Annotated in this window: 62 protein-coding genes (2 of these 62 cut by a window edge); 21 read left to right on the top strand and 41 right to left on the bottom strand. The window is 69.8% G+C overall.

All coding sequences use genetic code 11. From position 1 onward, the window contains the following. Positions 1-558 carry the 3' portion of a zinc-binding dehydrogenase gene (locus tag HPO96_RS39955; protein ID WP_420371483.1) on the top strand. It extends 390 nt beyond the left edge of the window, so the window shows 558 of its 948 coding nt (coding positions 391-948); its start codon lies beyond the left edge, outside the window; the stop codon is at positions 556-558. A 54-nt stretch (positions 559-612) separates the two neighbouring features. Here the strand turns inward: HPO96_RS39955 and HPO96_RS39770 are convergent, their stop codons facing one another. From HPO96_RS39770 to HPO96_RS33730, 6 genes are all read right to left on the bottom strand, one after another. Continuing rightward, positions 613-837 (bottom strand): HVA1 family protein, encoded by a 225-nt coding sequence (locus tag HPO96_RS39770; protein ID WP_171678472.1) that lies wholly within the window; start codon positions 835-837, stop codon positions 613-615. Further along, complete coding sequence (locus tag HPO96_RS39775) at positions 834-1,145, bottom strand: hypothetical protein (RefSeq protein ID WP_171678473.1); 312 nt, start codon at positions 1,143-1,145, stop codon at positions 834-836. Before HPO96_RS39775 ends, HPO96_RS39770 begins: the two co-directional genes overlap by 4 nt. A gap of 40 nt (positions 1,146-1,185) precedes the next feature. Further along, positions 1,186-1,638: an SRPBCC family protein gene (locus HPO96_RS33715; protein WP_171678474.1), complete on the bottom strand. Its 453-nt coding sequence runs from the start codon at positions 1,636-1,638 to the stop codon at positions 1,186-1,188. Between the two features lie 89 nt (positions 1,639-1,727). After that, positions 1,728-1,931 carry a hypothetical protein gene (locus tag HPO96_RS33720; protein ID WP_171678475.1) on the bottom strand — a complete coding sequence of 68 codons (204 nt, stop codon included), beginning with the start codon at positions 1,929-1,931 and terminating at the stop codon, positions 1,728-1,730. A gap of 390 nt (positions 1,932-2,321) precedes the next feature. Beyond that, positions 2,322-3,137 (bottom strand): SigB/SigF/SigG family RNA polymerase sigma factor, encoded by an 816-nt coding sequence (locus HPO96_RS33725; RefSeq protein ID WP_171678476.1) that lies wholly within the window; start codon positions 3,135-3,137, stop codon positions 2,322-2,324. Positions 3,138-3,295: 158 nt separating this feature from the next. Further along, positions 3,296-4,045, bottom strand: coding sequence for a GAF and ANTAR domain-containing protein (locus HPO96_RS33730; RefSeq protein WP_171678477.1), 750 nt, complete (start codon positions 4,043-4,045; stop codon positions 3,296-3,298). 90 nt (positions 4,046-4,135) lie between these two features. Between HPO96_RS33730 and HPO96_RS33735 the strand changes: the two genes are divergently transcribed. The 4 genes from HPO96_RS33735 to HPO96_RS33750 all read left to right on the top strand — a co-directional run bounded on the left by HPO96_RS33735 (position 4,136) and on the right by HPO96_RS33750 (position 7,043). After that, on the top strand, positions 4,136-4,564 hold the full coding sequence (locus tag HPO96_RS33735) for a hypothetical protein (RefSeq protein ID WP_171678478.1): 429 nt from the start codon (positions 4,136-4,138) through the stop codon (positions 4,562-4,564). 63 nt (positions 4,565-4,627) lie between these two features. Continuing rightward, on the top strand, positions 4,628-4,861 hold the full coding sequence (locus HPO96_RS33740) for a hypothetical protein (protein ID WP_171678479.1): 234 nt from the start codon (positions 4,628-4,630) through the stop codon (positions 4,859-4,861). A gap of 115 nt (positions 4,862-4,976) precedes the next feature. Further along, a complete protein-coding gene (locus tag HPO96_RS33745) occupies positions 4,977-5,999 on the top strand; it encodes a PQQ-dependent sugar dehydrogenase (protein WP_171678480.1) in 1,023 nt (340 codons plus the stop codon). Between the two features lie 93 nt (positions 6,000-6,092). After that, complete coding sequence (locus HPO96_RS33750) at positions 6,093-7,043, top strand: helix-turn-helix domain-containing protein (RefSeq protein WP_171678481.1); 951 nt, start codon at positions 6,093-6,095, stop codon at positions 7,041-7,043. Here the strand turns inward: HPO96_RS33750 and HPO96_RS33755 are convergent. Then, on the bottom strand, positions 7,040-7,966 hold the full coding sequence (locus HPO96_RS33755) for an SMP-30/gluconolactonase/LRE family protein (protein WP_171678482.1): 927 nt from the start codon (positions 7,964-7,966) through the stop codon (positions 7,040-7,042). The genes HPO96_RS33750 and HPO96_RS33755 overlap by 4 nt on opposite strands. A gap of 180 nt (positions 7,967-8,146) precedes the next feature. On the opposite strand from HPO96_RS33755, the gene HPO96_RS33760 reads away from it, so the two are divergent. Continuing rightward, a complete protein-coding gene (locus HPO96_RS33760; protein WP_171678483.1) occupies positions 8,147-9,475 on the top strand; it encodes an alpha-lytic protease prodomain-containing protein in 1,329 nt (442 codons plus the stop codon). Positions 9,476-9,515: 40 nt separating this feature from the next. Beyond that, positions 9,516-10,487 carry a LysR family transcriptional regulator gene (locus HPO96_RS33765; protein WP_171678484.1) on the top strand — a complete coding sequence of 324 codons (972 nt, stop codon included), beginning with the start codon at positions 9,516-9,518 and terminating at the stop codon, positions 10,485-10,487. A 38-nt stretch (positions 10,488-10,525) separates the two neighbouring features. On the opposite strand, the gene HPO96_RS33770 is transcribed toward HPO96_RS33765, so the two are convergent. The 4 genes from HPO96_RS33770 to HPO96_RS33785 form a co-directional block, all read right to left on the bottom strand. Further along, the gene (locus HPO96_RS33770; RefSeq protein ID WP_171678485.1) at positions 10,526-11,737 is read right to left on the bottom strand and encodes an acyl-CoA dehydrogenase family protein; all 1,212 of its coding nucleotides are present in this window, start codon (positions 11,735-11,737) and stop codon (positions 10,526-10,528) included. Beyond that, a complete protein-coding gene (locus HPO96_RS33775; protein WP_202886750.1) occupies positions 11,737-13,050 on the bottom strand; it encodes an acyl-CoA dehydrogenase family protein in 1,314 nt (437 codons plus the stop codon). The genes HPO96_RS33770 and HPO96_RS33775 overlap by 1 nt, the downstream gene beginning before the upstream one ends. Positions 13,051-13,111: 61 nt before the next feature. Continuing rightward, entirely contained in the window at positions 13,112-14,350 is a 1,239-nt protein-coding gene (locus tag HPO96_RS33780; RefSeq protein ID WP_171678486.1) for an RNA polymerase sigma factor, read from the bottom strand. A gap of 1 nt (position 14,351) precedes the next feature. Continuing rightward, a complete protein-coding gene (locus HPO96_RS33785) occupies positions 14,352-14,954 on the bottom strand; it encodes a TetR/AcrR family transcriptional regulator (protein ID WP_171678487.1) in 603 nt (200 codons plus the stop codon). Between the two features lie 96 nt (positions 14,955-15,050). Here HPO96_RS33785 and HPO96_RS33790 point away from each other — a divergent pair, with 96 nt between their 5' ends. Next, complete coding sequence (locus tag HPO96_RS33790) at positions 15,051-16,793, top strand: ABC transporter ATP-binding protein (protein WP_171678488.1); 1,743 nt, start codon at positions 15,051-15,053, stop codon at positions 16,791-16,793. On the opposite strand, the gene HPO96_RS33795 is transcribed toward HPO96_RS33790, so the two are convergent. Then, positions 16,786-17,370 (bottom strand): TetR family transcriptional regulator, encoded by a 585-nt coding sequence (locus HPO96_RS33795; protein WP_202886751.1) that lies wholly within the window; start codon positions 17,368-17,370, stop codon positions 16,786-16,788. The two genes, HPO96_RS33790 and HPO96_RS33795, sit on opposite strands and share 8 nt — an antisense overlap. Before the next feature lie 79 nt (positions 17,371-17,449). Here HPO96_RS33795 and HPO96_RS33800 point away from each other — a divergent pair, with 79 nt between their 5' ends. Beyond that, entirely contained in the window at positions 17,450-18,640 is a 1,191-nt protein-coding gene (locus HPO96_RS33800) for a DUF418 domain-containing protein (protein WP_171678490.1), read from the top strand. Here HPO96_RS33800 and HPO96_RS33805 read toward each other — a convergent pair. The 3 genes from HPO96_RS33805 to HPO96_RS33815 all read right to left on the bottom strand — a co-directional run bounded on the left by HPO96_RS33805 (position 18,594) and on the right by HPO96_RS33815 (position 23,129). Beyond that, complete coding sequence (locus HPO96_RS33805) at positions 18,594-20,186, bottom strand: phytoene desaturase family protein (RefSeq protein WP_171678491.1); 1,593 nt, start codon at positions 20,184-20,186, stop codon at positions 18,594-18,596. The two genes, HPO96_RS33800 and HPO96_RS33805, sit on opposite strands and share 47 nt — an antisense overlap. 67 nt (positions 20,187-20,253) lie before the next feature. Continuing rightward, on the bottom strand, positions 20,254-22,233 hold the full coding sequence (locus HPO96_RS33810) for an SUMF1/EgtB/PvdO family nonheme iron enzyme (RefSeq protein WP_171678492.1): 1,980 nt from the start codon (positions 22,231-22,233) through the stop codon (positions 20,254-20,256). After that, positions 22,230-23,129, bottom strand: a complete 900-nt coding sequence (locus HPO96_RS33815; protein ID WP_171678493.1) for a PfkB family carbohydrate kinase — start codon at positions 23,127-23,129, stop codon at positions 22,230-22,232. Before HPO96_RS33815 ends, HPO96_RS33810 begins: the two co-directional genes overlap by 4 nt. Before the next feature lie 200 nt (positions 23,130-23,329). Between HPO96_RS33815 and HPO96_RS33820 the strand changes: the two genes are divergently transcribed. Then, on the top strand, positions 23,330-23,530 hold the full coding sequence (locus HPO96_RS33820; protein ID WP_171678494.1) for a hypothetical protein: 201 nt from the start codon (positions 23,330-23,332) through the stop codon (positions 23,528-23,530). Between the two features lie 46 nt (positions 23,531-23,576). On the opposite strand, the gene HPO96_RS33825 is transcribed toward HPO96_RS33820, so the two are convergent. The 3 genes from HPO96_RS33825 to HPO96_RS33835 all read right to left on the bottom strand — a co-directional run bounded on the left by HPO96_RS33825 (position 23,577) and on the right by HPO96_RS33835 (position 26,093). Next, positions 23,577-24,554 (bottom strand): potassium channel family protein, encoded by a 978-nt coding sequence (locus tag HPO96_RS33825; protein WP_238355800.1) that lies wholly within the window; start codon positions 24,552-24,554, stop codon positions 23,577-23,579. After that, the gene (locus tag HPO96_RS33830; RefSeq protein ID WP_171678495.1) at positions 24,499-25,611 is read right to left on the bottom strand and encodes a GNAT family N-acetyltransferase; all 1,113 of its coding nucleotides are present in this window, start codon (positions 25,609-25,611) and stop codon (positions 24,499-24,501) included. The genes HPO96_RS33825 and HPO96_RS33830 overlap by 56 nt, the downstream gene beginning before the upstream one ends. Positions 25,612-25,694: 83 nt before the next feature. After that, on the bottom strand, positions 25,695-26,093 hold the full coding sequence (locus tag HPO96_RS33835) for a hypothetical protein (protein ID WP_238355801.1): 399 nt from the start codon (positions 26,091-26,093) through the stop codon (positions 25,695-25,697). 71 nt (positions 26,094-26,164) lie between these two features. Between HPO96_RS33835 and HPO96_RS33840 the strand changes: the two genes are divergently transcribed. The 3 genes from HPO96_RS33840 (at position 26,165) to HPO96_RS33850 (ending at position 29,516) form a co-directional block, all read left to right on the top strand. Further along, on the top strand, positions 26,165-26,779 hold the full coding sequence (locus tag HPO96_RS33840; protein ID WP_202886752.1) for an RNA-dependent RNA polymerase family protein: 615 nt from the start codon (positions 26,165-26,167) through the stop codon (positions 26,777-26,779). 137 nt (positions 26,780-26,916) lie between these two features. Further along, complete coding sequence (locus HPO96_RS33845; RefSeq protein WP_171678497.1) at positions 26,917-27,636, top strand: hypothetical protein; 720 nt, start codon at positions 26,917-26,919, stop codon at positions 27,634-27,636. A 104-nt stretch (positions 27,637-27,740) separates the two neighbouring features. After that, positions 27,741-29,516, top strand: a complete 1,776-nt coding sequence (locus HPO96_RS33850) for a glycerophosphodiester phosphodiesterase family protein (protein WP_171678498.1) — start codon at positions 27,741-27,743, stop codon at positions 29,514-29,516. Positions 29,517-29,678: 162 nt separating this feature from the next. Here HPO96_RS33850 and HPO96_RS33855 read toward each other — a convergent pair whose 3' ends face one another. Beyond that, entirely contained in the window at positions 29,679-30,728 is a 1,050-nt protein-coding gene (locus HPO96_RS33855) for a glutamate--cysteine ligase (protein WP_171678499.1), read from the bottom strand. A 42-nt stretch (positions 30,729-30,770) separates the two neighbouring features. On the opposite strand from HPO96_RS33855, the gene HPO96_RS33860 reads away from it, so the two are divergent. Both HPO96_RS33860 and HPO96_RS33865 read left to right on the top strand, forming a co-directional pair. Next, positions 30,771-31,508, top strand: coding sequence for a HipA family kinase (locus tag HPO96_RS33860; protein WP_337796920.1), 738 nt, complete (start codon positions 30,771-30,773; stop codon positions 31,506-31,508). Continuing rightward, complete coding sequence (locus HPO96_RS33865) at positions 31,505-31,882, top strand: DUF3037 domain-containing protein (protein WP_171678500.1); 378 nt, start codon at positions 31,505-31,507, stop codon at positions 31,880-31,882. The genes HPO96_RS33860 and HPO96_RS33865 overlap by 4 nt, the downstream gene beginning before the upstream one ends. On the opposite strand, the gene pgm is transcribed toward HPO96_RS33865, so the two are convergent. Next, positions 31,879-33,501, bottom strand: coding sequence for a phosphoglucomutase (alpha-D-glucose-1,6-bisphosphate-dependent) (gene pgm, locus HPO96_RS33870; RefSeq protein ID WP_171678501.1), 1,623 nt, complete (start codon positions 33,499-33,501; stop codon positions 31,879-31,881). The two genes, HPO96_RS33865 and pgm, sit on opposite strands and share 4 nt — an antisense overlap. A 68-nt stretch (positions 33,502-33,569) precedes the next feature. On the opposite strand from pgm, the gene HPO96_RS33875 reads away from it, so the two are divergent. Next, positions 33,570-34,223: a maleylpyruvate isomerase N-terminal domain-containing protein gene (locus tag HPO96_RS33875; protein WP_171678502.1), complete on the top strand. Its 654-nt coding sequence runs from the start codon at positions 33,570-33,572 to the stop codon at positions 34,221-34,223. Here HPO96_RS33875 and HPO96_RS33880 read toward each other — a convergent pair. The 4 genes from HPO96_RS33880 to HPO96_RS33895 are packed head-to-tail and all read right to left on the bottom strand — an operon-like array spanning position 34,220 to position 36,893. Further along, on the bottom strand, positions 34,220-34,576 hold the full coding sequence (locus HPO96_RS33880) for an MmcQ/YjbR family DNA-binding protein (protein ID WP_171678503.1): 357 nt from the start codon (positions 34,574-34,576) through the stop codon (positions 34,220-34,222). The genes HPO96_RS33875 and HPO96_RS33880 overlap by 4 nt on opposite strands. A gap of 4 nt (positions 34,577-34,580) precedes the next feature. Then, on the bottom strand, positions 34,581-35,237 hold the full coding sequence (locus tag HPO96_RS33885; RefSeq protein WP_171678504.1) for a response regulator: 657 nt from the start codon (positions 35,235-35,237) through the stop codon (positions 34,581-34,583). Next, positions 35,212-36,423: a sensor histidine kinase gene (locus HPO96_RS33890; protein ID WP_171678506.1), complete on the bottom strand. Its 1,212-nt coding sequence runs from the start codon at positions 36,421-36,423 to the stop codon at positions 35,212-35,214. The genes HPO96_RS33885 and HPO96_RS33890 overlap by 26 nt, the downstream gene beginning before the upstream one ends. Positions 36,424-36,437: 14 nt before the next feature. Further along, the gene (locus HPO96_RS33895) at positions 36,438-36,893 is read right to left on the bottom strand and encodes a hypothetical protein (RefSeq protein ID WP_171678508.1); all 456 of its coding nucleotides are present in this window, start codon (positions 36,891-36,893) and stop codon (positions 36,438-36,440) included. Positions 36,894-37,100: 207 nt separating this feature from the next. Between HPO96_RS33895 and HPO96_RS33900 the strand changes: the two genes are divergently transcribed. Continuing rightward, positions 37,101-37,643: a hypothetical protein gene (locus HPO96_RS33900; protein ID WP_171678509.1), complete on the top strand. Its 543-nt coding sequence runs from the start codon at positions 37,101-37,103 to the stop codon at positions 37,641-37,643. Here the strand turns inward: HPO96_RS33900 and HPO96_RS33905 are convergent. Continuing rightward, positions 37,640-38,131, bottom strand: coding sequence for a hypothetical protein (locus HPO96_RS33905; protein WP_171678511.1), 492 nt, complete (start codon positions 38,129-38,131; stop codon positions 37,640-37,642). The two genes, HPO96_RS33900 and HPO96_RS33905, sit on opposite strands and share 4 nt — an antisense overlap. 177 nt (positions 38,132-38,308) lie before the next feature. On the opposite strand from HPO96_RS33905, the gene HPO96_RS33910 reads away from it, so the two are divergent. Further along, positions 38,309-38,554, top strand: a complete 246-nt coding sequence (locus HPO96_RS33910) for a hypothetical protein (RefSeq protein WP_171678513.1) — start codon at positions 38,309-38,311, stop codon at positions 38,552-38,554. Here the strand turns inward: HPO96_RS33910 and pyrE are convergent. The 5 genes from pyrE to HPO96_RS33935 all read right to left on the bottom strand — a co-directional run bounded on the left by pyrE (position 38,551) and on the right by HPO96_RS33935 (position 43,236). Then, positions 38,551-39,072 carry an orotate phosphoribosyltransferase gene (gene pyrE / locus HPO96_RS33915; protein WP_171678515.1) on the bottom strand — a complete coding sequence of 174 codons (522 nt, stop codon included), beginning with the start codon at positions 39,070-39,072 and terminating at the stop codon, positions 38,551-38,553. The genes HPO96_RS33910 and pyrE overlap by 4 nt on opposite strands. 60 nt (positions 39,073-39,132) lie before the next feature. Then, positions 39,133-40,380 carry a beta propeller repeat protein gene (locus tag HPO96_RS33920; protein ID WP_171678517.1) on the bottom strand — a complete coding sequence of 416 codons (1,248 nt, stop codon included), beginning with the start codon at positions 40,378-40,380 and terminating at the stop codon, positions 39,133-39,135. Then, entirely contained in the window at positions 40,373-40,885 is a 513-nt protein-coding gene (locus HPO96_RS33925) for an RNA polymerase sigma factor (protein ID WP_337796921.1), read from the bottom strand. The genes HPO96_RS33920 and HPO96_RS33925 overlap by 8 nt, the downstream gene beginning before the upstream one ends. Before the next feature lie 511 nt (positions 40,886-41,396). Further along, the gene (locus HPO96_RS33930; RefSeq protein ID WP_171678519.1) at positions 41,397-42,629 is read right to left on the bottom strand and encodes an exonuclease domain-containing protein; all 1,233 of its coding nucleotides are present in this window, start codon (positions 42,627-42,629) and stop codon (positions 41,397-41,399) included. Between the two features lie 70 nt (positions 42,630-42,699). Then, positions 42,700-43,236 carry a hypothetical protein gene (locus tag HPO96_RS33935; RefSeq protein WP_238355802.1) on the bottom strand — a complete coding sequence of 179 codons (537 nt, stop codon included), beginning with the start codon at positions 43,234-43,236 and terminating at the stop codon, positions 42,700-42,702. 120 nt (positions 43,237-43,356) lie between these two features. Here HPO96_RS33935 and HPO96_RS33940 point away from each other — a divergent pair, with 120 nt between their 5' ends. Then, positions 43,357-43,512 (top strand): hypothetical protein, encoded by a 156-nt coding sequence (locus HPO96_RS33940; protein WP_165546543.1) that lies wholly within the window; start codon positions 43,357-43,359, stop codon positions 43,510-43,512. A 124-nt stretch (positions 43,513-43,636) separates the two neighbouring features. Here the strand turns inward: HPO96_RS33940 and HPO96_RS33945 are convergent, their stop codons facing one another. Then, positions 43,637-44,128: a metallophosphoesterase family protein gene (locus HPO96_RS33945; RefSeq protein WP_171678523.1), complete on the bottom strand. Its 492-nt coding sequence runs from the start codon at positions 44,126-44,128 to the stop codon at positions 43,637-43,639. Positions 44,129-44,159: 31 nt separating this feature from the next. Beyond that, on the bottom strand, positions 44,160-45,140 hold the full coding sequence (locus HPO96_RS33950; protein WP_171678524.1) for an NAD-dependent epimerase/dehydratase family protein: 981 nt from the start codon (positions 45,138-45,140) through the stop codon (positions 44,160-44,162). A 162-nt stretch (positions 45,141-45,302) separates the two neighbouring features. On the opposite strand from HPO96_RS33950, the gene HPO96_RS33955 reads away from it, so the two are divergent. Beyond that, positions 45,303-45,599, top strand: a complete 297-nt coding sequence (locus HPO96_RS33955; protein WP_171678526.1) for a hypothetical protein — start codon at positions 45,303-45,305, stop codon at positions 45,597-45,599. A gap of 147 nt (positions 45,600-45,746) precedes the next feature. Here the strand turns inward: HPO96_RS33955 and HPO96_RS33960 are convergent, their stop codons facing one another. From HPO96_RS33960 to HPO96_RS34000, 9 genes are all read right to left on the bottom strand, one after another. Beyond that, entirely contained in the window at positions 45,747-46,142 is a 396-nt protein-coding gene (locus HPO96_RS33960; protein WP_238355803.1) for a hypothetical protein, read from the bottom strand. Then, positions 46,139-46,324: a hypothetical protein gene (locus HPO96_RS33965; protein ID WP_171678528.1), complete on the bottom strand. Its 186-nt coding sequence runs from the start codon at positions 46,322-46,324 to the stop codon at positions 46,139-46,141. The genes HPO96_RS33960 and HPO96_RS33965 overlap by 4 nt, the downstream gene beginning before the upstream one ends. 188 nt (positions 46,325-46,512) lie before the next feature. After that, positions 46,513-46,887, bottom strand: a complete 375-nt coding sequence (locus HPO96_RS33970; protein WP_171678529.1) for a hypothetical protein — start codon at positions 46,885-46,887, stop codon at positions 46,513-46,515. After that, positions 46,887-47,990 carry a restriction endonuclease fold toxin-2 domain-containing protein gene (locus HPO96_RS33975; RefSeq protein WP_171678530.1) on the bottom strand — a complete coding sequence of 368 codons (1,104 nt, stop codon included), beginning with the start codon at positions 47,988-47,990 and terminating at the stop codon, positions 46,887-46,889. Before HPO96_RS33975 ends, HPO96_RS33970 begins: the two co-directional genes overlap by 1 nt. 4 nt (positions 47,991-47,994) lie before the next feature. After that, the gene (locus HPO96_RS33980; protein ID WP_171678531.1) at positions 47,995-48,255 is read right to left on the bottom strand and encodes a hypothetical protein; all 261 of its coding nucleotides are present in this window, start codon (positions 48,253-48,255) and stop codon (positions 47,995-47,997) included. Positions 48,256-48,268: 13 nt separating this feature from the next. After that, entirely contained in the window at positions 48,269-48,952 is a 684-nt protein-coding gene (locus HPO96_RS33985; RefSeq protein WP_171678533.1) for a hypothetical protein, read from the bottom strand. Continuing rightward, positions 48,949-51,729: an FtsK/SpoIIIE domain-containing protein gene (locus tag HPO96_RS33990; RefSeq protein ID WP_337796922.1), complete on the bottom strand. Its 2,781-nt coding sequence runs from the start codon at positions 51,727-51,729 to the stop codon at positions 48,949-48,951. Before HPO96_RS33990 ends, HPO96_RS33985 begins: the two co-directional genes overlap by 4 nt. A gap of 107 nt (positions 51,730-51,836) precedes the next feature. Further along, entirely contained in the window at positions 51,837-52,229 is a 393-nt protein-coding gene (locus HPO96_RS33995) for a VOC family protein (RefSeq protein ID WP_171678534.1), read from the bottom strand. Positions 52,230-52,236: 7 nt separating this feature from the next. After that, a complete protein-coding gene (locus HPO96_RS34000; RefSeq protein WP_171678536.1) occupies positions 52,237-52,434 on the bottom strand; it encodes a hypothetical protein in 198 nt (65 codons plus the stop codon). 130 nt (positions 52,435-52,564) lie between these two features. Here HPO96_RS34000 and HPO96_RS34005 point away from each other — a divergent pair, with 130 nt between their 5' ends. Continuing rightward, positions 52,565-54,225: the 5' portion of a PD-(D/E)XK nuclease family protein gene (locus HPO96_RS34005; protein ID WP_171678538.1), read on the top strand. 1,423 nt of this gene lie beyond the right edge of the window; 1,661 of the gene's 3,084 nt are visible here — the first part of the coding sequence; the start codon lies at positions 52,565-52,567; the stop codon falls past the right edge of the window.

Below are 54,225 nucleotides of genomic sequence, written 5' to 3' on the forward strand. Positions count from 1 at the left end.
ATCGGTGTCGACCTGGTTCCCGAACGCCTCGAACGCGCTCGCCTGCGCGGCGTCGAAACCCTCGAGTACTCCACCGAGGTCGCCGACCACATCCGCAACCTGACCGAAGGCCGCGGCCCCGACTCGGTGATCGATGCCGTCGGCATGGAAGCGCACGGCTCCCCCGCCGCCAAGTTCGCCCAGCAAGCCGCTGGGTTCCTTCCCGACGCCGTCCAGGGTGCCTTTATGCAGAAGGCCGGCGTCGACCGCCTCGCCGCTCTGCTGCTCGCAGTCGATACTGTCCGCCGCGGCGGAACCATCTCGCTGATCGGCGTCTACGGCGGTATGGCCGACCCGCTCCCGATGCTCACCATCTTCGACAAACAGATCCAGCTCCGCATGGGCCAGGCCAACGTCCGCCGCTGGAGCGACGCCATTCTTCCGTTGCTCACCGACGCCGACCCGCTCGGCGTCGACAGCTTCGCCACCCACCGCCTCGCGCTGTCCGATGGGCCCGCCGCCTACGACATGTTCCAGGCCAAACGCGACGGCGCCGTCAAAGTGCTCCTCAACCCGTAGCCGTCAAATGCCCTCACCCCGTAGCAGGCGCTGCGGGGTGAGGGCTGGGGCTGGTCAGCTCGATTTGGCGCGGCGGAGGGCAGAGGGCTTGTGAACTGCGGTGCCGCCGGACCTGTCGCTGCGGACGAGGTACTGCGGCTCGTCGGCGCTGGCGTCGACCACCCGGCCGCCGGCCTCGGTGCGTTCGGTGATCTTGCGCTCGACGGTGCCGTGGGCCGTGCCGCCGTGGCTGTCCCACTCGACGACATCGCCGCGCCGGAATTCCTGAGATTTGCTCACGTGTCCTCCTGCGCGGGTTTGCGGCGGCCGAACCGGTCCTTGAAAACGAACAGGCTCAGGGCGATCACGAGCACCACCACGACGCCGGCCGCGATGGGGACGAGCGACGTACCGGTGTAGTCGTCGGGATCGCCGTCCGCGGAACCGGGCGGATTGGTGGGCGTCGGCGACGGGTCCGCCACCTGGTGGACGACGTTCGCCGCGGACGCCGTCCCGGTCGCGGCGAACGGCAGGACGACGAACGCGCCGAGCAGGAGCGCGACGAGCCAGACCGCCAAGCCACGTTTGCTGATAGGCCGAATCTGCACGGCAACTCCTCGCTTCGTTCGCACCCCTGGGACGACCGGATCACCGCGGTACGTCGCCGCGCCAACTGCCGGTCTCGGCGCCACGCGACTCGATGAACTCCTTGAAACGCTGAAGGTCGCCCTTCACCCGCCCCTCGACCACACCGAGCTTGTCGCCGACCTTCTCGACGAGCCCCTCCGGATCGATATCCATCTGCGCCGTGACCCGGCTGGTCGTGTCGGACAGCTTGTGGAACGTAACCACGCCGGCATGCCGCGGGCCCGAATCGGCCTTCCAGGCAACACGTTCGTCCGGATGCTGCTCGGTGATCGTCGCGTCGAACTCACGGGTCGCGCCGCCGACCTTCACCACCCAGTGGTTGTGCGTGGCATCCAGCTGACGAATCTCCTCGACCCCTTCCATGAACTGCGGAAAGGACTCGAACTGCGTCCACTGGTTGTACGCCGTCGTCACCGGAACATCCACATCGATCGACTGCGTCAGGCTGCTCATCTTTCGACCTCCATCTCCTTCGCGAACCGCCCCGGTGCCCACCCGGACCGGATCGACACAAGCCACCCGCATCGCAGTGGAAGCCGCTGTCAGACGCCGTACGGCGGCCGATTGCGCGGAAGCAGCTTGATGCCGGCAGCCGTCGCCTTGGCCTTGATCGCGGCCTCGGGCCGACCAAGCCGCAGACCGATCACACAGACCGGCAAGTTGCCGGCCGCGAACCTGCGCAACCGCGCCACCTCATCGGAATCCCAAGGCTCATTGGCGTTTCGGACGGACTGCTGCACTGCCATCGAACTCACTTCTTCCTCTCGCCTCACCTCACCGGTGCCCACCCACGTGTCAACAACTCAACGCTCCAAAGACCATCACTCCATGCACCGCACCCATCACAACGTGCACCAAGGCGGCTGCGTCGTCGGGTTGACGGCGGCGCTCGAGTTGCAACTGGCGAGAGCGGATGTCGTGCTCCTCGAAGCGGGCCGGATCAGCGGGCGCAGCAGCACCCCCTCACCGATCCCGACAATTGATGCTGCTGCTGGTGGCCGGGGAAGGTTTGGGGGTGGGCACAGGGTCGGCGGCTTCCGGTGGCGCGGCGGGTGAGTGCAGCTAGTACGACGGGCCGGGTCTCTTCGTCCGCGCCACCGGCGTCGTGTGTCACCTGCGGGTTCCGGCCGACTGCGTCAGGCTGCTACGGGTAGGGGGGTGAGTTGTTGGCGTAGGTCGGTGAGGATGCGCTTGAGGAGGCGGGAGACCTGCATCTGGCTGACGCCGACTTCGCGGCCGATGTCGGACTGGTTCCAGTTCTCGACGAAGCGCAGTTCGAGGATGCGACGGTCTCGTGGGCCGAGGTCTTCCAGGAGTGGCTGCAGCATGTCGACGGTTTCGAGTTGGCTGACGGCGGAGTCCTGTTCGTCCGGTACGACGTCCGCCAGTTGCAGCCCGCCTTCCTCGGCCGGCCGGTCCAGGGAGAGGGTGGTGAAGCAGCCGTAGGCTGCCATTGCCTGCTCGACCTCGGTCTGCTCGAGGTCGAGGCCGGCAGCGATCTCCGCGGTCGAGGGCTCGCGGCCGAGCAACTGCTCCAACTCCGGGAGCTTGGCGGAGATCTTGCCTTGGAGCTCCTGCAGTCGCCGTGGGATCCGCACCGTCCAGGCGCAGTCGCGGAAGTACCGCTTCACCTCACCGCGGATGGTCGGGACGGCGTACCCGATGAACGGGACCTCGGCGTCCAGGCGGTAGTTCGTCGCGGCCTTCATCAGCCCGAGGAACGCGACCTGTTCCAGATCCTCCGTCTCGGCGCCCCGGTTCCGGAACCGCTGCGCGATCCCCCGCGCGATCTCCAGGTTCAGCTCGACGATCCGCTCCAGCAACACCTGCTGCTCCACCGGATCGGACGACGCGGCCCGCGCCGCGAACAGCTCGTTGGTCGCCGCTTCCCGCGCGGCCCGGTCCTTCGCCGTCGAACACTTCGTCGGCACACTCTTCAGATAGGTAGTCATTTTGACCCTCGCGACACCAGTCACGGCGCGGCGCACGTCTGGACCGCGGTCAAATGGCTCACACCTGATACCCAGCACCCCGGAAACCCATGCATGCGACGCCGGTCACACCTGAATCACCGGGTACGTGCTGCTCGTCCAGAAGGGCTCGGCGGCGGTCAGGTGGGGAGTTTGCGGGTCTCGATCAGTTCTTGGGCGACGTCGCGGAGTTTGCGGTTGGAGTTCTGCGAGTAGCGTTTGAGGACGGCGAACGCGCGGTCGTCGTCGAGGTCGAAGCGCTCCATCAGGATGCCCATTGCCTGGCCGACCAGTTTGCGGGCGTCCACGGCCTGCGCGAGGCTCAGCTCTTGCCGGGCGCTGGCGACCGCGACGGAGGCGTGCCGAGCGAGGATGTGCGCTACCGCCTCCTCGTCGGGACCGAAGGCGTCTTGCTCGGCCGAGTAAAGCCCGAGGATGCCGACTGTTCCGGTACCGGTCGTCAGGGGGACGTCGAGCACGCTACGCACCCCGAGAGCGCGCACTTTCGCGGCCCACGCCGGCCAGCGGTCGTCGGTTGCCGTGTCGCGGACCAGCACGGTCGAGTGGTCACGCATCGACTCGATGAGCGGGCCGAGCGCGCCACCGGCCTGGAATTCGTAGATTCCGGCGACGACGGGATCCGTCACCGCGGGGATCTCGAGCTGACCCCGCGTGACCAGGGCGACGCCGGCATGAGAGCAACTCAGCGCCTGGAGGGCGAAATCGACCACCGCTTCGACGGTCTCCTCCATCCCCTCGGAGTCATGCAGATCGAGCGCCAATTGGGCGAACTGCTCAGCGGACGCCGACTCCCGCGAGGGCAACACATCAGCCGGACGATCGCCGGGCCTGCCGGCCACCTCCGCTCGGATCAGCTCACCTGTACTCATAACGTCAAGGTAGCTTGACGGGTCTTCAGCGTCAAGCCGTCTTGACGTTCGTCAAGTGACAGAAGCCGCGCGTCAAGCTATGTTGACGTCATGGGTGTTGACTCGGGGCAGCCGCCGGTACCGACCGACGACAGAGGTCTGGATGAGCTGCTCGGCGTACTCCGCGTCAGCGATCAGCGCGAGCTGTACGAGCGCGAGATCCAAGAGGGCCGCGAAGCCGGCCATCCGGTTTCCGTCCTCGTGAAAGCTCTTGGCGACCTCCCCGGCGTCACGGGACTCGAAGCACTCCGCGCCAGCCGCCGCGTCGTCGAACTCCTCACCGGCGCCCGCTGGCACATGATCCGCCAGGCCCGCGAAGAAGGCTCCAGCTGGAGCCAGGTCGGCGGCGCCATGGGCACCAGCAAACAAGCGGCGTACGACTTCTACCAGCGCAAACTCGACCAGCAGGACGCCTCCCCCGCCGAAGCCGACAGCACCGCCCGCTCCCGCGCCGCCCAAGGCCCCACCCCCAACGACTGACGTCACCGAAGTTCGAAGCGGGGTACCGGGATCTCCCGTCCTTCAGAAGACTGGAGACCCATCATGAGCTTCGACCGGCCAGGCCCGGACAACGACCGCAAGACCGTCACCGACACCGAGCTGAACGACGCCCTGGAAAGCGGCGCCCTCGAGAAGGGCACCCTCGACTTCGACAAGGTCGACCACGACGACGGCGAACGCAGCCCCGGCCCCGTCCCCAACGAGCAACGACGTCCGCCCCGCACCGAAGACGTCACCTCCGGCAGCGAGGGCCGCCCGGTAGAACCGCCGGACTGATCGGCGCGGATGGAACGCTCAGAGTAATCCTCCCATCACCGTGGGTGGTCCGGGCGGCGGAAGTGCGGCAAGCTTGCTGTCGAAGTGGGGGATCGACAAGTGAGGACCTGAGTTCATGCGTAAACAACTCTCCGCCCTGGCCTCCGTAACCGCTCTGCTCCTGGTGACAGCCGCGCCGTCCGCGGTCGCCGCCGTGCCACCGACGCCCCGGATCACCGGGACGGTGGCAAGTGGGTTCCAGTCCCCGTGGGGTCTCGCCGTCCTGCCGGACGGCTCGGCGCTGCTTTCCGAGCGGGACACCGCACTGATCAAACATGTCACAGCGGCCGGCGTGGTCCGCCAGATCGGCCGCGTTCCCAATGTCCGGCACGGCGGCGAAGGCGGCCTGCTCGGGATCGCGATCGCGCCGACCTTCGGTACCGACCGGCTGCTCTACGCCTACCACACCGCATCCGGCGACAACCGGGTCGTCCGGATGACCTACGACGGCACGACTCTCGGCGCTCCGCAGACCGTCGTCACCGGGATCCCGCGGGCCAACATCCACAACGGCGGCCGGCTCGCCTTCGGGCCCGATGGCTTCCTCTACATCAGCACCGGTGACGCCGCGAACACCGCCAACGCGCAGAACCCGAACTCGCTCGGCGGCAAGATCCTCCGGGTCACCCCGACCGGAAACCCCGCCCCCGGCAACCCGAGCGGTACCCGCGTCTACAGCCTCGGGCACCGCAACGTCCAGGGCCTCGCCTGGGACGAAGGGAACCGGCTCTGGGCCAGCGAACTCGGCCAGAACACCACGGACGAACTCAACCAGATCCGGGCCGGCGGCAACTACGGCTGGCCGACCTGCGAAGGCAGTTGCACCGACAGCCGCTTCATCAACCCCCAGGCCACCTGGACCACCGCCCAGGCATCGCCGTCCGGTCTCGCCTTCGCGCGCAACACCATGTGGATGGCCGCGCTCCGCGGCCAGCGCCTGTGGGCCATCCCGGTCAACGGCGGCGTCCGCGACGGAAACACGGTCGCCAGCTTCACCAACCAGCAGGGCCGCCTCCGCACAGTGGCCAACGCCGCCGACGGCTCGCTGTGGGTCGTGAGCGAAACCAACAACAGCATTCTCCGAGTGACCCTCGGCTGACCAATCGAGCGTGCCGGGTCAGCACCCATGACCCGGCACGGCTCCGGTCGGCCAGGGGTGGTTCGGAGACGGTCGAGGCGTGAGAATCGGGCCGTGATCCGGATTCATTTCAGTACGGCGGACCTCGGGCGGGTGATGTTCCTGCCCGAACCCGAGCCGCTTCGCCAGGTGGCGCTGGCTGCTCGCGCGCTCAGCCCCAGCCAAACCTCCACGGCGACCCGGCGGTGGCGGCGAATGGCCGGGAGTCGGGTTCGGCCGACGATGGGGCCCCTGCTGAAGCTGATCTCGCCTACCGGACAGTTCCCCGGCTTCCTGACACCGACGGTGGACAGAGCGGGGCTGGAACCGGCGATCGAGCGCCTACTGGAGACACCAGCGGACCTGATCCGGGCTGAGCTCGGACCGCATCTACCGTCCGAGATTCATCCCTACATGCGCGCGCTGCTGGGTGGCCGGGCCGAGGCGCGCCGAGCGCTGGGCGGCGCCGTCCGCGACTTCCACCGGCACGTACTCGGACCGTCCGCGATCGAACTCGGGCGCCTTCATGCGGCCGATCTGGCGATCCGCTCGCGGACGGTCCTGGCAGCGGGTGGCGAAGAGCTGCTGGCGACCCTGCACCCGAAGGTCAGCTGGCAGGACGACATCCTCACGATCGCGACGCCCTGGGAGTACGACGTGCGGCTGGCCGGCCGCGGCCTGCGGCTCTGCCCGTCACCCTTCGTCGCGGACTGCGTGACCTTCGACGAGCCCGGCCAGACCCCCTTGCTCGTCTACCCAGCTGTCGAACTGCCGGTGGTGGACCCGGCCGAACGAGACTCGGCCGATGGCCTGGCCGAGCTCCTCGGACGTACTCGCGCCGCTGTGCTGCGAAGCCTCGTCTCCCCCGCCGGCACCAGCCAGCTGGCGCGCCGTCTCAACATCTCCAACGCCTCAGCCTCCGAGCACGCCCGCGTCCTCCGCGCCGCCGGCCTCCTGACCACCGACCGATCGCGGGGCGCCACCCACCACTCACTCACCCCGACAGCCGTCCAACTCCTTCGCTAGTTGAGATCCGGTACGACGCTCACCGTGTACGGCGGGGTGCCCGGCGCTCGGTCGAGCTGACTGTTGACCCAGAGCAGCCGCCCGCGATCCCGCGCGATCGTCGTCGGCGTCGCCCCGGCGTCGCCCGGGGCCGAATCGGCGAGGATGCCGGCCTTGGACCAGGTCCGGTCGAGCCGGGCCATCCGGGTGATGTATCGCCCGTTGCCCGCGTTGTGCACGACGTACAGGCGGTGTCCCTCGAGCAGGTACCCGTCACCCGAGAGAGTCCCATCGGACTCGACCGGTCGCACCGCGCGGGACGCGATGTCGACACGATAGGTGAGGTCCTGGCCTTGTTCGCCGACGAGCAAGGTCCGGCCATCGGGTGTGGCCACGATCCCGTTGAGGAAGTACGGCGTTGGGCTGATCCGGTCACGCGTGATCCAGGGCTCGAGTTCTCCCAGCCCATCGCGGGTGATCGACGCACGCCAGATCTGATTGTGCGCCGAATCGGTGACATAGACGGCGTCCCTGGTGAAGGTGAAGTCGTTCAGGAACGAGCCTTGCGCCGCAGACCGTGATGCCAGCAACCGGCCGCGAGCGTCGTACCGGAAGAGCTTTCGAGTACTCGCGCCGGCCACCAGGACCCGGCCCCAGCGATCCACGTGGACGCCGGTCGCCTGGGTGCGGCCGTCGGAACCGGCGGGCAGGAACAGTTGGAGCCGCGCGCTCCGCACCGAACCGCGGTAGACCGCGCCGGTGCCGACACTCGTGACGTACATGGTGCCGTCGCGCGTCACCTCGATCCCTTCCGGCGTATCCCCGGGCGTCTGCGAGACGACGTACGTCGACGGCCGATGCGGCTCAGGTCGCGGATGCGCGGCCGCGGTCGTCGCGCTGGTCACCATGCTCGCCAGAACTACAACAACGATGAGTCTTTTCATCCCCCCAGCCTCGATGGCTGCTCGCCGCCCGGCGACCGCTTTCGGCCCAGCCCGAACTCTTCCTTCCCGGACCGGCCAGACCGCGGCGGTATGACCCGAATGGCCTGTACCCAGGCGCCCGGACCGGTGGCTACGGTCCGATCACCTAGCAGTAACCACCCGCCCACGTAGGAGAAACAGATGTCTCGAAGAACAGCAGCCCTCGCGGCGACGCTGTCGGCAGCAGGTCTGGTGGCCGCCGTCCTGGCAGTCCCGCCGGTCGCCGCTGCGATCAGGTCCGGTGGACCGGACGTGACCGCGCCTACCCAAGATCCGCCGGCGGAGATGCTTGCCGCCTTAGCCCGGGATCTCAAGCTGACTCCGGCTGAAGCGCGCGCGAGGCTGGCCAGAGAGAAGGAAGCCGCAGGCGTCGAGGCGACCTTGCGCACGCGCCTCGGTACGGGTTTCGCCGGGGCCTGGTTCGAGACCGGTGGCACGACCCTGACTGTCGGGGTCACCGATGCCTCCAACGCTGCGCTGGTCCGTGCCGCCGGGGCCTCCCCGAAGACCGTGAGCCGTTCCCTGATCCAGCTCGACGCTCTCAAGAACAGGCTGGACTCCCGGGCGGGCCGTGCCCCCAAGAGCGTGCCTGGCTGGTACGTCGACGTAGCGACCAACACCGTCACGATCCTCACCCGGCCCGGAGCCGTCGAGCAGGCCAAGGCCTTCGCCACCACCAGCGGTCTGGACGCATCCGCGGTGCGCTTCGCGACGTCAACGGAGGCCCCACGGCCGTTGATCGACGTGATCGGCGGTAACGCCTACTACATCGGCAGCGGTACGCGCTGCTCGATCGGGTTCGCCGTCACCGGTGGATTCGTGACGGCCGGACATTGCGGCCAGGCAGGTCAGACAACCACCCAGCCGAGCGGCACGGTGGCCGGTTCGAGCTTCCCGGGTAACGACTACGGCTGGGTCCGCGTCGCCGCGGGCAACACCCCGCGGGCGTTGGTCAACCGGTATCCCGGAACGGTTCCGGTCGCAGGCGCCACCGAGGCCCCGGTCGGCTCGTCGGTCTGCCGATCGGGCTCGACGACGGGCTGGCGTTGCGGCACGATCCTGCAGAAGAACGCGTCGGTGACCTACCCCGAAGGCACCATCACCGGCCTGACCCGGACCAATGCCTGCGCCGAACCAGGCGACTCCGGCGGCTCCTGGATCACCGGCGACCAAGCCCAAGGCGTCACCTCGGGCGGCTCGGGGAACTGCACCTCCGGCGGCGTCATCTACTTCCAGCCCCTGAACGAGATTCTCGGCGCCTACAGCCTGACCTTGACGGTCAGTGGCAGTACGCCGCCGACCACGCCCCCGACGACTCCGCCGGGCGGAACGACCTGGCAAGCCGGTACGACGTACGCGGCCGGAGCCGTTGTCACGTACGGCGGCCAGCGGTACGAATGCTGGCAGAGCCACACCGCGCAACCCGGTTGGGAACCGCCGAACGTCCCTGCCTTGTGGCGCACGCTCTGACCTGAAGACTCTCGCTCCACTTGCCTCTACTTTGGTTCGTATGGAACTGGAGCTGCGACATCTCAGGCTGATCTGCGCAATCGCAGACGCCGGCAGCGTCACCAAGGCAGCCGCCAACCTGGGGCTGGCGCAACCGGCTCTCAGCGCCCAGCTCCGCCGCGTCGAACGCATGCTCGGCGGCTCCGTCTTCGAGCGACACCGCACCGGAGTACGCCCGACACCACTCGGCGACTTCCTCCTCGCCAGGGCCCGTCTGCTGCTCCCCGCGGCATCCGGGCTGCGCGAGGAGGCGGTCCGCCTGAGTGGTGCCGGGCGTCCCGGCGAACCCCCCGCTCAACTGACAGTCGGCTCGGCCACCGGCCCAATCCTCGGCCGCTTGGTCCATCACCTGACCACCGAGTACGCCGGCCTGCACGTCGGAACCCACGTCTCCTGGTCAGCCGATGAACTGGCAGCCTTGGTCGCGGCCGGCCGGGTCGACTACACCGTCGTCGGCGTCTGCGGCGAGGCGCCGCCACCCTCGCAGGCCGGCCTCACCTGGCGCGTACTCGGCACCGACCCCGTCTTCGTACTGTTCCCGGCCGACCATCCCCTGGCCGGGCAGTCCGAGATCGCCCTCGGCGAGCTCGCCGACGAGCAATGGGCAGCCACCCCAGGCGACGGCTGCTTCGCCGACTGCTTCACCTCAGCCTGCGCCAGAGCAGGCTTCATCCCCCGCACCCTCTACGAAACCGACGTAGTGAGCTGCCTGGACCTGGTCGAGTCCGGCGACGCCGTCGTCCTGTGCCAACCAATGTTCCGCCAGATGGACGGCATAGTCGCCAAACCCATCGCCGGCACCCCCCTCACCTGGCGCCACCTCATCGGCTGGCATCCCGAAGGCCCCGCCGCCCCCCTGTCCAACCAAATCCTCAACCTAGCCACCCAGGCCTACACCGACGTAATCGCCAAAAGCCCCCGCTACTCCACCTGGCTCCGCACCCACCCCGGCTACGGCATCGACGCCCCCTGAGCTGACGCACCAGGACGAGCACTTCCCTTACCTACAAGCTACTTCAGCTCTGCGGAGGTCTTGCCCAGGAGCCTGCGGGCCACGATCAGTTGCTGGATTTGTTGGGTGCCTTCGAAGATGTCGAGGATTTTGCTGTCTCGGGACCATTTTTCGAGGAGGTGGTGTTCGGAGTAGCCGAGGGTGCCGGTCAGTTCTACGCAGCGGAGGGTGATGTGGTTGGCGGTGCGGCCGGCTTTGGCTTTGGCGATGGAGGCTTGGAGGGAGTTGGGGCGGGAGTTGTCGGCGAGCCAGGCGGCTTGGAGGGTGAGGAGGTGGGCGGCTTCCCAGTCGGATTCGAGGTCGAGGTAGGTGGCCGCGGCGGCCGGCTGGCGGTGGGTGGGGCGGTCGTAGTCGGGGGTGATACCGGCTTCGGCGAGGAGGTCGCGGGTCAGTTCGAGGGCGGCCCGGGCGACGCCGACGGCCATGGCGGCGACCAGGGGGCGGGTGTTGTCGAAGGTCTGCATGACGCCGGCGAAGCCTTTGCCGGTGTCGATCTCGGGTGAGCCGAGGAGGTTGGCGGCGGGGACGCGGCAGTCCTCGAAGCGGATGGTGGCGGTGTCGGAGGAGCGGATGCCGAGTTTGTGCTCGAGGCGTTCGACGGTGAGGCCGGGGGTGTCCTTGGGGACGACGAAGGACTTGATGGCGGCGCGGCCGAGGGTTTTGTCGAGAGTGGCCCAGACGACGACGGCGTCGCAGCGGCCGCCGGCGGTGACGAAGATCTTCTCGCCGTTGATGAGGTAGTCGTCGCCGTCGCGGCGGGCCGTGGTGCGGATGTTCGCGGAGTCCGAGCCGCAGCCGGGCTCGGTGATCGCCATCGCGGCCCAGACGCCGTCGAACCGGCGGAGCTGCTCGTCGGAGGCGACCGAGGCGATCGCGGAGTTGCCGAGGCCCTGGCGGGGCATCGAGAGCAGCAGGCCGACGTCGCCCCAGGACATCTCCATGATGGAGAGCACCGAGGAGAGATTGGAGCCGTTCTTGACGCCGGCGTCCTCGGCGCCTTCGGCTCGGCGGACGCCGGACGCCCCGGCGCCGGAGCCGGTGCCTGAGGCACCTAATCCGTCGACCATCGCGGCGAGCATGTCGAGCTCGACCGGGTACTCGTGTTCGGCCTGGTCGTAGCGGCGCGAGTTCGGGCGGAGCATCTCGGCGGCGACCTGATGGGCCTGGTTCACGAACGCGCGGAACTTGCGCGGGGTCTCGAGGTTGATCATCAGAGCAGCACCGCGCCTTCCATGACGCCGATCGCGCGCAGATCGCGGTACCAGCGTTCGACCGGATGTTCCTTCACGTAGCCGTGGCCGCCGAGCAGCTGGACGCCGTCCGTCCCGATCTGCATGCCCCTGTCGGCGCACAGCTTGCGGGCCAGGGCGACCTCGCGGGCGAACGGGAGCCCTTGCTCGGCACGCGATCCGGCGCGGTAGGTGACGAGTCGCATGCCTTCGAGCTCGATCGCGATGTTCGCGACCATGAAGGCGACCGACTGCCGGTGGCTGATCGGCTCGCCGAACGCCGTCCGCTCGTTGACGTACGGCGTCACATAGTCGAGCACGGCCTGGGCGGTGCCGAGGGCGAGGGCGCACCAGCCGAGGCGGGACAGGCGGACGCAGTCCGCGTAGTCGGCGAGGGTGCCGAGCTGGACGGCGGGGACGTCGTCCAGGATGACCCGGCTGAGCGAGGCGGCTCGGAGGCCCATGGACGGCTCGGCCTCGATCGTGATGCCGGGGTGGCCGGACTCGACGAGGAACAGGGCCGGGCCCTGGTCGTCGAGCTGGGCGGCGATGACGAACAGCTCGGCCTCGGCGCCGCGCGGGACGAGCGACTTCACGCCGGTCAGCTTGCCGTTGGTGACGCGGGTCTGGAGCTCGAACGGGTCGAAGAGCGGGCGCGGTTCGAGGATGGCGAGCGCGGCGGCCGGGGGTGCGGAGTCGCCGGTGAAGGCGGGCAGGTACGTCGCTTGCTGGGTTTCGTCACCCCAGAGGGAGATCGCCGTGCTGACCGCGGCGGGCGCGAGGCACGCGACCGCCTGGCCCATATCTCCGTGCGAGAGCGCTTCCGCGACGAGAACGCCGGTCATCGCGGAGCGCTCGGTGACGAAACCGCCCAGCTCCTCCGGGATCTCGATCAGGCTCAACCCGAGCTCTGCGGACGCCGTGAGCACCTTCGGCTCCGTCGTACACGCGGTGTCCGCCGCCGGAGCCGCGGGACGCAGGACCTCGGCCGCGAACTCGCGCACCACTTCGACCACGGTCTGCTGGTCCTCGGTCGGAGTCAGGTCGAACCGGCCGCTCCCCCGGGCCGCCGGCAGGCGTGCCGGTTTGGTCAGCTTCGAGGCCGCCGAGAAACTCCGGGAGAGCGCTCCCGCCGTCCGGAAACCGCTCTTCGTCGCCTCGAACACCACCCGCTCGGTCTGCCGCCGCCACCCGAGCCGGTCGATCGTCCGCGACTTGGCCAGCCGGTTCAGCAACGCGACCCCAACCCCGATCACGTCCCGCCGGCCCCGGCGCTCCCGCTCCAGCACGCTCATACCCGCCACTGTAAACCGAAGTTACAACCCGAGTCACGTGACCCAGACCACACCCTGCTACTTACTCGGGGAGGGTGGTGGCTTTGGTGGTCAGGTAGTGCTTTTCGGGGAGGGAGGGGGTTCGGCGGGCGGCGGAGAGGTAGAGGGCGCGGGCGAGGGTGGGGTTGCCGGCGCGTTCGTGGAGGTGGGCGCGGACGGCGTCGAGGCGGTGGGATTCGGTGAGGCTCTTGTTGGTGGCGAGGGTGTCGAGGAGGGCCAGGGCGGCTTGTGGGCCTTGGATTTGGGCGAGGGCGATGGCTCGATTGAGGGTGATCATGGGGTTGGGGGTGAGTTGTTCGAGGAGGAGGTAGAGGGCGTGGATTTGCGGCCAGTCGGTGTCTTCGGCGGTGGGGGCCTCGGCGTGCAGGGCGGCGATGGCGGCTTGGAGCTGGTAGGGGCCGACGGCGCCTTGGGCGAGGGTGGCGAGGGTGAGGGCGGCGCCTTCGGCGATCTGAGCCTGGTCCCAGAGAGCGCGATCTTGTTCGTCGATGGGGACGAGTTCGCCGGACGGCGTCGTCCGGGCGGTACGCCGGGAGTCGGTGAGGAGCATCAGGGCGAGCAGGCCCGCAACCTCGCCGTCGTCGGGGAGGGCCGCGCGCAGCATCCGGGCCAGACGGATGGCCTCGGTGGTGAGCTCCACCCGCTGGAGTGATTCGCCGGAGCTGGCGGTGTAGCCCTCGTTGAAGATCAGATAGAGAACTTGCAGGACGACGCGCAGCCGGTCGGCACGTTCGGCGTCCGGCGGGAGTTCGAAACGACTGCCCGCCTCCCGAATACTCTTCTTGGCCCGGCTGATCCGCGGGGCCATCGTTGCCTCCGGCACCATGAACGCCCGGGCAATCTCAGCGGTCGACAACCCACCGACAGCCCGCAACGTCAACGCCACTTGGGACGCCGGGGTCACCGCCGGGTGACAACACAGGAAGAGCAGCGTCAGCGTGTCATCGGATTCGGCGTCCGGCACCGAATCAGCGCCGGGGGCAACGAGTTCGCCGTCCATCGACGCGACGGCATCCTCACGACGACGGCGCGCACTCTCACTGCGGATCTGATCCGTCAGCCGCCGCGTCGCGACCGTGATCAGCCAGCCGCGCGGATTCCCCGGTACGCCGTCCACCGGCCACTGAGTCGCCGCCGCGAGCAAAGCCTCCTGGACGGCGTCCTCACACAGATCGAACTGCCCGTACCGCCGCACCAAGAACCCGACCACCTGCGGCGCCAGCCCCCGCAGAAGCCCCTCCACCTCAGCGTCGACACCCATCTCAGTCGTCCCGATGCCCGGGCGCCAGAATCCCGGTCTCCAAGGTCTGGAGCAGGACGGCGGGCGCCGCATAGCGGGTCAGCTCACCGTCGCTGACGGCCTCGCAGGCGATGTAGACCATCCACCACAGCAGACGGTTGATCCAGGTCGGCGGGAGCGACTGGGCGAAGACGCCGTCGGCATGACCGCGAGCGACCAGGGCTTCAATGGGTTTGCTCACGACATCGAGCCGGGCGAAGAAGTCCTTGACCCAGTCGCTGGGCTCCGGCGTCCCGAAGGTCGGCTCGTTGAACAGGAAGAACAACCGCGGCCCGAGGTCGAACCAGCCGGCGATCATCCGCTGCAGCGCTTCGCGCGGCGGCCCCTGCTCGAGGTCGGCCTCGGCGATCAGGCGCTCGATCTGCTCGAGCAGGTCCTCGGCAAGAGCGTGGATCAGCGCCGTCCGATCCGGGAAGTAGCGGTGCAGGGTGCTCCGGGCGACCTGGGCCTCGGCCGCGATCTCGCCCAGCGACGCATTCCGCTGCCGCGCGAAGGCCGCCGCGGCCGCCTCCAGGATGGCCCGCCGCGTCCGGCTCCGCGTCCCCGACTCCGCTGTGTCCACCATGCACAGCACTGTAGCTCCATAAGTCGCCGAAGTTTATTTTTGGGACACTGATGTCCGATCCTGCTACCCTGATGATTCGAGGCGAGGGAGATCGGCATGGCCGAAAGGCGCTGGGAGAATGTCCGGACGCTGTGGTCGTTCGTCCGGCCGCACCGCCGGACGCTGGCGCTCGGGCTGGCGCTCGGGCTGGGGACGACGGCCGCCGGGCTGGCGACGCCGATGGTGTCGAAAGCGGTCCTCGACGGGCTGGCGGCGTCCACCCCGATCGGTCCGATCGTGGCGCTGCTGATCGGGCTGCTCGTGCTGAGCTCTGGGCTCGGGCTGGTGCAGTGGATCCTGCTCGGCCGGATGGGTGAGCGCGTCGTCCTGGATGCGCGCAGCTCGATGGTGCGGCGGCTGTTCCGGGTCCGGGTCGGCGAGCTGGCCGGCCGCTCCCCCGGCGAGCTGGTCACGCGGGTCACCTCCGACACGGTGCTGCTGCGGGAGGCGGCGGCGTCCAGCCTGGTGGAGCTGGTGAACGGCACCATCATGCTGGTCGGCTCGCTGGTGCTGATGGCCGTGCTGGATTTGGTGCTCTTGGCAACGACTTTGGGTGCGCTGATCGTGGTCGGGCTGATCATCGCGGTGCTGATGCCGCCGATGGCGAAGGCCCAGGAGCAGGCGCAGGGCGCGGTCGGCCGGCTGGGCGGCGCGCTGGAGGGCGCGCTGCGCGCCATCCGCACGGTGAAGGCGAGCCGGGCCGAGGGCCGCGAGAGCGAGCGGGTGATCTCGGAGGCGACGGAGTCCGCGCGGCAGAGCGTGCGCGCGGTGCGGTACCAGGCGGTCGCGATGACGATCGCCGGGTTCGGCATCGGGCTGGCAACGATGCTGATCCTCGGGCTCGGCGCCTGGCGCGTGAGCGAGGGAGCGCTCGCCGTCTCAGCGCTGGTCGCGTTCCTGCTCTACACCTTTCAGCTGATGGAGCCGGTGATGTCGCTGACGACGACGGTGACGTCGTTGCAGTCCGGCGTCGCGGCGGCGACGCGGATCCGGGAGATCGAGGCGTTCGAGCTCGAAGCTCAGAGCGAGGGCGGCGTACGTCGTCCGTCGGGCGACCTGAGCGCCTCCGCACTCACCTTCGAACAAGTCACCGCGCGCTACGCGCCGGGCGCCGCAACCGCCTTGCAGGACGTCAGTCTGGAGATCCCGCGGATCGGACACACCGCGATCGTCGGCCCGTCCGGCGCCGGCAAGACGACGATGTTCTCGCTCCTGCTCCGCTTCCTGAACCCCGAGAGCGGGCGGCTCGTTCTCGATGGGATCCCGCTGAACGAGTGGTCCCTGGAGGATCTCCGGCGGCGGATCGTCTACGTCGAGCAGGACACCCCACTCGTCCCGGGCACCCTGCGGGAGAACCTGCGCTACACCCACCAGGACGCCACCGAAGAGACGCTCTGGGAGGCGCTTCGCGCGGTCCGGCTCGACGAGCGCGTGCACGAACTGCCCGAGGGCCTCGACACCGTGCTTTCCACCGCGGTCATCTCCGGCGGCGAGCGGCAGCGGATCGCGCTCGCCCGCGCGCTCGTCAGCACGCCGGAGATCCTGCTCCTCGATGAGGCGACCGCTCAGCTCGACGGCCTCACCGAGGCCGCCGTCCACGACGTCATCGCCCGGGTGGCCCGCACCGGCGCCGTCCTCACCATCGCGCACCGGCTCTCCACAGTGATCGATGCCGACCAGATCGTCGTCCTCGAATCCGGCGCCGTCCGCGCCCGCGGCACCCACACCCAGCTCCTCAGCACCGACTCCCTCTACCAGGACCTCGTCGCCGCCCTCCGGATCACCACCACGGTCAGCTAGGCGCCCGGACCGCCTGTTCGATCCCGGTAACCGTCAACGCGAGCCGGGCGGCAGCCTCCGCAGGGTCGGGGCTGCCACTGTCGAGCCAGACCAGGATCGACTCGATCACCACCGTCGTGTTCAGGTGGGCGCCCCAATCCGCCCAGGCCGGGCTGGAGGCGATCGCGGCGACATGCGGTCGCGCGGCGCCGACCATCGAGGACCAGAGCTGCTCGATGTCGTGGCTGAACTCCGGCTCCAGCCGCGCGTACCGGAACAGGAGCCGGAAGGCGGCCGGCTCGGCGCTCGCCCAGGTCAGCATCCGGGCCAGACTCAAGTCGGTCAGCTCGCCATCGGCATCCGTCGCCGTGTGGAACAGCCGCAGACAGGCCCGATCGATCGCAGCCTGATACAGCTCGGCCTTCGACGTGAAATGCCGATAGATGATCGCCGCCGTGACGCCGGCCTCGGCCGCGATCTCTTCCAGGCTGGTCCGCGGGTAGCCGCCGGTCCGCGCGAAGGCCGTGGTCGCGGCGTCCACGAGCTGCTCACGCCGCTGCTCCCGCGGCATTCGCCGAGTCACCGTTCTGCCGGTCACCGGCACCCCCTTTCGCCAGTTGGGTCTTGAGCTGATATACATCCTAACTTGTATAAGCGAGATTTACTTAGGAGGGGTGATGACCATCAAGCAGCTGAGCGGACCGGTGCGGTTGACGGACCGCGCACCCGGGCCGGACGTCGCGCGTGGCGCCGTCCTGGCGCTGATCGCACTGGCCCACGCACCGGCGTACCTGAGCGGGCGGCCGCTGGCGATCGGGGGCTACCCGGCCGACGGATCCGGGGCCGACCAGGCAGTCGTCTTCGCCGAGACGGCCACGGTCGTCGGCCGGGGCTACCCGATGTTCGCGGCCCTGCTGGGCTACGGGCTCGTCCAGCTGTGGAGCCGCCGCACCGACGCCCCCGGCCAGACGCGCCGGCTGATCCGGCGCCGGGGCCTGTGGCTGATCGTTTTCGGATTCGTCCACGCGGCCCTGCTCTGGGGCGGCGACATCCTGGGCGCGTACGGCGTCCTGGCTCTACTGCTCGGCGCCGGACTGATCACCGCTCGGGCCAGGTGGACGCGGGCCCTTGCGATCACCTCCATCCTGATCGTCGCCTCCGGCGGCGCATCAATGGCTCTGGCCGCCACCGCCGGCGGCACCAGCCCACTGCCGTCGACCGGCGAATCGAATGCGCTGGCCGCAGTCGCTCTCCGGCTGACGGAGTGGCTGCCGAGCCTCATCCTCCAGCCGCTCGGAATGCTCGCCGCCGTCCTCGCCGGCGCCTGGGCGGCCCGACGTCGCCTCCTCGACGACCCCGAGCGGCAGGTACGAGTCCTGCGCCGGATCGCGATCATCGGCCTGCCGGTCGCAGTCCTCGGCGGCCTGCCCTGGGCGGCGGCTGTAGCCGGCTACTGGACGAACCTGTCCGAGGGTCAGATCGCGGCCGCCGGTGCGCTCCATGCCGTGTCCGGTTACGGCGGCGTCGGCTATGCAGCTCTGATCACCTTGGCCGTCATCGGCAAGGGCGACAATCGACTGGCCGTGGCCCTGCGAGCCTGCGGACGCCGGTCGTTGACCAGCTACCTGCTGCAGTCCGTGCTCCTCGTCGTCCTACTGGCGCCGTACGCACTCGGGCTCGGCGAACGCGTCGGAGCGGCAACAGTCGCGCTGCTCGGGATCGCGGCCTGGCTCACCACGGTGGTCGTCGCCGTGCTGCTCGAACGAGCCGGACGCCGTGGCCCCGCCGAGTCGCTGTTACGCCGCCTCACCTATCGGCGGGTCACTTCTGCAGGCGGCGCAGAACAGCCGTCGGGAAGCGGCGCGTGACCGGCCCCAGGACGGAGGCATCACGCAGGGCGGTCCGCGCGGCCAGGTGACCGCAAGCGCCGTGGACGCCGCCGCCCGGGTGAATCGCCGAGCTGCCGAGGTAGAGCCCGTCGACGAAGGTCCGCGGGCTCCCCAGGCCGATCGTCGGCCGGAAGATCAGCTGCTGCTGAAGCTGCATCGTCCCACCGCCGAGGGCGCCGAAACCGAGCGCGGCGTTGCCGGCCTCCAACCCACTCGGCCGCTGCAGCTCCCGATCGATCACCAGCGCCGAGAATCCCGGGGCGTACCGCTCGATCGCGGCTTCCATCCGCTCCCCCAGCAGCTCCGCCGACGCGTCGTCCGCGATCCCGCGCGGCAGGTGCGCATACGCCCAGACCGCCTCCGACCCGGCCGGCGACCGCGACGGATCCGATTTCGTGGTCTGCCCGATCAGCAGGAACGGCTGCTCGGGCACCCGCCGGGTGTCCAGCTCCGCGCCGAGCCGCACCAGCTCGTCCGCCGTCCCACCGAGATGGACGACGCCCGCCGAGCGCGCCTCGGCCGCCGTCCACGGGATCGGCCCGCGGAGCCGGAAGTTCAGCTTCACCGTCGGGTAGTCCCAGTCGAACCGCTCGTCCAGATCCCGCCGCAACCCCGCCGGGATAGTTGCCCCTGACAACAGTGCGTCGTACAGCACCGGCGCCGAGGTGTCGGCGATGACGGCCCGCTCGGCCGCGACGTACTCACCCGACGCCGTCCGGACGCCGCTCGCCCGGCCGCCCGAGACGTCGACGCCGACCACCGGCGTACCGGCCGCGAACAGCACCCCGGCCTGCTCGGCCCGCCGCACCAGCGCCCCCGAGAAGGCGCTCGATCCGCCGACGGCGACCGGATAGCCGACATCTTGAGCGAGCATCGCGAGCAGCCAGCCCATCGTCCCGCTGACGCTGCCCGACAGCGGCGCATCGGCGTGCAGCGCGTTCCCCGCGAGCAGCGCGCCGCCCTGCGGCCCGGTGAACAGCTCCTGCCCCATCCGGTGCATCGGCATCGCCATGAACCGGGCGAAGCGCAGCAGCTCCCCGGCCGAGCCGAGCTTGCGCACCAGCTTGACCGCAGGCGCGACCGGCGGCCACGTCGTCAGCAGCGATTTCAGCAACGGCTCCCGGATCGCGACGTACTGCTCGTACAGCCGCAGCCAGGCTGCGCCGTCGCCCGGCTGCTCCGCGCCGACCGACTTCGCCGTGTCCTCGGGATCGGGATGGATCGACACCGAACTGCCCGACGGATCCAGCAGATGGGTGAGCGCGAGCGGCGCGTATCCCCATTTCAGCCCGTGATTCTCCAACTCCAGCGCGCGCATCACCGGCGACGCCACGCCCAGCGGGTAGTTCGAGCTGAACCGGTCGCTGATCCACCCGTCCCGCTCGATCGACCGGACGGCGCCGCCGTAGGTGTCGGCGGCCTCGAGCACGAGCACGTCCCAGCCGGCGTCGGCGAGCGCGATCGCGCTCACCAGCCCGTTCGGCCCCGAACCGATCACGACGGCGTCAACACTGCGCGGGAGCATGTCTACGACCTTAGCTCGATGACCTGGGCTACCCCGTCAGTACCCGCCGCCACCAGTTGCGACGCGCCTAGCCCGCGCAGCGGAAGCCGATCGTCTCCGAGCGGTCCAGCCCGAGGCCGGTGAGCACCAGTTTGAAGCTCACCGCGGGCTCCTGCGGCCCGCCGTCGGCGTACCACTCGGAGCCCTTGGCAACATACTGCGAGCCGCCCTTGAGAATGCAGAACCGGCTGCGCCCGTCGCGGTGCTCGCTCTCGGTCAGGTTCCAGACCAGGGGCTCGGCCCGGCCGAAACCCTCCAGACCGGCCGCGACCTGCCACTCGTCCTCGGTCGGCAGCCGCCCGCCGCGCCACGCGGCGTACGCGCGCGCATCCGCCAGCTCGACGTACGTCACCGGCTGCTCATCCGTCCCGGACGCCGGCGCCCCGCCGACCCAATGCGCGAGGAACCGATGACCGACCGACGGCCGATACCCCGTCGCCGCCAGGAACTCGGCGTACTCCGCGTTGGTGACCTCGGACGCCGCCACCGAGATGGCGCCCAAACTCACCTCACGCGTCTCCGTCCGGACGTCGTGCAGCCGCGGCGCCCACGCGTCGACGTACGGCGCCTGGTCGTACAGCCCGGTCTCGCGCCGCCGGTACCGCACGGTCAGCGACCGCTCCCCCGCCGGTACGCCGACCGCCGCGCCGATCGCGGCCGGACCGGAGATCGTTGGCGCCGGCAACCGCTCCGCGGGCCGCATCGGGAACGCGGCGTCGGCCACCTGTGGCCGCGGCAAGGTGCCCAGCCGGCGCGCGGTCGCCCGGCAGGACGGGCCCGCGGTCGCGCCGACCCGGACGATCCCGGTCACGCCGCGCCCCGGCACGGTCAGATGGACGCCGTCGTCGTTCGCGGTGATCGGGACGCCGGTCGTCACGTCGTACCAGTCGCCGACCTGATCCTCCGAGCGCAGCACGATCCCGTCGAAGTCCTCGTCGTCGCGATTGATCAGCGTCCAGAACGTGACGTCGGCCAAGTCGAAACGCGAGCCGTAGATACCGTGCATCCGGGCCTTCTCGGGCACCTCGGGGGTGAGCTGGATCCAGTCGCCGTTGAGCAGTACCGGCGCGAAGGCGCGTTGCGCCGCGACCATCCGGCGCAGCGTCGACCGGTCGCGCGCGTTCCAGCCGACCCAGCTGGAGAACACCGACTCCCAGACGATGATCCCGGCGCCGTTGATCCACGCTGACTGCAACTCGTCGCTGTGATCGCGATGCCAGCGCCGGACGTGATGCATCAGGTGCCGGCGCTCGAACAGGTGCGCACGCAGGACGCCGGGAGCGTGCGTGTCGCCGAACCATTGCGCCCAGGACAACGGATGATCGCCGACCCTTGCCATCGGCAACCGTGTTTCGCCCTCGAACACGATCGCCGGATTCGCTGCCCGGACCGCCCGGACGAACGCCGGGTCGGCCTCCGCCAGCGTGTCCAGGAAGATGCCGTCGACGGCGTACTCGGTGACGAGCGCCGCGAACTCCTCGGCGTCCGAGCGCGCGGGCCGACGGGTGCCGGTGTCCCACGGGTGGTAGCCGAAGAAGACCTTCAGCCCGTGCTCGTGCAGCTCGTCGACGAGCCGGCGAAGGCCGGGGACATCGCGGTAGAAGTCGAACTGGTTGCGGGAGTCGATCCCGAGCACCGGGTAGGCGTGCTGGAGCACGATCGCGTCGTGGCCGCCGAACTGCTCGATGCTGTGCCGGACGAACCGCTCCGGGGTGAAGCGGGCGCCGGCGGCGTCGTACAGCAGGTCGTCCCAGAGCCAGGCGAACGCGACCGAGTACGCCGTCTGGGCCCACTCGCGGCCCGGGTGGTCGTACGGCGAGCCGTCGTACGGCGTCCGCTCGTACGCGCCGATCAGCCACTCGGCGAGTTTGGCCCGCCACCGCGGGAGGTCGGCCGCGTCCTCCGGGGCGCCGAGGACGGTGGCGTCGTCGAGGAAGGACAGGTCGGCCCGAAACCCGAGATCCACCCGGGCGGGCAGATCGATGGGCCGCGGTTCGAGCGAATTCACAGGTACACCTCCGCATAACGCGCGTCGATCGCATCCCCGTGAGGCACCGAGGCAACTGCTCCCGCGGCCTGAACACTCAGTGATGCAGCAACGTTAGCGCGTCGGACCGCGTTCGTCAGGTCGCGGGGTGTGATCGACTCGATAGCTGACGCGGCAGCCAAGGTCGCGGCGAGCACTCCGCAGAAGGTGTCACCCGCGGCGGTCGTGTCGACGACCTCGACCTTGACGCCCGGGACGACGATCTCGTCGTGGCCCCGGGTGAGGATCACCGCGCCGGCCCCGCCGAGCGTGACCACCGCGGCCGGGACCAGCTCCAGCAGGCGGGCCCGATCCGGCCCGGCGGCCGCCTCCGCCTCGCTCTCGTTCACCACGAGCAGGTCGACATCGGCCAGCAGCGCGGCGGGCAACTCGGCCGCGGGGGCGGCGTTCAGGATGAAGTAGGAGCCGGCCGCGGCGGCCGCCGCGACGGTGGCCATCGGGATCTCCAGCTGGGCGAGCACGACCTTCGCCGCGCCGACCAGCTCGGCGGCCTGCGCTGACAAGGTCAGCTCGCCGTTCGCGCCGGGGGCGACGACGATCGAGTTCTCCCCGGACTCCTCGACGGTGATGATCGCCGTCCCGGTCGGGGCGTCGCTGACGCCGACGAGCGCCAGATCGACGCCGGCTTGGCCGAGAGTGTCGCGCAGCAGGGCGCCGCCGTCGTCCGCGCCGAGGGCCGCGACCATCGCCGTCCGGGCGCCGGCCCGGGCCGCGGCGACGGCCTGGTTCGCGCCCTTGCCGCCGGGGCCGCGCGTCAGCACGCCCGCGAGGACGGTCTCGCCGGGGCGCGGGATCCGCCGGACCGGCAGCACCAGATCGACGTTCGCGCTGCCCACCACGACCACCTCAGGCTCCACCCCGCGCCACCTCCACAGCTCCGGCCGACATCGTCCCGGCCCACCCTCCCACGACCGCCCGGCCAATCGCAGCCGCGGAGCTTGTACCCCCGTTCCGCGCCGCGTACTCCCGCCGGCCCCGAGAAACTGAGCGTCGGGCTATCGCCTCTGCCGGGTAGGCTTTGGCCGTTGAATTGTCGACAAGATTCTGGGGTGGGGACATGACCAAGACTGCTGTGGTGCGCGCGTCCGTGGGGGCAGGGCTGGCGGCGTTGCTGCTCGGTGCGGTGGCCGTCGGGCCAGCGCTGGGGCTGGCGGCCGACCGCGAGACCGGGACCGTCAAGCTCGCGGCCGACCGGGAGAACGGCACCGTCAAGCTCGCGAAAGCCGCGGGTGACAAGAAGGTAGAGGTCATCAAGTAACCGATACCTCGACGCCCGGCATCGTGCTCACGGTGCCGGGCGTTTCCTATTCGTCGTCGTCCTCGGCGCCCGGGCGCTCGGCCCAGGGAGTCTCCTTGGCCGGCCGGACGACGATCAGCTTGTCGCCGGCCGCGAGGACCGAGACGTTCGAGTCGTAGTACCGGTGCACCTTGCCGTCGCGGACCACGGAGACGACGCGGTCGGGCAGCGCGGACGGCGGTTTGCCGACCTCGCGGCCGAGCACCGGGCGCTCGGCGACCTCGAGGCCGTCGCCGTAGGTCAGCAGGTCCTCCATCACCTCGCCGAGGTTCGGGCTGACGGCCGACAGGCCCAGCAGCCGGCCGACGGCTTCGGAGGACGTGACGACCGCGTCGGCGCCGGACTGGCGCAGCAGCGGGACGTTGTCCTCCTCGCGGACGGCGACGACGATGTGCGCGTTCGGGTTCAGCTGGCGGACGGCGAGCGTGACGAGGACGGCGGAGTCGTCGCGATCGGTGGTGACGATCACCTCGCGCGCCGTCATCACCTCGGCCCGGCGAAGCACCGTCCGGTTGGTGGCATCGCCGTGGAACGCGGCCATCTGATCGTTGCCCGCGTCACCGACCGCCTGCGCGCGCGGGTCGATGACGACGATGCCGTCGCGCTTCACCCCGTTGCTGATCAGGGTCTGCACGGCGGAGCGGCCCTTGGTGCCGTAGCCGACGACGATGGTGTGGTCTCTCATGCGTTTCCTCCATCGCGTGTCGCGCATGATCCGGCGACCCTCGTTGGCCAGAACTTCCAGTGTCGTGCCGACCAGTACCACCAGGAACGAGATCCGCAGCGGCGTGACGATGAAGGCGTTCACCAGCCGGGCAGCGGGCGTCACCGGCGTGATGTCGCCGTACCCGGTGGTGGTGAGCGTGACGGTGGCGTAGTAGATGCTGTCGATCAGGTCGACAGTGCCGTCGTAGCTGTCCTTGTAGCCGTCACGGTCGATCACCACGATCAGCACCATCAGGGTCAACAGCCCCACCGCGATCATGAAGCGGCTGAAGAGCTGAAAGAGCGGCGAGCGCGTGCTCGCGGGCAGGTTGACCAGAAGGCCGTGTGGATTGCGACCGGGCAGGGATGGCACGGGATCGACCATATTGCACCGGCGGGCGATCCACCGCATGCGACAGGCTTTCCTGTGACAGCGCCACCGTCACCATCAGGTTGGCGCCGTCCTGGACCACTCGGGTCCGCATCCGCAGACCCTCGATCGTGCGCAACATGGCGGCGTTCTCCGGCTGGACGACGCAGACCGCCCGATCCGCGCCCAGATCGCGCGCGGCGGTGATGACCTGGCGCAGCAGCTGGGCGCCGAGCCCACGCCCCTGCCAGCCGTCCTCGACCAGGACGGCGACCTCCATCGCCGTACCGCCCAGCTCCTCCCAGGGGGCCGCTGTGGCCATGCCGATCACGGCGTCGTCGACGCCAGCGACGATCGAGACTCCGCCGGCCGGTGCGGACAGGTGCCGCGCAGTGCGGGCCGTCAGCTTCGGCATCGGCACGTGGTAGCGCCGCGTCCGGCTCTCGTGTGAGCAGCGCTCGTGCATGGCTACTACGGCCTCGGCGTCCTCGACAGACGCACGCCGAAGCTCCGGCTCACCAGCACCCGGCCGCGGCCCGTCCAGCACCGGCTCCTGCAGCCGCTCGACCAACCGGCCCGCAATCTCGACCAGTACGTCGGCCCGCGCCCACTCCGCCGGCGTGTACTCCTCGAAACCCTGCAGCGCGCCCAGCTCGTCGTCCACCGACATCGGGTCGTCGATCAACCGCAGTACCGCCCGCAGGTAGCGCGTCGGCGCGTCACTCAGTACGTCGGCCTGACACGGCCGCACCGTCGTCCGAACGCATCCGGCTTCGGCCACCAGTGCGGTCAGGTCGTCTGCGGTCCAGCCGACGCCGGTCGAGACCACCAGCTCGTCCACGGCGCCGGTCTCGGCCGTGAAGACCTCCAGGCTCAGGATGTTGATGTCGTCCGCACCACACCGTGCAGCGAGTTCGGCCAGCGCACCGGGCCGGTCGGCGAGTTCGGTCCTGATCTTCCAGAGCATGCGGACGCCCTCCCTCGAAAGCTTCGTGCTTCCACCCTGCGGGAGAGCTGTTGCCTCGTCGGGTCCGGAATGTTACGACCGCGTCAACGGCGGCGGATCACCTTGGGCAGCCGGGCGCCGACGCGCGGCTTGCGGGCGGCCGCCAGCGCCGCGGCCGACTCGCGCTTGTCCAGGTCGGCATGCCGCAGCAGCTCGGTGTACGTCGCCTGCGGGACCGGCGGGTAGGTCGTGACGATCGCGTCGCCGGAGAAGACGAAGAAGATCGCCTGGCCGTCCTTGATCACCTTGAGCAGCGACCCGTCGCGAACCGTCAGCGCGTGCTCGAGCGCCTTCTTCCGCGCCGCGCGTTTGGCCATCGCGGCCTGGACCGCCTGCTGGGCCGGCTCCCGGCCGTGCCGCACGGCCTCGGCGACGAGCGGCCCGTACCGCACGCCGTACTTGATCAGATTCTTGGCCAGTCGGCCGCCTCCAGCACCCGCCATGCTCCGAGCGTACTTGAGCGGGTGTCCGACTGAGCCGGGTCGGCGTGCGGAGGTTCGGTCGGTCAGGCACCATGGAGGCCGTGAGCTCCCCCAATCCGCGCCGCCCGATTCTGCCCGGCAACAAGCTGTTCGAGTCGTTGCCCGGCGCCGCCGACCCGGCTGCCGTCACCGAGGTGGCACACCGGACGGCCGAGCTGCTGGTGCGCGGCGTCCGCTCCTCGGAGGACGCCGAGGTGCACGCGCGGGTGGTCAAGCTGGCCGACGACTACGGTCTCGACGAGTTGGCCGAGCTCTGGTCGGATGCGCCGTCCGACTCGCTGCCCGGCGCGCTCTGGCGGCTCTACCTGCTGCGCTCCTGGGTGCACTCGAACGCCGAGCAGGTCTCGCTCGAGTTCACGACCGGGCGCAAGTACGCCGAAGTGCACGCAGTGGTCGCCGGTGTCGCCGAACCGCCCGGCCCGACCGAGGTGCGGGACATGGTGGACGCCGTCCTGCGCGGCGTCGCGACCGGCGATTTCGCCACCACGCTGGACCGTGCGGCGGCGTTCGCGCGGATCGTCGCGACCGGTCGCGCGCATCTCGCGGACGACGGTCATGACCAGGTGCTGTCGGCGTCGAAACTGGTCGAGATGGCCGACCAGCTGCAGATCGCGGCACGCTCGGAGCGCGCCGGTCAGCTCTGGTAGTTACACTGTTCGAGGTGTCGGGCCGGTGCAAGCCCCGGGTCCCAAATAAAGCCGCTACGAGCGGCCACGCGCCGTGAGGCGCTTCCCGGTCCGACGCCACTATTCCTTGAACCGCAGCGGTGCTAGCTTCCGCTAGCGTGAGGTTTATCGCAGGGTTGCTCGCCGCCGCGCTGATCCTGACCGGCTGCTCGACCGCCGACGCCAAGGACATCCGCACCAGCGGTATCCGCGCCGACTTCGTCGTCACCGTCAAGGACCGCTCCCGCGGCGCCGACGTCCGCGGCACGCTCCGCGCCGGCACGCTGACCTACGTCAAACTCGGCGACGGCGAATCGCTGCACGTCACGGGCGGCACCGCATCGACCGACCTGCGGCACAGCAAGAGCCTCGGCGTCACCAGCTACCTCGGCCGCCTCGACGGCGAGCAGCGGGCCGGCACCGAGATCACCTTCGACCTGCGCCGGGACAGCGAGAACCAGTCGGCTCCGCGATCGACCGTCGTCCTGCCCGAGCGCCTCCAGCTGACCGCCCCGGCCATCGGTACGACGGCGTCCCGCAAGTCGCCCCTCGCCGTCCGCTTCGACTCGGCGCCAACCGACCTCCCGACCACGGTGCACTGGAGTGGGCCCTGCATCCAGGACGGCGAGCTCCGGCTGCCCTCCGGCGCCGTCGGCGGCCAGATCCCCGCCAACGCGATCCGCCTCGCCGCCACCCCCTCCCCCGGCCAACCCGGCGTCGCCTGCACGATCAAGGTGAAGGTCTTCCGCCAGGCCATCGGCGTCCGCGACCCGGCCTTCAAGGACGGCACCGTGATCGCCGAAGCCCAGTCGACCCGCGAGCTCACCTCGATCTCGTGAACGTTTGACGGTTACCTGGCAGCCTTTTGTCAGTTACCTTCACGAGGGCATCCGTACCTCCGGGACGGCAAGTCTCGGACGCCCACCCCTCGGAAGGATCCCCCATGTCTCGCCTTCCCCGTGCGCTGCTGCCGTTCGCCCTCGCCGGCGCCCTGTTGCTCCCGGCCGTGCCGGCCGCCGCGCAGCGCGGCAGTTTCGATCTACAGGCCCATCGCGGCGGGCTCGGTCTGACCGTCGAGAGCACGATCGCGTCGTTCACCCGCGGTCTGGAGGTCGGCGTCAGCACGCTGGAGCTCGACGTCCAGATCACGCAGGACGGGCACGCCGTCATCACCCACGACCGGCGCGTCGGCGGCAACAAGTGCCGCGACACCGCGCCGTACACGCCGGGCGACCCGGAGTACCCGTACGTCGGTAAGTACGTCAACACGCTCACGCTGCAGCAGGTCAAGCAGCTGGACTGCGGCACGCTGACGCAGCCCGAGCATCCGCAGGCAGAGCCCGACCCGGGCGCGCAGATGCCGGAGCTGAAGGATGTGTTCGCGCTCGTGCAGCGGTTCAAGGCGCACGACGTGAAGCTGAACATCGAGACCAAGGTCGAGGCCGGCGCGCCGAGCGAGACCGCGCCGCGCGAGCAGTTCGTCCAGGTCGTCGCGCGCGAGATCCGGAAGGCGCGGATCGGCCGGCAGGTGACGATCCAGAGCTTCGACTGGGGTGCGCTGATGCGGATGCGCCAGGTCGCGCCCGAGCTGCCGCTGATCGCGCTGACCAACTACGACTTCCTGCAGGTCGGTCAGCCGGGCAGGTCGCCGTGGCTCGGCGGGATCGATATCGACGACTTCGGCGGCGACCTGGTCAAGGCGACCAAGTCGTTCGGCGCGGCGGCGATCTCGCCGGTGCACGGGTTCCCGCAGAACGGCAAGATCACCGACCCGGGCTACCGGCCGTACGTCACCGCGGCGATGGTGCAGTCGGCGCACCGGGCCGGCATGAAGGTCGTGCCGTGGACGATCGACGACCCGGCGACGATGCAGTCGCTGATCGACAAGGGCGTCGACGGGATCATCACCGACTACCCGGATCGGCTGCGGTCCGTCGTCCGGAACAACGGGTTCCGGTTGCCGCGCGCGTACCAGGCCCCGGCGGTCCGGGCGCTGCCGGCCGCGCACGCGCACAACGACTACGAGCACCGGCGTCCGCTGCAGGACGCCCTAGCCCGCGGCTTCAGCAGCGTCGAGGCGGACGTCTGGCTGGTCGACGGCGAGCTGCTCGTCGCCCATGACCTGGAGAACGTCGTCCCGGGCCGGACGCTGGAGAGCCTCTATCTGAAGCCGCTGGCCGAGCGCGTCCGCGCGAACCACGGCCGGGTCTACCGGCACGGCGGCGATTTCCAGCTGCTGATCGACATCAAGAGTGACGGACCCTCGACGTACGCCGCCATCGACAAGGCCCTGTCGAAGTACCGCGGGATCAGCACGATCTTCGCCCACGGCCGCGTCTTCAAGGGCGCCGTCACCTCGGTCATCAGCGGCAACCGCCCGCTCGACGTCCTCAAAGCCCAGAAGCTCCGCTACGCCGGCTACGACGGCCGCCTCGCCGACCTGAACTCCGGCATGCCCGCATCACTGATGCCGCTCGTCAGCGACAACTGGACCAACCACTTCACCTGGACCGGCACCGGCCCGATGCCCGCCGCCGAACGCGCCAAACTCCACACCATCGTCACCACCGCCCACCGAGCCGGCTACCGCCTCCGCTTCTGGGCCACCCCCGACACCCGAGGCGCCGCCCGCGAAGCCCTCTGGACCGAACTCACCACCGCCGGCGTCGACCACCTCAACACCGACGACCTCCACGGCCTCGAGTCCTTCCTCCGCTAGCGCCTCAGCACGGGCGGCCGGCTCGACCCGGCTGCCCGTCCTGGTGCGGACCGCCACCACTCACCAACGCTGCGGAGTAGCGACCTGCGGCGGCCCTCTCAGGCGTGTGGACGCTTCGGAGCGTCCGCCTCGAGCGAGTTGATGAGTGTCTGGGATCCGCTGTCAGGTGACCTCCGTCAGATCGACGACGTCTTTCCCGGCTCGGAAGGCGCGCTGCTGCCGCATCGCGCCGTTGCCGTCGGCCAGCAGCCGTTCGATCCCCTCGGTGACCAGGTCCTCGTCGCCGAGCTGCTGCAGTGCGGGAGTGATGTGCTGCAGCAGTTTGGCGAGCAGCTCGCGGACGGGCAGGGTTTCACCGGTTGGTACATCCAGGGCGGTTCCGGTGAGGCCGTCGCGGGCAGCCAGCCAGTACGCCGCGTGCAGAATCTCGGGCTCCAGCTTCGGTCCGTGGTCGCCGTCGAGCGCAGTCATCACCAGAGCGCGGCAGAGCGTTGCAAGCAGTACGGTCTCGTCGACGGTCAGTGGGACATCGCTGATGCGGACCTCGACGGTCGGGAGGTGACTCGACGGGCGAACGTCCCAATAGATCATTCGCTCGTCCAGGATCGTCCCGGCCGCCAGATGCATGGCGACCAGGGCGTCGTAGTGCTCGGCGGACTCCAAGTACGGCGGTGGGCCGGCGCTCGGCCAGCGCGACCACAGCACCCAGCGCCAACTCGCGAACCCGGTGTCCTGCTCCAGGTAGACCGGCGAGTTCGCCGTCAACGCGAGCAGCGCGGGCAGCCACGGGCGCAGGTGGTTCGAGACGCGAATCGCCGCCTCCTGATCCGGTACGTCGACATGCACGTGACACCCACAGACACCCTGCTCCCGCGCCAGCAGGCCGTACCGGTCGGCCATCTCCCGATAGCGCGCCTTCTGGGTGACCAACTGGGCAGCCGACCCCTGCGGCGGGACGGCGATCGCCAGCAACCGAGCGCCTTCACCGGCCGCGGCCTGCGCGAGCTCGCGGCGCAGCCCGGTCAGCGCGGTCTGCAACTCGGCCGCGGAATCGCAGACCGGGCTGTTGGTCTCCACCTGGGCCCGGGTGAGTTCCAGGGTGACGTCGAGGTCGGGCAGCTCGTCGACAACGGCCTGACTGCGCGGAAGCGGCTCACCGGTGGCGGACACCAGCAGGAGTTCTTCTTCGACTCCGATGGACGGAAGTTTCACCCTCCGCCGGTACCCGTTCGACAAACCGGTTAGGGTCGTGGCGTGAGTTTGCCGATGGTCGCCGCGACGCGGTACGTGTTGCCGCTGCGGGAGGGCGGGTCGCTGCCTGCTGTTGTCGAGGGCAACGATCTGGGGACGTACGTGATCAAGTTCCGGGGCGCCGGTCAGGGGCCGAAGGCGCTGGTGGCGGAGGTGATCGTCGGTGAGTTGTTCCGGCGGCTCGGCCTGCGGGTGCCGGAGCTGAAGCTGATCGAGCTCGATCCCGCGATCGGGAAGTCCGAGCCGGATTTCGAGATCCAGGAGCTGCTGATCCGCAGCGCCGGGCTGAATCTGGCCGTCGACTTTCTCCCGGGCTCGTTCGGGTACGACGCCACCTTCAGCCCCGGGGCCAAGCTGCGGGCCGAGGTGCTCTGGCTGGACGCGTTCACCGCGAACGTCGACCGCTCCTGGCGCAACCCGAACCTGCTCGTCTGGCACAAAGAGCTCTGGATGATCGACCACGGCGCCGCGCTCTACTTCCACCACTCGTGGATGCCCGCCGAGCGGTTCGCGACGCTCCCGTTCGACTACCACGACCACGTCTTCGCCGACTCGGCGTCCGACGTCCTCGCGGCGGTCGACGAGCCGCTGGCCGCGCGGATCACGCCGCAGCTGCTCACCGAGGTGATCGCGCTCGTCCCGGGCGAATGGCTCACCGAGGGCGATCGCGAGCGCTACCTGGAGTATCTGCTCGCCCGGCTCGCGAACCGGTCGGCCTGGGTGCCGGGTGGTACCGCATGACCGCGCCGTTCGACTACGTGATCCTGCGCTGCGCGCCGCGCGTCGAGCGGGCCGAGTTCATCAACGTCGGCGCGATCCTCTACTGCCGCGAGCTCGGCTACCTGGCCGCCGCGTGGGACTTCACCCCGGAGCGGCTCCACGCCCTCTACCAGGACGCCGACCCGGGCGCGCTGAAGGCGTCTCTGGAGCACATCTGCGCGATCTGCGCGGGTGACCCGGCCGCCGGCCCGGCCGCGAAGGTCAAGCCCAACGAACGCTTCGGCTGGCTCGCCGCGCCGCGCAGCACCGTCATCCACGCGGGGCCAATCCACAGCGGGATCACCAACGACCCCGCTGCGGATCTGGAGCGACTGATCGAGGAGTACGTCGGTTAGCCGAGGGCCTTCGAGACCACGTCGCGGGCCTCGACGAAGACCTCTTCGAGGTGGTCGGCGCCCTTGAAGGACTCGCCGTAGATCTTGTAGAGGTCCTCGGTGCCGGAGGGGCGCGCCGCGAACCAGGCCGACTCCGTCGTCACCTTCAGCCCGCCGATCGCGGCGCCGTTCCCGGGCGCGCTGGTCAGCCGATCGACGATCGGCTCCCCGGCCAGCTCGGTCGCGGTGACGGCGTCGGCCGACAGCGCCGACAGCTTCGCCTTCTGCTCGCGACTCGCCGGTGCGTCCACCCGCGAGTACGCCGAAGCGCCGAAGCGCTCGACCAACTTCGCGTGTGCCTGCGACGGCGTCGCCCCGGTGACGGCCGTGATCTCACTGGCCAGCAGCGCGAGCAGGATGCCGTCCTTGTCCGTCGTCCAGACCGTGCCGTCGAACCGCAGGAAGCTCGCGCCCGCGGACTCCTCGCCGCCGAAGCCGACCGAGCCGTCGATCAGGCCGGGCACGAACCACTTGAACCCGACCGGCACCTCCCAGAGCCGCCGGCCGAGGTCGGCGACGACGCGATCGATCAGCGACGACGAGACCAGCGTCTTGCCGACGGCGACGTCCGGGCCCCATTGCCGGTTCGCGAACAGGTAGGAGATCGCGACCGCGAGGTAGTGGTTCGGGTTCATCAGGCCGGCATCGGGGGTGACGATGCCGTGCCGGTCGGAGTCGGCGTCGTTGCCGGTGGCGACGTCGTACCGGTCGCGCTGGGCGACCAGCGAGGCCATCGCGGACGGCGAAGAGCAGTCCATCCGGATCTTGCCGTCGTGATCCAGCGTCATGAACGACCAGGCCGGGTCGATCCGCGGGTTCACCACGGTCAGGTCGAGCCGGTGCCGCTCGGCGATCGCGGCCCAGTAGTCGACGCTCGCGCCGCCGAGCGGGTCGGCGCCGATCTTCACCCCGGCCGCACGGACGGCGTCCAGGTTCAGAACCGAGGGCAGGTCGTCGACGTAGTGGCCGAGGAAGTCGTAGGAGCCGGCCTCGCGGCGGGCCTGCTCGAACGGCGTCCGGCGGACGTCGCGGTTGCCGCCGGCGATCAGCTCGTTGGCGCGGGCGGCGATCCAGCCGGTCGCGTCGGAGTCGGCCGGGCCGCCGTGCGGCGGGTTGTACTTGATGCCGCCGTCGCGCGGCGGATTGTGCGACGGGGTGATCACGATGCCGTCGGCGCCCGCGCGCTCGACCCGGTTCAGCCGCAGGATCGCGTGCGAGACGGCGGGCGTCGGCGTCAGCCGGTCGGCGCTGTCGACGAGCGTCCGGACGCCGTTCCCGGCGAGGACTTCGAGTACCGTCCGCCAGGCCGGCTCGGACAGGCCGTGGCTGTCGCGGCCGACCAGGAGCGGGCCGTTGGTGCCCTCGCCGGCACGGTACTCGCAGATCGCCTGGGTGATGGCCAGGATGTGCGCCTCGTTGAAGGCGCCGTCGAGACTCGAGCCGCGGTGGCCCGACGTGCCGAAGACGACCTTCTGCGCGGGATTCTCGACGTCGGGCGTGATGCTGTCGTACGCCGCGAGCAGTGCGGGCACGTCGACGAGGTCCTCGGGCTGGGCGGGCTGGCCTGCGCGTGGGTGCATACCCACATGCAAGCACAACTCACGACCGGCGGGTGTCGATCTCGCGCCCGCCCGTTCGTCAGGAGAGCATGGACCCGACAATCAGCGCCGCCCTGTACGCCGGAACCCGCGCTCGCGTGACCGACGCCGTCCGCACGCTCGGCCCCGCCGACCTGGACCGGATCGTGCCCGCCTGCCCCGCGTGGACCGTGCACAACCTGGTCTCGCACCTGGCCGGCGTCGCGGCCGACTTCGTCGCCGGCAACCTCGACGGCGCCCCCGAGCCGCCGTGGACCGCCGTCCAGGTCGACGCCCGCCGCGACCTCCCGCTGAGCGCGATCCTCGCCGAGTGGGCGGCCACCGACCTCGAATCCACCATCGCAACCAGCGATCACCCGCTCGTCTCCAACCTGTGGGCGGACGCCGGAACCCACGAAGCCGACCTCTCCGCGATCCTCCCGATCCCCCGCCCGCCCACGTCGCTCCAACTGGCCGCCGTGCGCTGGATCCTCGACGAGCCCGGCGCGCTCACCCTGCACACCGAACACGGCACCTGGGCCCTGGCCGGCGACGGCCCGCCTGCAGAGGCGACCACCTCGACGTACGAGCTCTTCCGGGCGCTCATGGGCCGCCGGCACCCCAGTCAGATCCGGGCCTGGACCTGGTCCGAGCCGTCAGCTGCCGGCTACTGGAGTCACGAGCTCCCGCGCCTCCCTGAGCCCGCGCAGCCTCAGACCGACTAGCTCTCGTCCAGCCGGGCGATGAGCGTCTTCGGCGCGACCTGCCGGTAGGCCTGCTCGACCAGGTCCTCGACGTGCTCCCAGTCGACGTCCACATCCAGGTAGACGCCGAGCCAGCCGCGGTGGCCGACGTACGGCGGGCGGTAGAAGTGCTCGGGGTCTTCGGCGACGAGCGCCTCCTGGACGCCGGGCGGCGCGGCGCACCACAGGCCGACCCGGTCGTCGTGGTGCTGGTTCGCGAAGTTCACGAACACCTTCTTGTCCCGCACGAACCACGTCGGCTCGCCGTGGCTCAGCCGTTCGGTCGCCTCGGGCATCGCGAGGCACAGTGCGCGCAGCCGCTCCAGTCCGTCCATGAGCTCAGTGTCGCGGACCGGGGACGACGACGCCCGCCTCGTACGCGTAGACGACGGCCTGCGCGCGGTCCCGCAGGTCGAGTTTGGTCAGGATGCTGCTGACATGTGTCTTGACCGTCTGCTCCGCGAGCACCAGCTCGGCCGCGATCTGCTGATTCGAGAGCCCGCGCGCGATCAGCCGCAGTACTTCGGTCTCCCGCGGGGTGATCCTGGTCAGCGGCGCGACGGCCGCGGGCTGCGACCGCGCGAAGTCCTCGACCAGCCGCCGGGTGACCGACGGCGCGAGCAGCGCGTCCCCGGCGGCGACCACGCGGACCGCCGCGGCCAGCTCGTCCGGGGTCGAGTGCTTCAGCAGGAAGCCGCTCGCCCCGGCGCGGAGCGCGGAGTACACGTAGTCGTCGAGGTCGAAGGTGGTCAGCATCACGACCCGCGGCGCGTCCGGGACGGCGAGGATCTCGCGAGCCGCGGTCAGCCCGTCCATCACCGGCATCCGGACGTCCATCAAGATCACGTCCGGCCGCAGCTCGGCCGCCTGCGCGACCGCCTCGGCGCCGTTCCCGGCCTGGCCGACCACGTCGATATCCGGCTGCGCGCCGAGCAGCGCGCCGAACCCGGCCCGGACCATCTCCTGATCGTCAACGATCAGCACGCGGATCGACACGAGTCACCTCCTGCAGCGGGAGCAGAGCCTCCACCAGATAACCCCCTTGTGGGGTCGGCCGCGCCGTCACCGCGCCGTCCACCAGCTCGACGCGCTCGCGCATCCCGATCAGCCCGTGCCCAGTGCCCTCGACCGTCGCCGTCGTCCCCCGCCCGTTGCGGACCCGAACCACCAGCATCGACGCCGTCCGCCGGATCTCGACCTCGATCGGCGCGCCGGTCGCATGCCGGACGGCGTTGCTGAGCGCCTCCTGCACCACCCGGTACGCCGTCAGCTGCACCGCCGGGTCGACGTCCGCGACCGTTTCGGCATCGACCTCGATCGCGGCGCCCGCCTCCCGGTGGGCAGCGATCAGCTCGGGCAGCTGGTCGAGGCCGGGTTGCGGTTCGAGTTCGGCGTCCGGCTGCTCTTCGCGGAGGATGCGCAGGACGCGCCGCATCTCGGCCAGCGAGGACCGGGCCGCCTCCGCGATCTCGGCGAACTCGGCGCGGACGGCGTCCGGCAAACCGGACAACCGATGCGGCGCACTGTCCGCGCGGACGACCACCACCGACAGGTGATGCGCCACGACGTCATGGAGCTCGCGGGCGATCCGGGCCCGCTCCTGCAGCCGCGACCGCTCCGAGCGCTCGGCCTCGGTGATCGTCTCCTGGACGGCCAGCTGACTACGGGTCTCGGTGGCCGACCGCAGTACGTCGCCGACCCCGGCGCCGACCGCGGAGAGCAAGGCCATCACGACCAGCGTGGACCATCCGACGTTGAAGCCCAGCACCACGGCGGCGATCACAGTGACCACGCTGAACGCCTGCGCCGCGAGCCACCAGTTGAGCAGCTCCCGCCGTGGCATCCCCTGCGCACCGGCCAAAGCGAGCACGATCGAGTAGCTGAAGACCGCCGTCGCCGTCCACGGCCAGGGCTCACCCGAGCTGTTGGGCGCGGACAGCGGCGCCATCACCGCGGTGGCCGCGAGCGAGACGCCGAGCGCCACCTGCGGCTGGTAGAAGACCGCGGCCAGCGCGAACGCCCGGGCCAGGCCGAGGAGCACCGGCAGGATCAGGAACCCGAAGTGGTAGTGCTGCAGGGTGTCCAGCGCCGTCAGGAAGAACGTCGCCGTCACCCCCACGGCAGCCGCGATCCCCCAGCGGCCGCGCGGCCAGCCCGCGAGGAGCTGCTGTACGTCGATCATGTTCGTGGACCCTTTCACAGTTGGGCGAGCCAGGACAGGATGACGAACGTCACCGCGACACACAGCGCGATAGTTGCCGGGAGCACCCACTTCGCGGTGGACGTGCCGTCGAGCCGGCGCAGCAGCGCGCCGTACAGGCCGGTGATCCCGCGCAGGACGAACGCCAGGACGACGATGATCGGCACCGACACCAGCGCATGCACCGCCCAGGCCCCGGCCATCGTCGGCCCGCCCCACGTGCCGGGCCCGTACGGCCCGCGCTCGACCAGCCCGTAGAACGGGCCGCGGAGCACCGCGATCGCCATCAGCGCCAGGAAGAACCACGCCATCAGCCCCAGCACCAGACCGGCGAACCCGGCCCAGAGGCGGCGTCCGAACCGCAGCTCCGCCGTGTCGGTCCGCGCGCCGACCATCGTCATGACGCCGGCCGGCGCGAGGAGCGCGCCGTCCTTGATCCACCCGAGTCGCATTGCTCTCTCCCAGTCGTTCGTTGATGTGCTCAACGCTAGGAATTCGCGGCCGGCGGCACCTCCAGCCACGGAGCCAACCGCGACCCCGTACCCCAGTAGGGGGTGGTTGTGATCCAGGTCACAGTGACCACGATCCGTGCCACCGCGTTACACGGTCAGTGCCGTACGGCCTCGTCCGCCTCGGCACGCCCTGAGTGGAGGTTCGGCATGCGCATTCGGAACCTGGCAGTGACCGCACTCGTCCCCGCGATGATGCTCGCCGGGTGCGGTAACGAGGCGTCGTCCATCGCCGCGTCGTCCCCCGGCGCCCAGAAGGCGTCGAAGCAGACGCTGACCGAGCAGGTCGGCGCGCCGGTCGCCTCGGCCGATCCGGTCGTGAACGCGTACTACGACTACCGCGTCGCGCTCGACCAGATGATGCGCAGCGGCGGCGCCAAGACCGAGCAGCTCCGTCCGGTGATGACGGCGAACCTGTTCCAGTCGATCAGCGTCCAGGCGAAGTACTACCGCTCCAAGCGGCTGCGCAACACCGGCGCGACGACGGTCCTGTGGGCCAAGCGCACCCTCGCCTCGAACGGCGTCATCGTCACCGCCTGCTACGACACCTCCGCCGCCCGCACGGTCGACTCCTCGAACCAGTCGGTCCTCCCGGCCGACATCCCGACCCGCTGGCTGGACCAGATGCGCGTCAAGCAGCAGAACACCCGCTGGATCGTCGACGGCGGCAGCACCAAGCCGACCGACTGCTAGTGGCGGACCATCTGGCGCAGCAGCGTCTCGACCGCCAGATGCAGATCGGCGTCGTGTTCGGGGCCTGACCACACCACGACGCAACCCTTGTCGCCGAGTTTGCTCGCGACCAGCTCACGCGCCGGTGTCGGGTCGCCCTGATTGAGGACGACGACCAACCGGCGTCCGTCGCGCTGCAGCCGATCGAGCAGCGGCGGCAGCGTCGACCCGCGGAACAGCCCGGGATCGCTCTTCACCTTGGTCTCGACCATCACCCCGCGCCCGCGGACGACGAGCAGGAAGTCCGCCCGGTCCCGGGTGAACTCGCGGTCGTGATAGATCCGCGCCTTCGGCCACAGCCGCTGGAACGCGACGTCCACCTCGGCGTCGTACCGGTCGGCCAACCGGCTCACCTTCGAACTCGTCGCCCGCGGCCGATAGCTCTCCGGCGTCGCGCGCACGCGCCCCAGCAACGAACGCAACCAGCGCCGCAGTCTCGTGTCGATCATCGGCGGACCCCTCGACCTAGCCAACACTCACCGATGAGTGTCCCCACCCGTAGGTTCACCCGAACCCGCCCACACCGATCGTGACCGCACCGCCACATAACGCGCGTCCGCGCCGCAACCGCGCCCGCCGGGCCTAGGCTGGGCCCCGGCACCAGGCCGGCACGGAAGGGAACCGCGATGACGGAGTTCAGGATCACCCACGAAATCCACGAGGCCCACCCCGACATCCGCGAGAAGCTCACCGCCACCACGATCGAGGCCATCAACGAGTCCAGCGCCCGCTCCGCCGAGGACGCCGCCCGCGTCCTGCGCCACAAACTCGCCGAGATCGGCGTCCACATGAGCGACCCGGCCTGCCTGGCCGCCATCGAGCGCATCCGCTCCGGCAAACAACTCCGCTTCGAAATCGAAGAAGCCGACTAGCCGGCGGTCAGCTGCTCCGGCGTGAGCAGCGCATGGAGCGTCAGCCCGGCTTCGGTAAGCGGGGTCGGCGTCCGGTCGTTGCGGTTGATGACGCAGACGGCGTCGGTGATGGTCGCGCCGGCTGCGCGGAGGTCGGCTGTCGACAGGACGATCTGGCCTCCGGTGGTGACGACGTCCTCGACGACGGTCACCCGGCGCCCGGCGACGTCCGCCCCCTCGGCGAGCCGGCGGGTGCCGTACTCCTTGGCCTTCTTGCGGACGAACGCGCAGGGTAGGCCGGTGTGCCGGCCGAGCGCTGTGACGACCGGAATGCCGCCCATCTCGAGACCCGCCAGCACCTCGGTCTCTGGGGGTACCAGCTCGACCATCGCCTTGGTGATCTCGTCGAGGAGGAGCGGATCGCCCTCGAACCGGTACTTGTCGAAGTACTCGTTGGTCACCTGGCCGGAGCGCAACAAGAACTCGCCGGTCAGGTGAGCTGTCGCGTAGATGCGGCGTCCTAGTTCGGCTTTCTCCACGCCTGGCACCCTAACCACCGGCCGGGACGTGGCTGCGCCCGCGGCCGGTGGTGGTGCCCATCAGTTGAGCGGGAGGTTGACCCAGGTCTTGCCGGCGTCGATGGAGACGGACGCCGTCCGCGGGCCGGTCTTGCCGTAGTACAGGTCGCCCATGGCGCGGAAGGTCTGCAGCTTCGGGAAGCCTTCCTGACGCTCCGCCTCACCGTCTTCGGTGAGCAGGTACGCCCCGACTGACTCCGGTTTCGCCGCCTCCGCTTGGCCGATGAACATGATGCCTCGATCGGTCCAGGTCAGGTGTTGCTCAACGAGACCCCAGGTGGCCAGGTGGAGCGGGCGCCACGTCCGGCCCCGGTCGGGTGAGACATCGGCTTTCAGCAGCGCGCCCGCGGTGTTGCTGCCGTCGCCGACCGGGAACGCGACCGCGATGTTGCCGTCCGGCGAGACCACCAGATAGCTCTCGTTGGTCTCGAGCACCGGGTCGCGCGCCAGGTCGTGCTGCTCCCAGGTCTCGCCGTCATCCGTCCACATCACCAGGCCCATGCCGTCGCCACGGTGCGCCGCAGCCCAAACCCGCCCGGTCTGATCCCGGTACGCCGACCCTGCGCCCATCAGGCCGACTGGCAGCTTCAGCTGTTTCAGCTCACCCGCGCGGACGTCGAGCAGCGTGATCACCCCGCCGATCAGCTCACTGGTGACGAGGTCACTCGGCCCGATCTTCGTCGTCTCACCGACGTACCGCACCGGCTTCTCCGCCGCCCCACCGGCACTGAGGTGGTACAGCTTGGCATCCTTCCAGGCCGGGTCGTCGGCGCTCTTCGGGAGATCCTCCGGCAGCGCGACGGCGACCAGATCCGGCCGGGAGTCCGAGGACACCGGGTCGTGGAACGGCAGCACGGTCACCGGACGCTTCAGGGCCGGGGTCACCAGCGGCACGTCGCCTCGGACCAGCTTCGCGGCGTACGTGCAGTTCTCGCCTTCGCACTTCTCCCACGCCGCAGCCCAACGGTCCGGCGCGACCACCGTCAGACCGGCCAACTCGCCGTCCGCCTCGGCCGGCACCTGCGGACCGGGAGCCGGCTTGATGTCCGACAGCTTCGGCGGCGCGACCGGGTCGGCGCCCTTGTCCACGATCATGCTCGGCGCGAAGACCAGCGCCGCGACCGCGATCACCGCAGTTGCCGTGGCGCCCGCGGCAAGTAACAGCTGATTGCGCGCCCGACGCCGCAGCCCACGCTGCAACAACTGCTCGAAGTCGGTCTGCCGGACCTGCTCCTGGACGGAGAAGCCCGCATCCTTGATCTCAGGCATGGTCCGCCTCCTTGACGGGTTCGTCAGCCAATTCGTCCATCAGCCCGGCCAGCCGCTCCCGCCCCCGCGCCAGCCGCGCCTTCACCGTCCCCTCCGGCACCCCCAACTGCGCCGAGATCTCCCGCACCGGCAGATCCGCCAGATGGTGCAACACCAGCGCCTCCCGCTGCGCCGCCGGCAACTGCCGGAACCCATCCACCAGCGCCACATGATCCGGACTCAACGCCGGCTGCACCCCCGGCTCCGAAACCCCCGCGAACAACCCCCGGAACCGCCCAGCCCGCTTAGCCCGCCGACGCACCACATTCAGCGCCACAACCCGCAGCCAAGCCTCCGGGTTCTCCACCCGCGCAAACTGCCGCTGCCGCGCCACAGCCCGCACGAACGCCTCCTGCACCGCATCCTCGGCCTCGCCCAAATCACCGCAAAAGAAGTAAACCTGCGACACCAGCCGCCGATAACCCCCCACAAACAACTCGCGAAGCCGCTCCTCCACCGAGTCCACAGTCACCTCCACTCGTCTCCACATCATCAACGAGTCCCACCCCACCCACCCGGTTGCACCCCCCACCCCCGCCATTTCCCCGCCCCCACCCACCACCACGCCACCACCTCCAACCACAGCTCCCCACCAGCGCGGCAGCACACCCGGCGACAGTCGCAACCACCCGCAACAGCACACCCCCCGGCCACAGCCGGCCAGCGCCCCCGCCCGTCGACCACAGCCCCAACAGCCACCACCCGTGCGGCATCGCCTACCACAGCCCCCGCTCACGCGCTGCAGCACACGCCCCGGCGACACCAGACCCCCCGAGCACCACCCCGCAACACCTGCGCGGCAGCGCGGCCCCGGCGACAGCCGGGAATCCCCGGGGCGGCAGCCCGGAACTGAAACTCAGGGCGGAGGGGGAACGGGCGGGACGGGAGGGCAGCGCACGGCACGCACGCGGGGAACACCCGGGCGCCAGCCCGGAACACCCGCGGGCGACAAGCCCGCAGGACACACGACGTACGGGCTAGCTGGCGTGCTGTTCCGGCCGCTCAGGCAACAGCCGCCGAAAGGCCTCGACAGTGATGATCGGTACGCCGAACTCCCGCGCAGCTCGCGCCTTGACCGACAAACTATCCGGATCAGCCGCAACAACAAACGTGGTGTCGGGCCGAACCGCCTCCTGCGGTGAGTAGCCCGCCGCAACAGCCCGATCCCACCAGGTCTCGCGAGATTCGATCATGTCGCCGGTGAAGACCATCGTGCTCCCCAACGGAAACCCATCGGCCCCGGGCCGCGACGGTACGACGTACGCCCCGGCACTCGCCCGGATCAGCGCGTCGTCCACCTCCGACTCCTGATGACCGAGCATCACGGCGACGCGATCGAGATCCGCGCGCTGCTCACCCGTGATCGCCCCCTCCGCCCACGACGCCTGCGCCAGCCCGGCCACGTAGTACCGATGCAGCTCATGAACCTCCACCCGTGTCAGCCCGAGCGCGGTCGCAACCTGCACCAGCTGATCAGCATCCGCAGCGGTGATCTCCCGATTCGCCAAGATCCCATCAAGTAACGCGAGGTACGAGTTCGCCTGTGGCGGCTCCGGCACGCGCGGCAACTGGTCGACGAGTCGACTCATCCACCCATGCCGCCCACCCGCGTGCACCGGCCGAACAGTCGGCGAGAAAGACCCACCAGGCAACGCCGGCCACCGCATCCCCCGAACCTCTTCATAAGCCCACTGCCACGGCGGAGGCGACGGAAACGCCTGTAAATACTGGGCAAACAGCGCAGCGGTCGCCCGCGTATCGGCCAGCGCCGAGTGCCACCCCTCGATCGAGATCCCCGCCGCGGCACAACACGCGCCCAGCGTCCGCTTCGCGCCCGGATACAGATACCCGGCCAGCGCCATCGTGCACATCGATCGCTCGGTGATCAGCGGTACGACGAGGCCCAGCCGCTCGAACTCCGCCCGCAGGAACTCCAGGTCGAACTCGACGTTGTGCCCCACCACCATCCGCCCGGCCAGCAACTCCCCCAACTGCGCCGCCGCATCGGCGAACTCGGGCGCCGCCAGCACATCAGCAGTCAAGATGCCGTGGATATGCTGCGGCCCGAGATCGCGCTGCGGATTCAGTAGCGTCACCCACTCACGCTCGACCTGACCCCGCGCATCGAGCAAGACGACCGCGATCTCGATCACCCGATGCCGATGACTCGGCAACAACCCGGTCGTCTCGGTGTCGATGACGGCGTACATCACGGGCCTCCTCAGGCTCGGCTCCCACGCACACCAAGCCAATCACAGCCCACCGACACTTTCCGCCGCCTCACACCGCCGGCGGAACATCCACCCCGATCTCCTCGCCCAGCTTCGCCCCGTGCATCAGCGCCAGCTCGTCCCCGCTCCAGAACCGCCCCGGGTCGTACCAGTTCGGCCGCCGCCCCTTCATCAGCAGCCCCATCTCCTCGTACGTCACCGCGACCACCTCCGCGCAGTACGCCGACTCCAGCTCGAACTCCCGGCGGCCACGCCGCAGCGCGGGGATGCGACCGCGCGCCCACCGCGACGCGAGCCGTGCCGTCGACGGGAACGGCGTACCGTCGAGGCGCGCGACAGTCCGCAGTACGGCGTCCTCCATCGTGCGCGTGACCGGGTGGTCGAGCTGGCGCAGCCAGGCGCGCTGGCCGTACTTGTGCGCCCAGACGGTCACCGCGTCGCGCAGGTCGTGCAGCTGGACGCCGCGGTGATGCGTGCCGGTCCACACGTCCTCCAGCGACCGGCCGAGCTCGGCATGCCACATCAGCGGCGGCATGTCCTCGATCACGATCGCCATCCCGACGTGGTTGACGGGGCTGTTGGTCATCGTCTGGATCGCGCGATCGGCGGCACTCTCACCGCGGAACAGCCAAATGTCACCTGTTCGTGTCAGTTCCGTAGCGTCATCCAGTGAAATGCGGCTCTCCACGTCGCTAGGTTAGTCGGCATGAAGGTATGGAAGGTCGTAGGACTTGCGGGGCTCGTCGGCGTTGCCGCCACGGGCGTGGTCATCGCGCGCGGCGAGCGCAAGCGGCGCGCCTACACGCCGGAAGAGGTGCGCGACCGCCTCAAGACCCGGGTCAAGGAAGCAGCGAACGCCTGAATCGGTTCAGGTAACCGCACCGGTACGACGATCGGCCGGGCGCGAGGACGCCGTAACTCGGTGGTACGGCGACACCCCTCCGCGCCCGGCCGAAGTCATGTCCTGATCTTACGGCCCCCGCCAACTAAATGTTGTGCAAGGCAACTTCTTTCAGCCGGCCCGCGCCGATCACGGCGGTCTGGAACGTGCAGTACGGCTGCCGTCGCCGGTCGGTCGGCGATCCAGGATTCAGCAACCGCATCCCGGCCGGGCTCGTGCTGTCCCACGGAATGTGGCTGTGCCCGAACACGAGCAGATCTACTCCCGGGTAAGCCCGGTCGCACCGCTCCTCGCGCCCCTTCGCGGCACCGGTCTCGTGGACGACGGCCACCTCCAGCCCGTCGAGTGACACCCGCGCCACCTCCGGCAATCGCGCCCGCAGGTCGTCGCCGTCGTTGTTACCCCAGCACCCCACCAGCCGCTTCGCGCGCTCCTCCAGCTCGTCGAGCAGCGCCACGTGCACCCAGTCGCCCGCGTGGATCACGACGTCCGCCTCATCGACCGCCGCCCACACCACGTCTGGGAGCCGCTTCGCCCGCACCGGCAGATGAGTGTCCGAGATCAGCAACAGCCGCATCAGCCCACTCTCCAACGCCAGAACGCTCCATTCAACTCTGCAGCGCCGCGATCAACTCCTTCTCCCGCGCCAGGCTCAGCCCGGCGCGCCGCTCGCGCGCCAGCCCCAGCTCGCGCTCGTAGGCCAAGACATCGACCAGGAACTCCCGCCGGAACCTATGCCGCAGCCCCGCGGCCTGCCCGCTGCGGCACGACCACCCGGCGTACTCCGGATCGGACATCCACATCGTCAGCGACTCGGGCCCCATGTACTGCCCGACCTCCTGGTTCTCCAGCCAGCTAGCCGAAGCCGTCACCACAGGCCCGGTATGCCCGCCGATCTCCCGCACCAGCTCGATCCACTCCCCGAACGGCACAGCAGGCCCCACAGTGTCGAAAACGCCCGTCCGCCCCGATTCGGCGTTGTCGAGCAACCAGCTGGCCAGATCACGCACATCCACCACCGCTGTCGGCAGGTCTGGGCTGTCCGGCACCAGCAACGGCTCCTCCGGCGCCAGGGCCGCCCGCGCGACCCACGCCCCGGCCCGGTCGCTCGGATCCCCCGGGCCGCCGATCAGGCCGGCCCGCGCGATCACCAGCCGATCGCCGACGGCCGCCGTCGATGCAAGCTCACACGCAACCTTGGCCTCGCCGTACTGCGCTCTGTCCGCCGTATCCCCTTCGAACGGCGGACGCACCGCTGCCGACTCATCGGCGCCCGGGGTGTCGAACTTCTCGTACACATTCCCCGACGAGACATAACTCCAGTGTTTCGCCCGCGCCCCGAACGCCGCCAACGCCCCGCGCACGAACCCCGGCTGCCAGGACACCTCGAACACCGCATCCCACTCCTGCGCGGGGACGGCGTCGTACGCGTCGGGTCTGCTGCGATCGACCGGTATCAGCGTCGCGCCGGACGCCGCCGCCCCGCTCTCCCCGCGGGCGACGCAGGTCACCGCATGACCGCGCGCCACCGCCTGCGCCGCGATCTCCCGACCCAGCCACGCCGTCCCACCAAGGATCAGAATCTCCATGCAGACAAGCCAATCAGGCCCCACCGACAAAACCCAACAGCCTTAGCCGACAGCAGAAATCACCCGCTCGCGGACACATCATCACCACCGGTCGCGAACCCTTGCCGAGGGCCCGTTCCAGGCGCACTGTCGAAGGAACCGCTGTCGAACCAAGGGGGAGAAATGGCTGGTTTCGTTCAGATCATCGAGTATCGGACGTCGCGCCCGAGCGAGGTGGTCGCGCCCACCGACGACTTCCGCGCCAAGCGGGAGGCCGAAGGCGACGGCCCGATGCCGGAGCGCGCCGTCACCTGCGCGGACCGCAACGACCCGGACCACTACTACACGATCGTCGAGTTCGCGTCGTACGAGGAGGCGATGGCGAACTCCGCCCGCCCCGACACCGGTGAGTTCGCTGCCCGGATGGCGGAGCTGTGCGACGGACCGGCGACGTACCGGGACCTGGACGTCGTCACCTGAGCCCGGACAGGGCTCGACCCCAGCCGGACTCGCATTCGGCTGGGGTCGAGGCAGGAGATGGAGGCCGGTGCCGGAAAGGAAGGCGGCACCGGCGCTCCGCTCGGGGCCGGGTCCACGGCGCTGGACCCGGACATGTCTGGTGGAGGGCTAACGGAAGACCCGGGACGGCGTCCACCCGGCCGGCGGGGCGCCGCCGTACGAGCCGTTGCCGCGATCGCTGTGCAGCGGATCAGGGTCCTGTGGTTCCGGCGTCGCGTGCAGGTCGGGCCACGGCCGCTGGGCCAGCGTTTCGCGCGGTGGGAGCGTCGGACCAGGGTCCGGACCGGCGTCGGCGTCGATCCACTCGACCTCGGTGGCCCCGCCGTGCCCGTGGATCGCGATCACCGACTCGATCGCATCCCACACCGTCGTGGTCGGATAGTCGCCGTACCAGCGCAGCGCCACCGCTCCGTCGGTGAACTGCACACCCTCGGCGACCGGCCCGGTCCCACTCACCCCGGACACGTCCTGATGGCGAATCAGCCGGAAGCGACGAGAAGTCATTTCGGAGCGACCTCCCACAACCGCTCCCCCGGCAACCGCCGGCTCGGCCCGGCCTCGGTCAGGGGAATCGGCTCACTGGTCACCTTCAACCCCGCGAACCGGCGCGACATCGCAGCCGCATACCGCTCGGCCAACTCGGCCTCGGCACTGTAATCCGCGACGACGTGGTCCCCGAACCACACTCGTACGCGGCATCGTTGCGGAACAGGATCGCCGGCCACCTCAATGCACCCGGCGCGTCAACTCGAAACAGCGGTCCACATCGATCACATCCACTTCCCTGTGGGGATGGGTACACCCAAGTGACGCCCCCCACCTCACTTCATGACGCCATTCCCCAAACTTTCCGAAATCCCCAGTCTCGGAACTCTCAGCCGAGTGCGTCGAGGAGCACTTCCGGCGTCATCCCCGGCGTCAGCTCGACCGTGCGGTACGAACTTGCCTCGATCAGATGCAGCCCACGCCCCGGCAGCACGCTCTCCGCCATCCACAGCGCGAACTCCGCCGCCGCCTCGGCATCTGCCGGATCCAGACTCACCGCCTGCCGAGTCCCACTCAACGCCACCCCCAACTCACGCGGCGCAGGCTCCAAAGGCACTACTGCCTCCAGCACCACCGACGACCCCTCAACACTCCCCAACCCAACCCGCACGCCGGGCCACCGGGCCCGCAACGCCTCGGCGAACTCGTCGACCTCCAGAACCCACTCCGGCTCCTCCAACGGCGCGACCAGGTACTCCGCCATCAGTCATCGCCCTCTCGTCGCACAGTGACCTGTCCAGGAATGTCGAGTCGCCGCATTCGCTCTCGAAAGTATGCCGCCGCGGTTGCGTCGTTGGTGATGATTTCGAGTCCTTCGACCGGTTTGGCGTCGTCGCCGATCACCTCGCGGTACTTGAGCAGGCGGTGGTCGTTCTTCTCCTCAGCGATCTTGCGCAGAAACGGGGGCAGCGAGTCCGGCCGGTAGAGCGAGCGCTCCGAGGACGGCGCGACGTACTTCACGTCCTGGCCGCGCTTGAGCAGCTCGTCCAGCCCGTCGGCCCAGGCCGCCCTGGGCAGCTCCTCGTCGGGAGTCAGGCGGTACTCGACGGGACCGCAGTACTTGCGCTGGAACTCGGCCTCGGGCCCGTCGCCGACCATCGGACGGATCCGCCCTGTCGCAGCCAACCGTTCGCGGAACTCGGTGAAATCGACCGGCGCATCCGGCGGCTGAAACTCGAGGGTTTCAACGGTGACTTCCGGCGTGAGTTCGGTCAGCGGGTCGTCGGAAGATTCGGGGTGCGCCTTGTGGAAGGCTTCGAGGGGTTTGCTGAGGTCGACGGTGACGAGGTCTTCGGTTTGGAGCCGGTCGGCGCGCTCTTCGTCCGCTTTGCGCTCTTCGTCGGTGGGTTCTTCGACGGGGTGGTCTGGGGTTTCGGTGCGGAGGATTTCGGGGTCTAGGGGGTTTTCGGGGGGCTGGGTCTGGTCTTCGGTGTTTTTGTGGGTTTCGTGGAACTTTTCGAAGGGTTTGCGGGAGGTGGTGATTTCGGTGGGTTCGGAGGCTGCGGTGGTGGGGTTGCGGTTGGGGGAGTTGGGGGAGGGGTTGTTGGTGGCGGGGCCGGTGGTTACGAGGTGGTCGGCCCAGGTGCGGGCTTTGGGGGGTGCTAGGGAGAGGTAGTGGGCGGCGGCTTCGCAGGAGCGGGCGGCGGCGTCGAGTTGGTGGGCTGCGGTGGTGGCGCCGCCTTGGGCGGCCAGGGCGGCGTTTTCGCGGCAGCGGGCCGCGGTGCGGTGCAGGCGGTCGACCACCTGGGGGACTTCGTCCAGGCAGTCGATCAGGCCGCGGGCCACGCGTTGCAGCTCGGACGGCATGGGGTCAGATCTGGTCGGCGTAGCTCTTGCATCCGGCCGAGGCGATCTCCAGGGCCTCGGCGGCCTGCTCGACGGCTTTGCCGGCCGCTTCGAGGATCTCGGAGATGTCCCGGTCGATACCGGTCGCCGTACCCGCGATCAGGCTCTCCACGAGCTGGCTGTGCTGCGTGAAGCGCAGCTTGAAACCGGCCAGCCCGCCCGCTGCCTGCTTGGCCTCCATGGAGACCTGAAACAGCTGTTCCTTGAGCCGCTGTACGTCGGACACCCTGCACCCACTCCTATGTCAGTTTGCGCTTCTTCGGCAGCACGATCGCCGTCCCGGCCACGATCGCCGGTACCAGGATCGCAAGCCACCAGGGCAGCCCGGCCGCCATGGCGACGTACACCACGCCCGCACCGCCCCACCCCCACCACCGCGCGCCGGGAAGCCGCGGCAGGCCGAGCAGCCGGGACGCCGCCAACATGGTCACCGCACCGATCGCCGCGGCCAAAACTGCGTCCAGGAACGACCCGTACAACACCCACACCAGCACGAACCCGACCAGCGTCAGAACGGCGCTGATCGTACGTCGTTTGCGTCGCTCCTGCAGCGCACGCCCCTCGGCCCGCACTGCCTCGAGCTCGTCGACCGCCTCCGCGAGCTGCGTGGTCAGCCGCGCCGCGGCCGACTCCAGGTCGCTGACGGCCCGAATCTCCGGGAACGGGACGTTCACCCGCCTGCCGTCTGCAGGCAGCCCCGCACGCTGCAGACTGGCCGCTGCCTTCTCAGCCAGCGCATTCAGCCGCTCCTCGACCTGTCGCCCGCGCTCCGCCATCGCATCGGCTTCGCTCTGCGCCGACGCCTCGGCACGCGTGCGGGTCGCGGTCAGCCGGTCCTGAGCCTGCTGTGCGTCCGTCCGGGCCCCTGCGACGACACGCAGCGCCCGTACGTACTCCGACCACTCCTGCTCTTCGGTCTTCATCGGCGTACCAACTCCACTGCGCGCTCAACCTCGTCGGACCGCAGTGCGGCGAACGGTACGACGACCTGTGCCTCCGGATGCAGCCCATCCCACAGCAGCCCCCGGTGCGGCTCCGAAGCCCACCGCACGAGCGGACCGCAGACTGCACGGACGCCGTCCTGCGGGTGCCGCAGGAACAGGTGGGTCGCGACGTTCGCACGACCGTAGCCGAGCTGCTCCGTGCAGACGTGCAGCCGGTTCCACCACCCGAAGGTGATCAGCCCCAGCGCCGGCCCGTCCCGCACGATGTCCTGCAATGTGTTGGCAGGGCTCTCGAAGAACCCCTCCGCATGCAGCTGCATCCGCGGTACGCCGTGGAACCCGAAACCGAGCAGATAGGTATTGCTGAGCTCCCCGTTGCGCATTGCGTCCCGCAGCGCGAACAGCCGGGGCGCAATGTCCCCATGCTTGTCGACCGTCTCAACCTCACAGCCGAGCGACCGCAGCGCCTGCACCAACGCATACTTGCCGTCAGCAACCGCAGGCGACGAGTCCGTCCCGTCCATGAAGATGAAACGCGGCGCCTCCACCGCAGCCCCGGCAGTCGAGAGCGCAAGCCCGCTCAGTACGCCGAGCGCGTCCGCCGGTCCGTCTCCAAGCACCAGTACGCCGGCGCCCGGCTCCGGCCGGACTTCAACCGGCACCGGCTCCTCGGTGACCGCAATCGGCAACCCTGTCCACGGTCGACCCAGCTCTGGCTTTACTGCGGCCGCAGTGTCGGTCAGACGGGCAGGCTCAGCCAGATGGAACACCCGCGGCGGATGAGCCGCCGCACCGGCCCGCTGCCACAGCTCATGCCGCAGGTCATCCAGCACAGCCTTGTCCGCAAAGCTGACCAGCACGTGCTGATTGTCGTCAGGAGAACCGAAGTTCGCGTTCAGCACTGCCTCGCCGCGGAACTGCAGCTCAGCCGCCGCAGTGTTCCCGCCACGCAGAATCGCCTGTGAATCGGCCGGAGTCGTCTTCAGAGCAATCCGGTACGGCACCTGGCCGAAAATGGCGTCCCGCCGCGTCGACAGCCGTTTGACGCCTTCGATCGTCTGCGTCGCCAGTACGACGTGGACGCCGTACGCGCGGCCCAGCCGGACCAGCCGCTCCAGCAGCTTCGCAGCCTCGTCAGCCAGCTCGTCGTCGTCCTCAAGTAGCACCTGGAACTCGTCCAGCACGACGAGGATGCGCGGCGGCCGCTCTGGCCCCGGTGCGAGCTCGGCAATATCCGCAACGTTGCCGTGCGCCTTGAAGATCTCACTGCGCCGCGCCAGCTCATCAGATAGGTACCGCAGCACCGCCAGGCCGAACGCACGGTCGCTGTGGATGCCCAGCACGCGCACGTGCGGCAGCCAGTGCTCCCGCTCCCCCGCCGGACCCAGCGCCGAGAACTCGACCCCGTGCTTGAAGTCGAGCAGGTACATCTCCAGGTCGGCCGGGTCGTACCGTGCGGCGAGCCCGTGGATCAGAACCAGCAGCAGGTTCGACTTGCCCTGCCCGACAGCCCCACCGACGAGCACATGCGGCAATGCGGGGTTCCCACTGCGCAGACGAACCAGAGCCGGTGTTCGGTCGTCGTACCCGATGACGGTGCCGATTTCGTCGGTGACGGGTTTCCACCAACTGATGCGGTCCGGCAGGGTGCGCTCGAAGTCGATGGTCGGCAGTACGGCGATTTCGGCCAGCTCGGCCACAACGTCGCAGATGCCTGCGGCAACGTTCGCGTCGAACGCCGGGTCGAGCTTGGCGGCCACACCAGCCAGCGCAGCGGCCTCTGCACGGTCGCCGGTGATCACGACTGGGTTCAGCAGGTCGAGCAGCTGTTTGGTGTCGACCTCACTGTCCGCCGCCGCTGAGGGGTCGTGGTGCACCAGAAAACAGATGCCCCGCTCACCAGCGGTCGCAGCAAGCCGCAGCAGATCGCGCTGGGCCAGCTGGTCGATACCGGACGGGTAGTCGAACAGCACGACCAGCCGGTACGGATCAGTGACGCGACCGGTCTCCCGGATCAAGTCCTCGAACCGGCGATGGCCGAGCTGCGCCTGTCGGCTCGCGCGCAGCGACGAGACATCGACCAGACCGGACAGCACCGTGTGCAACTGCTCCGCGGTGTGCGTTGCCCTCGGCACCAACTGCGGGTACTTCGTGGTCAGGTGACCCAGCAGACCCATCATGCCGGTGAGCTTCGGGTCGAACGCGTCGATGCGCAGCCGGAACGGCTCAGCCGCCGCAACCAGCCGCAAAGCGACGCTCTGCAGGAGGCGGCGAGCAGACTCGTTGCGGTCCGCTGTGACCTTCCAGCCGTTGGTACGCAGCAGCGGCACCACAACCGGCGCACCGGCCTCCAGCTCACCGATCCGGACGTACGGCGGGACGCCGGCGCCAACCAGCTGTCGTGACCGCCAGCGGGCGTCGTTCGGCGGAATGGCGGCCAGACCGGGCGCCAGCCGGTCAGCCAGCAGCCGCGCGGCCGGCTCGGCCTCTGCGAGCGCTGCTGCCGTCTTGGCGTTGACCTGCGCCTGCGACTCCCGACGGGCGACCTGAGTCGCCTCTTGCAACTGCCGGTGCAGCTGAACGGCGCGCTGGTGCTCGCCGTGCGTCAGCCGCCGCGCATGCTCCAGCAACTGCCCCAAAGCATGCTGCAACCCCCGGATTCGGGCCTCCAGAACCTCCGGGGCGACGCCTTCATCCGTTTCTCGCGCAGAGCGCGAAGCCTCGGGCACACCTGTCCCGTCAGGCTTCTCCGTCACGAGCACCGTCCTTCCACCTCTGCCCCGCGACACCTACCGCCTGGGACAACCATGTCACACCAGCAGCCACTGTCGTCACTCCAGGCATCAGTAGTCTCACGCATCAGTCAGGGGGCCACGATCTCCAGTTCGTAGCCGTCGTCGTTGTGCAGGAACGCGGCGTAATGCTGCGGCCCGCCGGCGTACGGGTGCCGGTCGGCGAACATCAGCGTCCAGCCGTGCGCGGGCGCCTCGGCGACGATCGCGTCCAGCTCGGCGCGGTCGGCCGCGTTCAGGGCCAGATGGTTCAGGCCGGGGCGGAGCCGGTCGTGCTCGGCCGCCGACATCGCCGGGCTCTGCTCGGCGACCAGATAGCTGCCGTCGGGGGCGATCCAGGTCATCCCGCCGGGCCAGCCGTCGCCATCCTTCCAGCCCAGCCGATTCAGCACCCAGCCCCAGCTGCGGACGGCGCGGGACAGCTCCGGAACCCAGAGTTCGACGTGATGCACTGCGGCGGCCATCGGAGCATTATCTGTGCTCGTCGAACCGGCTCGACACGGCCGTCGCCACGGTGCCCGTGACGAGCAGCCAGACCAGCGCCGCGAGCAGCCAGGGCCACCACGGGCGCCCTTGCGCGGCCTCGGCGACCGCCTTGCCGGACAGCCCGCCGGACGGCGCGAAGACGGCCACGAGCAACACCCTCGCGAACGTCGTCTGCCTGGTCATCTCCTCATTGTCACCAGCGCGCCGGACCCCCGCAGAAACCTTGGCGTTTCGCGCCTGTTGGGAGGGATTTCCGAGATTGTCCGTGGCAGGGTCTACCGTCTGCGGTGACAGTTGAGGATCGGGGGTTTTCGTGAGCAGCACCCGGATCGAGAGCACGGCCTACGGCGCGGCCGCGCTCGATCGTCTGCACGCCGTCGTGCAACGGCTCAAAGCCGACGACCCGATGGCCCCGGTCACCCTCCTGCTGCCGAACAACCTGGCCGGCGTCGTCGCCCGCCGGCACCTCGCGAAGACCGCGATCGCGGGGCTTTTCCCGGCCACCTTGGAGCGGCTCGCCGAGCAGCTCGCGGCCGGGCAGCTCGCGCCCCGCCGGCCCGCCACCAGGCCGATCGTGGCCGCGACCTGGCGAACGGCGCTGGCCAAGGCGCCGGGCGTCTTCCACGAGGTCGCCGAGCACCCGTCGACCATCCAAGCGCTTGCATCCGCCCATCGCGAGCTGCGCGATCTGTCCGAGCCCGCGCTCGACAAGGTCGCCTCGGCGTCCGTCCTCGGCCCCGATCTGGTCCGCCTGCACCGGCAGCTCACCGGTGATCTGGCCGGCGACTGGTACGACGAGACCGACCTGCTGCGCGCCGCCGCGGCCCGGGTCGAGGCCGACCCGGCGATCGTCCGCGAGCTCGGCGCGCTGGTGCTCTACCTGCCCCAGGAGCTCACCCAGGCCGAGGCGGCGTTCGTCCGGGCGCTGGGCGCGGCAGCGGCCGATCTCACCGTCATCGTCGGGCTGACCGACGTCCGGCGGGCCGATCGCGCCGTTCGGCGGTCGCTGGAGCGGATCGGTCTCGACCTGCCGCCGTCGATCTCGCGGAACTATCCGGTCGCGACCGAAATCCGCACCGCGTCCGATGCCGATGACGAGGTCCGCTGCGTGGTGCGCGAGGTGGTCGCCGCGCTGGCGCAGACGCCGGCCCACCGGATCGCGGTCCTCTACTCGTCGATCACGCCGTATGCGCGGCTGCTGCACGAGCATCTCTCGGCCGCGGGGATCGCGGTCAACGGCCCGGGCACGAGACCGGTGCACGAGCGAGCCATCGCGCGGACGCTGCTGGAGGTGCTGGCGCTCGTCGATCAAGACCTGCCACGCGCCGACGTCTTCCGCGCCCTGTCGAACGCGCCGACACGTGACTTCACCGGTGAGCGCATCCCCGTCCCCCAGTGGGAGCGGATGTCCCGAGCGGCCGGTGTAGTGCGTGGCGACGACTGGGAGAGCCGTCTGGCCCGCTATGCAGAGTCCGAGCGGCGTGCTGCGCAGCAAGAGGAGGCAGCGGAGGATCCGCGCCCCGCAGCGACCAGGCGCGCGCAGTACAACGCGGAGAAGGCGGAGCGGCTGCATGCGTTCGCCTCTGAGCTCCGGCGGCGGCTGAAGGCGCTGGCTGAGCTGGAGAGCTGGTCCGAGCTGGCCGGCGCGGTTCTGCAGCTCTTCCAGGAGCTGCTCGGCGACTACTCGTCTCTACCGATCGAAGAGCAGTACGCCGCGGCCGCGGTCGAGGGGTCGCTGCGCGGGCTCTCCACGCTGGATGAGCTCGGCACCCCGGCCAGTCTCGCGGTGCTCCGCGACGTCCTCGAGCTGGAGCTCCAGCAATCACTCCCCCGGGTCGGCACGTTCGGGACGGGCGTCCTGGTCGCACCGCTGTCGGCGAGTGTCGGTCTGGCGGCCGACATCGTGTACGTCGTCGGCCTGTCGGAGGATCTCTACCCTGGCCGCGTCCACGAAGACGCACTGCTCCCACACCG

Origin of the sequence: Kribbella sandramycini (assembly GCF_013131805.1) — a bacterium.
GTDB lineage: Bacteria > Actinomycetota > Actinomycetes > Propionibacteriales > Kribbellaceae > Kribbella > Kribbella sandramycini.

Excerpts from the sequence above, each read along its gene's own strand:
- HPO96_RS33825 (WP_238355800.1), bottom strand. The coding sequence starts at position 24,554 with ATGATCGCGGTGGGGCTGTTGACCCTGATGGTGCTGATCGTGGTGATC.
- HPO96_RS33755 (WP_171678482.1), bottom strand. The coding sequence starts at position 7,966 with ATGAAAAGACTCATCGTTGTTGTAGTTCTGGCGAGCATGGTGACCAGC.
- HPO96_RS33850 (WP_171678498.1), top strand. The coding sequence starts at position 27,741 with ATGTCTCGCCTTCCCCGTGCGCTGCTGCCGTTCGCCCTCGCCGGCGCC.
- HPO96_RS33805 (WP_171678491.1), bottom strand. The coding sequence starts at position 20,186 with ATGCTCCCGCGCAGTGTTGACGCCGTCGTGATCGGTTCGGGGCCGAAC.
- HPO96_RS33765 (WP_171678484.1), top strand. The coding sequence starts at position 9,516 with ATGGAACTGGAGCTGCGACATCTCAGGCTGATCTGCGCAATCGCAGAC.
- pgm (WP_171678501.1), bottom strand. The coding sequence starts at position 33,501 with ATGCACCCACGCGCAGGCCAGCCCGCCCAGCCCGAGGACCTCGTCGAC.
- HPO96_RS33715 (WP_171678474.1), bottom strand. The coding sequence starts at position 1,638 with ATGAGCAGCCTGACGCAGTCGATCGATGTGGATGTTCCGGTGACGACG.
- HPO96_RS33775 (WP_202886750.1), bottom strand. The coding sequence starts at position 13,050 with ATGAGCGTGCTGGAGCGGGAGCGCCGGGGCCGGCGGGACGTGATCGGG.
- HPO96_RS33730 (WP_171678477.1), bottom strand. The coding sequence starts at position 4,045 with ATGAGTACAGGTGAGCTGATCCGAGCGGAGGTGGCCGGCAGGCCCGGC.
- HPO96_RS33975 (WP_171678530.1), bottom strand. The coding sequence starts at position 47,990 with ATGCCGTCCGAGCTGCAACGCGTGGCCCGCGGCCTGATCGACTGCCTG.
- HPO96_RS33895 (WP_171678508.1), bottom strand. The coding sequence starts at position 36,893 with ATGCGACTCGGGTGGATCAAGGACGGCGCGCTCCTCGCGCCGGCCGGC.
- HPO96_RS33865 (WP_171678500.1), top strand. The coding sequence starts at position 31,505 with ATGACCGCGCCGTTCGACTACGTGATCCTGCGCTGCGCGCCGCGCGTC.
- HPO96_RS33785 (WP_171678487.1), bottom strand. The coding sequence starts at position 14,954 with ATGGTGGACACAGCGGAGTCGGGGACGCGGAGCCGGACGCGGCGGGCC.
- HPO96_RS33760 (WP_171678483.1), top strand. The coding sequence starts at position 8,147 with ATGTCTCGAAGAACAGCAGCCCTCGCGGCGACGCTGTCGGCAGCAGGT.
- HPO96_RS33940 (WP_165546543.1), top strand. The coding sequence starts at position 43,357 with ATGAAGGTATGGAAGGTCGTAGGACTTGCGGGGCTCGTCGGCGTTGCC.
- HPO96_RS33735 (WP_171678478.1), top strand. The coding sequence starts at position 4,136 with ATGGGTGTTGACTCGGGGCAGCCGCCGGTACCGACCGACGACAGAGGT.
- HPO96_RS33725 (WP_171678476.1), bottom strand. The coding sequence starts at position 3,137 with ATGACTACCTATCTGAAGAGTGTGCCGACGAAGTGTTCGACGGCGAAG.
- HPO96_RS33970 (WP_171678529.1), bottom strand. The coding sequence starts at position 46,887 with ATGGCGGAGTACCTGGTCGCGCCGTTGGAGGAGCCGGAGTGGGTTCTG.
- HPO96_RS33950 (WP_171678524.1), bottom strand. The coding sequence starts at position 45,140 with ATGGAGATTCTGATCCTTGGTGGGACGGCGTGGCTGGGTCGGGAGATC.
- HPO96_RS33945 (WP_171678523.1), bottom strand. The coding sequence starts at position 44,128 with ATGCGGCTGTTGCTGATCTCGGACACTCATCTGCCGGTGCGGGCGAAG.
- HPO96_RS33930 (WP_171678519.1), bottom strand. The coding sequence starts at position 42,629 with ATGTACGCCGTCATCGACACCGAGACGACCGGGTTGTTGCCGAGTCAT.
- HPO96_RS33745 (WP_171678480.1), top strand. The coding sequence starts at position 4,977 with ATGCGTAAACAACTCTCCGCCCTGGCCTCCGTAACCGCTCTGCTCCTG.
- HPO96_RS33905 (WP_171678511.1), bottom strand. The coding sequence starts at position 38,131 with ATGATCGACACGAGACTGCGGCGCTGGTTGCGTTCGTTGCTGGGGCGC.
- HPO96_RS33800 (WP_171678490.1), top strand. The coding sequence starts at position 17,450 with ATGACCATCAAGCAGCTGAGCGGACCGGTGCGGTTGACGGACCGCGCA.
- HPO96_RS33935 (WP_238355802.1), bottom strand. The coding sequence starts at position 43,236 with ATGACCAACAGCCCCGTCAACCACGTCGGGATGGCGATCGTGATCGAG.
- HPO96_RS33900 (WP_171678509.1), top strand. The coding sequence starts at position 37,101 with ATGCGCATTCGGAACCTGGCAGTGACCGCACTCGTCCCCGCGATGATG.
- HPO96_RS33780 (WP_171678486.1), bottom strand. The coding sequence starts at position 14,350 with ATGGGTGTCGACGCTGAGGTGGAGGGGCTTCTGCGGGGGCTGGCGCCG.
- HPO96_RS33995 (WP_171678534.1), bottom strand. The coding sequence starts at position 52,229 with ATGGCCGCCGCAGTGCATCACGTCGAACTCTGGGTTCCGGAGCTGTCC.
- HPO96_RS33835 (WP_238355801.1), bottom strand. The coding sequence starts at position 26,093 with ATGGCGGGTGCTGGAGGCGGCCGACTGGCCAAGAATCTGATCAAGTAC.
- HPO96_RS33920 (WP_171678517.1), bottom strand. The coding sequence starts at position 40,380 with ATGCCTGAGATCAAGGATGCGGGCTTCTCCGTCCAGGAGCAGGTCCGG.
- HPO96_RS33985 (WP_171678533.1), bottom strand. The coding sequence starts at position 48,952 with ATGAAGACCGAAGAGCAGGAGTGGTCGGAGTACGTACGGGCGCTGCGT.
- HPO96_RS33740 (WP_171678479.1), top strand. The coding sequence starts at position 4,628 with ATGAGCTTCGACCGGCCAGGCCCGGACAACGACCGCAAGACCGTCACC.
- HPO96_RS33830 (WP_171678495.1), bottom strand. The coding sequence starts at position 25,611 with ATGCTCTGGAAGATCAGGACCGAACTCGCCGACCGGCCCGGTGCGCTG.
- HPO96_RS33790 (WP_171678488.1), top strand. The coding sequence starts at position 15,051 with ATGGCCGAAAGGCGCTGGGAGAATGTCCGGACGCTGTGGTCGTTCGTC.
- HPO96_RS33960 (WP_238355803.1), bottom strand. The coding sequence starts at position 46,142 with ATGACTTCTCGTCGCTTCCGGCTGATTCGCCATCAGGACGTGTCCGGG.
- HPO96_RS33840 (WP_202886752.1), top strand. The coding sequence starts at position 26,165 with ATGGAGGCCGTGAGCTCCCCCAATCCGCGCCGCCCGATTCTGCCCGGC.
- HPO96_RS33770 (WP_171678485.1), bottom strand. The coding sequence starts at position 11,737 with ATGATCAACCTCGAGACCCCGCGCAAGTTCCGCGCGTTCGTGAACCAG.
- HPO96_RS33880 (WP_171678503.1), bottom strand. The coding sequence starts at position 34,576 with ATGGACGGACTGGAGCGGCTGCGCGCACTGTGCCTCGCGATGCCCGAG.
- HPO96_RS33875 (WP_171678502.1), top strand. The coding sequence starts at position 33,570 with ATGGACCCGACAATCAGCGCCGCCCTGTACGCCGGAACCCGCGCTCGC.
- HPO96_RS34000 (WP_171678536.1), bottom strand. The coding sequence starts at position 52,434 with ATGACCAGGCAGACGACGTTCGCGAGGGTGTTGCTCGTGGCCGTCTTC.
- HPO96_RS33720 (WP_171678475.1), bottom strand. The coding sequence starts at position 1,931 with ATGGCAGTGCAGCAGTCCGTCCGAAACGCCAATGAGCCTTGGGATTCC.
- HPO96_RS33890 (WP_171678506.1), bottom strand. The coding sequence starts at position 36,423 with ATGATCGACGTACAGCAGCTCCTCGCGGGCTGGCCGCGCGGCCGCTGG.
- HPO96_RS33820 (WP_171678494.1), top strand. The coding sequence starts at position 23,330 with ATGACCAAGACTGCTGTGGTGCGCGCGTCCGTGGGGGCAGGGCTGGCG.
- HPO96_RS33910 (WP_171678513.1), top strand. The coding sequence starts at position 38,309 with ATGACGGAGTTCAGGATCACCCACGAAATCCACGAGGCCCACCCCGAC.
- HPO96_RS33955 (WP_171678526.1), top strand. The coding sequence starts at position 45,303 with ATGGCTGGTTTCGTTCAGATCATCGAGTATCGGACGTCGCGCCCGAGC.